The sequence below is a fragment of the Celeribacter sp. PS-C1 genome (assembly GCF_019429625.1).
Lineage (GTDB): Bacteria > Pseudomonadota > Alphaproteobacteria > Rhodobacterales > Rhodobacteraceae > Celeribacter.
On record NZ_JAHXRW010000003.1, the window covers coordinates 279,673 to 337,343 of the forward strand.

49 protein-coding genes and 1 tRNA gene (2 of these 50 only partly in view) are annotated in these 57,671 nt (G+C 56.7%); 24 read left to right on the forward strand and 26 right to left on the reverse strand.

Translation table 11 applies throughout. The features are described 5' to 3' along the window. Positions 1–2,004, reverse strand: the 5' portion of a protein-coding gene (locus J5Y17_RS06200) for a PBP1A family penicillin-binding protein (protein ID WP_219784358.1). 504 nt of this gene lie to the left of the window's left edge; the window shows 2,004 of its 2,508 coding nt (coding positions 1–2,004); it begins with the start codon at positions 2,002–2,004; its stop codon lies beyond the left edge, outside the window. Positions 2,005–2,206: 202 nt separating this feature from the next. Between J5Y17_RS06200 and J5Y17_RS06205 the strand changes: the two genes are divergently transcribed. Beyond that, a complete protein-coding gene (locus J5Y17_RS06205; protein ID WP_219784359.1) occupies positions 2,207–2,815 on the forward strand; it encodes a class I SAM-dependent methyltransferase in 609 nt (202 codons plus the stop codon). A gap of 168 nt (positions 2,816–2,983) precedes the next feature. Further along, positions 2,984–3,613, forward strand: coding sequence for a metal-binding protein ZinT (locus J5Y17_RS06210; protein ID WP_219784360.1), 630 nt, complete (start codon positions 2,984–2,986; stop codon positions 3,611–3,613). Between the two features lie 40 nt (positions 3,614–3,653). On the opposite strand, the gene J5Y17_RS06215 is transcribed toward J5Y17_RS06210, so the two are convergent. Together J5Y17_RS06215 and J5Y17_RS06220 are read right to left on the reverse strand one after the other, a co-directional pair. Continuing rightward, the gene (locus tag J5Y17_RS06215) at positions 3,654–4,883 is read right to left on the reverse strand and encodes an N-acetylmuramoyl-L-alanine amidase (protein ID WP_255571907.1); all 1,230 of its coding nucleotides are present in this window, start codon (positions 4,881–4,883) and stop codon (positions 3,654–3,656) included. Between the two features lie 94 nt (positions 4,884–4,977). Further along, positions 4,978–6,117 carry a pyridoxal phosphate-dependent aminotransferase gene (locus tag J5Y17_RS06220; protein ID WP_219784362.1) on the reverse strand — a complete coding sequence of 380 codons (1,140 nt, stop codon included), beginning with the start codon at positions 6,115–6,117 and terminating at the stop codon, positions 4,978–4,980. Positions 6,118–6,317: 200 nt separating this feature from the next. Between J5Y17_RS06220 and J5Y17_RS06225 the strand changes: the two genes are divergently transcribed. Then, a complete protein-coding gene (locus J5Y17_RS06225; RefSeq protein ID WP_219784363.1) occupies positions 6,318–7,112 on the forward strand; it encodes a DsbA family protein in 795 nt (264 codons plus the stop codon). 90 nt (positions 7,113–7,202) lie between these two features. Here J5Y17_RS06225 and ispG read toward each other — a convergent pair whose 3' ends face one another. The 3 genes from ispG to hemA all read right to left on the reverse strand — a co-directional run bounded on the left by ispG (position 7,203) and on the right by hemA (position 11,025). Then, positions 7,203–8,330: a flavodoxin-dependent (E)-4-hydroxy-3-methylbut-2-enyl-diphosphate synthase gene (ispG, locus tag J5Y17_RS06230; protein WP_219784364.1), complete on the reverse strand. Its 1,128-nt coding sequence runs from the start codon at positions 8,328–8,330 to the stop codon at positions 7,203–7,205. Between the two features lie 144 nt (positions 8,331–8,474). After that, positions 8,475–9,680 carry a helix-turn-helix domain-containing protein gene (locus J5Y17_RS06235; RefSeq protein WP_219784365.1) on the reverse strand — a complete coding sequence of 402 codons (1,206 nt, stop codon included), beginning with the start codon at positions 9,678–9,680 and terminating at the stop codon, positions 8,475–8,477. A 115-nt stretch (positions 9,681–9,795) separates the two neighbouring features. Further along, positions 9,796–11,025 carry a 5-aminolevulinate synthase gene (gene hemA / locus J5Y17_RS06240; protein ID WP_219784366.1) on the reverse strand — a complete coding sequence of 410 codons (1,230 nt, stop codon included), beginning with the start codon at positions 11,023–11,025 and terminating at the stop codon, positions 9,796–9,798. A 285-nt stretch (positions 11,026–11,310) separates the two neighbouring features. Here hemA and J5Y17_RS06245 point away from each other — a divergent pair, with 285 nt between their 5' ends. Further along, positions 11,311–12,696, forward strand: a complete 1,386-nt coding sequence (locus J5Y17_RS06245; protein ID WP_219784367.1) for a dipeptidase — start codon at positions 11,311–11,313, stop codon at positions 12,694–12,696. Positions 12,697–12,822: 126 nt separating this feature from the next. On the opposite strand, the gene J5Y17_RS06250 is transcribed toward J5Y17_RS06245, so the two are convergent. From J5Y17_RS06250 to J5Y17_RS19180, 4 genes are all read right to left on the reverse strand, one after another. Continuing rightward, positions 12,823–13,059, reverse strand: coding sequence for an RND transporter (locus tag J5Y17_RS06250; protein ID WP_219784368.1), 237 nt, complete (start codon positions 13,057–13,059; stop codon positions 12,823–12,825). A gap of 170 nt (positions 13,060–13,229) precedes the next feature. After that, positions 13,230–13,763, reverse strand: a complete 534-nt coding sequence (locus J5Y17_RS06255; RefSeq protein WP_219784369.1) for a chemotaxis protein CheD — start codon at positions 13,761–13,763, stop codon at positions 13,230–13,232. After that, entirely contained in the window at positions 13,760–14,794 is a 1,035-nt protein-coding gene (locus J5Y17_RS06260; RefSeq protein WP_219784370.1) for a chemotaxis response regulator protein-glutamate methylesterase, read from the reverse strand. The genes J5Y17_RS06255 and J5Y17_RS06260 overlap by 4 nt, the downstream gene beginning before the upstream one ends. A gap of 60 nt (positions 14,795–14,854) precedes the next feature. Next, positions 14,855–18,001: a methyl-accepting chemotaxis protein gene (locus J5Y17_RS19180; RefSeq protein ID WP_255571908.1), complete on the reverse strand. Its 3,147-nt coding sequence runs from the start codon at positions 17,999–18,001 to the stop codon at positions 14,855–14,857. 906 nt (positions 18,002–18,907) lie between these two features. Between J5Y17_RS19180 and J5Y17_RS06270 the strand changes: the two genes are divergently transcribed. Then, complete coding sequence (locus tag J5Y17_RS06270; RefSeq protein ID WP_219784371.1) at positions 18,908–20,185, forward strand: hypothetical protein; 1,278 nt, start codon at positions 18,908–18,910, stop codon at positions 20,183–20,185. Between the two features lie 758 nt (positions 20,186–20,943). Here the strand turns inward: J5Y17_RS06270 and J5Y17_RS06275 are convergent. Then, positions 20,944–22,248: a hypothetical protein gene (locus tag J5Y17_RS06275; protein WP_219784372.1), complete on the reverse strand. Its 1,305-nt coding sequence runs from the start codon at positions 22,246–22,248 to the stop codon at positions 20,944–20,946. A gap of 274 nt (positions 22,249–22,522) precedes the next feature. Then, positions 22,523–23,539, reverse strand: coding sequence for a hypothetical protein (locus tag J5Y17_RS06280; protein WP_219784373.1), 1,017 nt, complete (start codon positions 23,537–23,539; stop codon positions 22,523–22,525). 581 nt (positions 23,540–24,120) lie between these two features. Between J5Y17_RS06280 and J5Y17_RS06285 the strand changes: the two genes are divergently transcribed. After that, the gene (locus tag J5Y17_RS06285; RefSeq protein WP_219784374.1) at positions 24,121–24,663 is read left to right on the forward strand and encodes a recombinase family protein; all 543 of its coding nucleotides are present in this window, start codon (positions 24,121–24,123) and stop codon (positions 24,661–24,663) included. A gap of 200 nt (positions 24,664–24,863) precedes the next feature. Here the strand turns inward: J5Y17_RS06285 and J5Y17_RS06290 are convergent, their stop codons facing one another. Both J5Y17_RS06290 and J5Y17_RS06295 read right to left on the reverse strand, forming a co-directional pair. Further along, on the reverse strand, positions 24,864–25,853 hold the full coding sequence (locus J5Y17_RS06290; RefSeq protein WP_219784375.1) for a HEPN domain-containing protein: 990 nt from the start codon (positions 25,851–25,853) through the stop codon (positions 24,864–24,866). 236 nt (positions 25,854–26,089) lie between these two features. Further along, the gene (locus tag J5Y17_RS06295; protein WP_219784376.1) at positions 26,090–29,392 is read right to left on the reverse strand and encodes a hypothetical protein; all 3,303 of its coding nucleotides are present in this window, start codon (positions 29,390–29,392) and stop codon (positions 26,090–26,092) included. A 598-nt stretch (positions 29,393–29,990) separates the two neighbouring features. Here J5Y17_RS06295 and J5Y17_RS06300 point away from each other — a divergent pair. Then, positions 29,991–31,001, forward strand: coding sequence for a site-specific integrase (locus J5Y17_RS06300; protein WP_219784377.1), 1,011 nt, complete (start codon positions 29,991–29,993; stop codon positions 30,999–31,001). A gap of 102 nt (positions 31,002–31,103) precedes the next feature. Here J5Y17_RS06300 and J5Y17_RS06305 read toward each other — a convergent pair. From J5Y17_RS06305 to tgt, 4 genes are all read right to left on the reverse strand, one after another. Beyond that, positions 31,104–31,178 (reverse strand) — tRNA-Val (locus J5Y17_RS06305). An 81-nt stretch (positions 31,179–31,259) separates the two neighbouring features. After that, positions 31,260–31,547: an HU family DNA-binding protein gene (locus tag J5Y17_RS06310; protein WP_219784378.1), complete on the reverse strand. Its 288-nt coding sequence runs from the start codon at positions 31,545–31,547 to the stop codon at positions 31,260–31,262. A 421-nt stretch (positions 31,548–31,968) separates the two neighbouring features. Further along, a complete protein-coding gene (gene lon, locus J5Y17_RS06315) occupies positions 31,969–34,374 on the reverse strand; it encodes an endopeptidase La (protein ID WP_219784379.1) in 2,406 nt (801 codons plus the stop codon). A gap of 344 nt (positions 34,375–34,718) precedes the next feature. Next, positions 34,719–35,864 carry a tRNA guanosine(34) transglycosylase Tgt gene (tgt, locus tag J5Y17_RS06320; protein ID WP_219784380.1) on the reverse strand — a complete coding sequence of 382 codons (1,146 nt, stop codon included), beginning with the start codon at positions 35,862–35,864 and terminating at the stop codon, positions 34,719–34,721. A 106-nt stretch (positions 35,865–35,970) separates the two neighbouring features. On the opposite strand from tgt, the gene J5Y17_RS06325 reads away from it, so the two are divergent. Next, positions 35,971–36,885 (forward strand): diacylglycerol kinase family protein, encoded by a 915-nt coding sequence (locus J5Y17_RS06325; protein WP_219784381.1) that lies wholly within the window; start codon positions 35,971–35,973, stop codon positions 36,883–36,885. After that, a complete protein-coding gene (locus tag J5Y17_RS06330) occupies positions 36,882–37,673 on the forward strand; it encodes a metallophosphoesterase (RefSeq protein ID WP_219784382.1) in 792 nt (263 codons plus the stop codon). Before J5Y17_RS06325 ends, J5Y17_RS06330 begins: the two co-directional genes overlap by 4 nt. A 53-nt stretch (positions 37,674–37,726) precedes the next feature. Here J5Y17_RS06330 and J5Y17_RS06335 read toward each other — a convergent pair whose 3' ends face one another. Then, a complete protein-coding gene (locus J5Y17_RS06335) occupies positions 37,727–39,088 on the reverse strand; it encodes a nucleobase:cation symporter-2 family protein (protein WP_219784383.1) in 1,362 nt (453 codons plus the stop codon). A 420-nt stretch (positions 39,089–39,508) separates the two neighbouring features. On the opposite strand from J5Y17_RS06335, the gene rimK reads away from it, so the two are divergent. Further along, positions 39,509–40,933, forward strand: a complete 1,425-nt coding sequence (gene rimK, locus J5Y17_RS06340; RefSeq protein ID WP_255571909.1) for a 30S ribosomal protein S6--L-glutamate ligase — start codon at positions 39,509–39,511, stop codon at positions 40,931–40,933. A gap of 34 nt (positions 40,934–40,967) precedes the next feature. Here the strand turns inward: rimK and J5Y17_RS06345 are convergent, their stop codons facing one another. Beyond that, positions 40,968–41,642, reverse strand: a complete 675-nt coding sequence (locus J5Y17_RS06345; RefSeq protein ID WP_219784384.1) for a site-2 protease family protein — start codon at positions 41,640–41,642, stop codon at positions 40,968–40,970. 205 nt (positions 41,643–41,847) lie between these two features. Between J5Y17_RS06345 and J5Y17_RS06350 the strand changes: the two genes are divergently transcribed. From J5Y17_RS06350 to tpiA, 8 genes are all read left to right on the forward strand, one after another. Continuing rightward, positions 41,848–43,356, forward strand: coding sequence for a pyruvate kinase (locus J5Y17_RS06350; protein ID WP_219784385.1), 1,509 nt, complete (start codon positions 41,848–41,850; stop codon positions 43,354–43,356). A 64-nt stretch (positions 43,357–43,420) separates the two neighbouring features. Continuing rightward, positions 43,421–43,795, forward strand: coding sequence for an SUF system Fe-S cluster assembly protein (locus tag J5Y17_RS06355; RefSeq protein WP_167602904.1), 375 nt, complete (start codon positions 43,421–43,423; stop codon positions 43,793–43,795). 311 nt (positions 43,796–44,106) lie between these two features. Further along, a complete protein-coding gene (locus tag J5Y17_RS06360; protein ID WP_219784386.1) occupies positions 44,107–44,943 on the forward strand; it encodes a LysR family transcriptional regulator in 837 nt (278 codons plus the stop codon). Positions 44,944–45,026: 83 nt separating this feature from the next. Continuing rightward, positions 45,027–45,680 (forward strand): hypothetical protein, encoded by a 654-nt coding sequence (locus J5Y17_RS06365; RefSeq protein ID WP_219784387.1) that lies wholly within the window; start codon positions 45,027–45,029, stop codon positions 45,678–45,680. Further along, positions 45,673–46,389, forward strand: coding sequence for a DUF3307 domain-containing protein (locus J5Y17_RS06370; protein WP_219784388.1), 717 nt, complete (start codon positions 45,673–45,675; stop codon positions 46,387–46,389). The genes J5Y17_RS06365 and J5Y17_RS06370 overlap by 8 nt, the downstream gene beginning before the upstream one ends. A gap of 24 nt (positions 46,390–46,413) precedes the next feature. Beyond that, complete coding sequence (locus tag J5Y17_RS06375) at positions 46,414–46,776, forward strand: iron-sulfur cluster assembly accessory protein (protein ID WP_167602900.1); 363 nt, start codon at positions 46,414–46,416, stop codon at positions 46,774–46,776. 13 nt (positions 46,777–46,789) lie between these two features. Beyond that, complete coding sequence (locus tag J5Y17_RS06380; RefSeq protein WP_219784389.1) at positions 46,790–47,101, forward strand: TfoX/Sxy family protein; 312 nt, start codon at positions 46,790–46,792, stop codon at positions 47,099–47,101. Positions 47,102–47,214: 113 nt separating this feature from the next. Continuing rightward, complete coding sequence (tpiA, locus tag J5Y17_RS06385) at positions 47,215–47,973, forward strand: triose-phosphate isomerase (protein ID WP_219784390.1); 759 nt, start codon at positions 47,215–47,217, stop codon at positions 47,971–47,973. Between the two features lie 90 nt (positions 47,974–48,063). On the opposite strand, the gene J5Y17_RS06390 is transcribed toward tpiA, so the two are convergent. Both J5Y17_RS06390 and dksA read right to left on the reverse strand, forming a co-directional pair. After that, positions 48,064–49,230 carry an FAD-dependent oxidoreductase gene (locus J5Y17_RS06390; protein ID WP_219784391.1) on the reverse strand — a complete coding sequence of 389 codons (1,167 nt, stop codon included), beginning with the start codon at positions 49,228–49,230 and terminating at the stop codon, positions 48,064–48,066. 176 nt (positions 49,231–49,406) lie between these two features. Further along, positions 49,407–49,829 (reverse strand): RNA polymerase-binding protein DksA, encoded by a 423-nt coding sequence (dksA, locus tag J5Y17_RS06395; RefSeq protein ID WP_219784489.1) that lies wholly within the window; start codon positions 49,827–49,829, stop codon positions 49,407–49,409. Between the two features lie 184 nt (positions 49,830–50,013). Between dksA and J5Y17_RS06400 the strand changes: the two genes are divergently transcribed. Beyond that, the gene (locus tag J5Y17_RS06400; protein ID WP_219784392.1) at positions 50,014–50,856 is read left to right on the forward strand and encodes a MoxR family ATPase; all 843 of its coding nucleotides are present in this window, start codon (positions 50,014–50,016) and stop codon (positions 50,854–50,856) included. 14 nt (positions 50,857–50,870) lie between these two features. On the opposite strand, the gene J5Y17_RS06405 is transcribed toward J5Y17_RS06400, so the two are convergent. Further along, the gene (locus tag J5Y17_RS06405) at positions 50,871–51,179 is read right to left on the reverse strand and encodes a DUF2934 domain-containing protein (protein WP_219784393.1); all 309 of its coding nucleotides are present in this window, start codon (positions 51,177–51,179) and stop codon (positions 50,871–50,873) included. Between the two features lie 250 nt (positions 51,180–51,429). On the opposite strand from J5Y17_RS06405, the gene J5Y17_RS06410 reads away from it, so the two are divergent. From J5Y17_RS06410 to J5Y17_RS06430, 5 genes are all read left to right on the forward strand, one after another. Next, complete coding sequence (locus J5Y17_RS06410) at positions 51,430–51,870, forward strand: GNAT family N-acetyltransferase (RefSeq protein ID WP_219784394.1); 441 nt, start codon at positions 51,430–51,432, stop codon at positions 51,868–51,870. Between the two features lie 284 nt (positions 51,871–52,154). Next, positions 52,155–53,411, forward strand: a complete 1,257-nt coding sequence (locus J5Y17_RS06415; protein ID WP_255571910.1) for a DUF2927 domain-containing protein — start codon at positions 52,155–52,157, stop codon at positions 53,409–53,411. Between the two features lie 40 nt (positions 53,412–53,451). Further along, positions 53,452–53,616, forward strand: coding sequence for an apolipoprotein acyltransferase (locus J5Y17_RS06420; RefSeq protein ID WP_219784396.1), 165 nt, complete (start codon positions 53,452–53,454; stop codon positions 53,614–53,616). A 2-nt stretch (positions 53,617–53,618) separates the two neighbouring features. After that, a complete protein-coding gene (locus J5Y17_RS06425; RefSeq protein ID WP_219784397.1) occupies positions 53,619–54,803 on the forward strand; it encodes a VWA domain-containing protein in 1,185 nt (394 codons plus the stop codon). 38 nt (positions 54,804–54,841) lie between these two features. Next, entirely contained in the window at positions 54,842–55,522 is a 681-nt protein-coding gene (locus tag J5Y17_RS06430; protein WP_219784398.1) for a M48 family metallopeptidase, read from the forward strand. 6 nt (positions 55,523–55,528) lie between these two features. On the opposite strand, the gene J5Y17_RS06435 is transcribed toward J5Y17_RS06430, so the two are convergent. The 3 genes in view from J5Y17_RS06435 to J5Y17_RS06445 are tightly spaced (at most 54 nt apart) and all read right to left on the reverse strand, a layout consistent with a single transcriptional unit that may run on beyond the window. Then, on the reverse strand, positions 55,529–56,068 hold the full coding sequence (locus J5Y17_RS06435) for an RSP_2648 family PIN domain-containing protein (RefSeq protein ID WP_219784399.1): 540 nt from the start codon (positions 56,066–56,068) through the stop codon (positions 55,529–55,531). Then, on the reverse strand, positions 56,065–57,282 hold the full coding sequence (locus tag J5Y17_RS06440) for an RSP_2647 family RNA methyltransferase (RefSeq protein WP_219784400.1): 1,218 nt from the start codon (positions 57,280–57,282) through the stop codon (positions 56,065–56,067). The genes J5Y17_RS06435 and J5Y17_RS06440 overlap by 4 nt, the downstream gene beginning before the upstream one ends. Positions 57,283–57,336: 54 nt before the next feature. Continuing rightward, positions 57,337–57,671: the 3' portion of a DUF6778 family protein gene (locus J5Y17_RS06445; protein ID WP_219784401.1), read on the reverse strand. Its footprint extends 301 nt past the window's final position; only the last 335 of its 636 coding nucleotides appear in the window; its start codon lies off the right edge, out of view; it ends in the stop codon at positions 57,337–57,339.

The window sequence follows — 57,671 nt, forward strand, 5'->3', positions numbered from 1 at the left end:
CCGACCGGCGGCCGTGCCGCGCTGGACCACGCCCTGCATCATGGAGGTCAGCTGATAGGCGGTGATCGCGTTGATCATGCGTTCACGGTTCGAGACGATCTTGGGCGCCACGCCGGGGGCGAGAGACGCAACTTCACATTCTTCGCAGACCCGCTGGTCGTGACGATAAATCGTCCGCCCGTAGCGGTCCTGCACCCGGTCGACAAGCGTCGGCTCGACGCGCTCGCCGCCATTGGCGAACATGGCGTAGGCGGAGACCATCTTGAACACGGTGGTTTCCTCGGCGCCGAGAGAAGAGGCGAGATATTGACCCATGTGATCGTAAACACCAAAGCGTTCCGCATAACGCGCCACCGTGTCCATACCGACCTCTTGGGCGAGACGAATGGTCATCAGGTTCCGCGATTGCTCGATCCCGGTCCGGAGAGGTGTCGGGCCGTAGAATTGACGTGATGCGTTTTTAGGCCGCCAGACACCCTGCGGCGTGTTGATCTCGATCGGCGCGTCGACAACGATGGTCGCGGGCGTAAAGCCACTGTCGAGGGCAGCGGCATAGACAAAGGGTTTGAACGACGACCCCGGCTGACGCGTCGCCTGCGTCGCTCGGTTGAACACGGAGTTCTGATAAGAGAACCCGCCCTGCATCGCCAGAACACGGCCGGTGTTGACGTCCATCGCCATGAACGCGCCCTGCACTTCCGGCACTTGGCGCAACGACCAGCGGATCAGATCACCTTCGCCATTGTCGCCCGTCGTCATGCGGCGGATGTGGACCACGTCGCCGCGGGTAAAATTGTCACGGAACGACCCGCGCATCCACTGGATGTCGTCGCGCGGCACGGACACCTCGCCCACGCCATCCTCGACCAGCACGGTTAGGGCGCTGTCGCCCACCGCACTCACTGCGCCGACGTACCATTTGCCATCAAGCGTCACGTCACGTGCCACACGGACCTCAGCCAATGCCGATTCCCATGTGCCGTCATCCAAAGTGACCGCATCGATCGTCTTGCCGGTGCCGCGCCACTGCCCCATGCCGCGATCCAGCTCTTCGAGCCGTTTCTGCAAGGCATGCGCCGCGTTGGTTTGCATCTCCGGATCCATGGTGGCACGGATCGACAACCCGCCTTCGAAGAATTCCTCTTCGCCGAAGTTCTTCGACAGCTGGCGGCGGATTTCATCGGTGAAATAATCGCGGGTCGGCAGGCTTTCACGGTAGCTCGGATAGTCGCCGGTCTGCACCGTCTTGATCGGCGTCTCGCGCGCCGCCTCATAAGCCGCTTGCGTCAGATAACCATTCTCGTACATCTCGCGCAGCACGAAGTTGCGCCGCGTAAGCGCCGCATCGTAATTCTTTGCCGGGTTGTAGGAATAAGGCGCCTTCGGGTGGATCGCGAGGAAAGCCGCCTCTTCAGGGGCCAGCTCAGAGAGTGTCTTGTTGAAATAGCTTTGCGCCGCCGCGGTCACCCCGAAAGAGCGCACGCCAAGGTCGATTTCGTTGAGATAGAGCCCGAGGATTTCGTCCTTGGTCAGGGTTTGCTCCAACCGCGTGGCAAGGATCAATTCCTTGATCTTGCGTTCCGCAGACCGCTCGGAGGACAAAAGGAAATTCTTCATCACCTGCTGGGTGATTGTGGACGCGCCACGCAGAGGGCCGCCCTGCGCAGCCGTCAGAGCCGCAGCGACCATACCGCGCAGGTCATAGCCTTTGTGGTGGTAAAAGTTCTTATCCTCGGCCGAGATGAAGGCGTTTTTCACCAAATCGGGAATTTCTTCAGGCGGTGTGTAGAGACGACGTTCCTTGGCAAACTCGTCAATGATCCGGCCTTCGTTGGAATAAATGCGCGAAATCGTCGGCGGTTGGTACTGAGCCAGAGCCTCGTGATTGGGCAAATCGCGGCCATACATCCAGAAGATGCCGCCAACGACCAGCGCCAGCAAAAACAGCCCCGTGGTGATCCACGAGAAGATTGTGCCGAAAAACGAGAAGATAAATCTGAGCACTGAAGAGCCTTTCACACCACTAAATCCGCGCTGACTCGCTTCTGAGCCGCACGGGTCTTGCCTCTCCTTATACAGCGTGGACGCCCTGGTCAAAACATCCGCGGCCGGATCACGCGCAAATGTGAGCAGAAAGACGCCGCTCGTGAACCCCTTGTGAACAGAGCCGCTTGCCCTGTGCGCGCGGCCCGCCTATGTGCGAGACATGAGACCCGAAGACATCCTTCCGACCTATGAACGCCAGGCCCGCGCTTTCGACATTGCGCGGTCCAAGACCCTGTTCGAGCGCCCCTGGCTTGACCGGATGCTGGGCTATACGCCGCAGACCGATGGCAAACGCCATGTGCTTGATTTGGGCTGCGGCTCCGGTCGGCCGATTGCGCAATATCTCTTTGATCGCCGCTGCGAAGTGACGGGCGTCGATGGCGCCGCCGCCATGATCGCGCTGTTTCAACAAAACCTGCCCCGCGCCCGTGCCATCCGTGCCGATATGCGCGAACTGGATCTGGGCGAGACCTTTGATGCGGTGGTCGCATGGGACAGCTTCTTTCACCTCTCGGCCGAGGATCAACGCGCGATGTTTACGACCTTCGCCAAACACCTCGCACCGCGCGGTGTTTTGCTGTTCACCTCTGGGCCCGAGGCCGGTGAAGCGATTGGCAATGTCGAACATGAGACGGTCTATCACGCCTCGCTCGCGCCCGATGAATACCGCCAATTGATGGCGAATGAAGGCATGGAAGTGATCGCCTTTACCCCCGAGGACCCCGGCTGCACCGGGCATTCCGTGTGGTTGGCGCGCAAATCCTCCTGAACAGCTAGTCTTTGAGTGAACCGACCGGCGGGCGCCCTGCCCGCCGTTTTCCTGCTTGCTAATCCCTTCTCATTTTTCTAAGTCCAATACGTTATGTTATTTCATAACAATACTTGTGTGGCATGAATATCTACATCCCCACAAGACGGAATAAAAAGGAAAGACCCGATGCAAAAGACATCCCTCGCAATCGCACTTGCCGCCACGCTGACCATCACATCTCAGGCACAGGCCGAGTCTCACGATCATGACCATGCCCAGGACGACAAAATCTATGAAGGCTACTTCAAAGACAGCCAAGTCGCCCCCCGTCCGCTTTCCGACTGGGCCGGCGACTGGCAATCCGTTTACCCGCTTTTGACCGAGGGCAAACTCGACGCCGTGATGGAACATAAAGCCGAACACGGCGACAAATCCGTCGAGGAGTACACCGCCTATTACACCGCAGGCTACGCCACCGATGTGAACCGCATCGAGATTGAGGGCAGCACGGTCACCTTCCATCAGGCCGCCGGCGCGATCTCAGGTGAGTACGAAGACGACGGCTATGAAATCCTGACCTACGCCCGCGGCAACCGTGGCGTGCGCTTTGTTTTTGAGAAGGTCTCAGGCGACGACGCGGCGCCGCAGTTCATCCAATTCAGCGACCACCGCATCTTCCCCTCGAAATCCGATCACTACCACCTCTATTGGGGCAACGACCGGACGGCTGTGCTTGAAGAACTCACCAACTGGCCGACCTATTTCCCGGTCGATCTGACGCCAGAGCAAATCGCTGCGGATATGATGGCGCACTAAGAGCTACAGGAGGCGGCCTTAGGCCCACCGAGGGCCGCCCTCACTTGCGGAGCTTGTCCTGAAGCGAAAGCTCCTCGTCTTCCCAATCGGACAAAGCATCGCGGATCGCCCAAGCGGCTTTGGTGCGCCACGCCTGATCCGCCAGCTTCGCGCGATCCTTGGCGGACGACAGGAATCCCAACTCGATCAAAACAGAAGGCATATCGGGCGCTTTCAAGACCGAAAACCCGGCCTCCAACCGCGGACGTTTGTGCATGCCGACACTCTCGTCGAGCTGTTCCACCAAGGCATCTGCCAGACGATCCGTGCGCGGCGTGGTTTCCGTGCGCGCCATGTCCATAAGCACTGTGGCGATGACATCATCCTGCCCGGTCAGATCGACACCAGAGAGCAAATCCGAACGATCATGCCGTTCCGCAAGCTTTTGCGACGCCGTATCAGAGGCGCGCGCCGCGAGGGTGTAAATGGTCGCCCCTTCGGCACGGCCCTCGGCAATCGCATCGGCGTGGATCGACAGGAACACATCGGCCCCCGCCTCACGTGCCAGTGTCAATCGGGTCTCCAATGGCACAAAAAGATCTTCGGAGCGGGTCAGCGACACCTCGAACCCGCCCGCGCGGTTGAGCACATCCTGCAACTCGCGGGCAAAGGTCAGGGTCAGTTCTTTTTCGATGACCCCATCCCGCTCGGCGCCCGGGTCGATGCCGCCATGACCGGGATCGAGCACTACACGCAGCGGACCCTCGCCAATTTTGCGCAGCGGCGCGGCTTTTGGCGTCTCTTCGGCAGAGGGGCGGACAAGTTGGGCATCAGGCGGAGTCCCGGCCCCCAAAGCAAATTCGTCCGAGGCGGTCGGATCGAGCGTCAGCGTCAGAACCGCGCCTGTGTCGTCGCGCGACATCTCGGCATGCACCAGTCGAAACGGCCCTGCGAGGTCGAGCACCATGCGGGACCAGCCCGGCACAAAGCCACCCACCCGCAGACCGGTGATGCCCTCGGCCGTGTCAAATTGCTCGGTGTCAAAGCCGGTCCAATCGACCTCGGCAAAATCAATGACCATGCGGCGCGGCGCGTCGAGGGTGAATATACGAAATGGCACCGGCTGGCTCAGGCGCAGCATCATCTCGACGCGGTCGCCCTGATCGACCAGCGCAGAAGCGGCGCTGTCTGCCCGCGCAAGCGCCGTCAGACCGCTCTGCGCAGAGGCGGATACGCCCGCAGAGAGGCCCAGAAACGCGGCGAAAACCAGCGGTTGGAAAAGCTTGACCATGATATCCTCAAGAAGCATTTCGCCAAAACCTACCCTGCAAGCATGCCTTTGCCTATGGGAGAACGCAGCCCTAACCAAAGCGTGAAGCGAAGAGTTACCGATTGGCCATAAACTTTTTGAGCCGCGCCAGACCTTCGCGGATGTCCTCGGTCGAGCGCGCATAGGAGAACCGAAGCGTCTGCCCGCCCCGCACCGGATCGAAATCCAGCCCCGGCGTCACGGCGACACCCGCTTCCGCGAGGACTTCATCGCAAAACGCCTTGCTGTCTTCCGTGTGCTCAGAGACATCGGCATAGATGTAAAACGCCCCGTCCGGCGGCGCGATTTTGTCGAAGCCGATCTTCGGCAGTTCTTCAAGCATCAACCGGCGGTTCTCAGCGTAAACATCCACCATCTCCTGACATTCCTGCCGCGTCTGAAGCGCGCCGAGCGCCACGACCTGCGACGCATGGGTCGTGCAAAGGAAAAAGTTCTGGGCAATGCGTTCTATGACACGCACATGATCTTCCGGCACCACCATCCAGCCAACGCGCCAGCCCGTCATCGAGAAGAATTTCGAAAAGGAATTGATGACATAGACATCATCGGACAGCTCAAGCGCGCTGACCGCGCGGCCCTCATATTGAATACCGTGGTAAATCTCATCGGAGATAAAGGCGATCCCTTTGTCGTGACAGGCCTTGATCAGCGCGCCCATATCTTCATGGCCAAGCATGGTGCCAGAGGGGTTGCCTGGGGACGCCACGATCAGGCCGTCAATGCCGTCGGGGATTTCGTCTGGCACGGGCTGCAGGCGGTTCTCCATCTTTGTCGGAATGCCCACGGGTGTAATGTCCAACCCGCTCAGGATCTGACGATAGGACGGATAGCCCGGCTCGCCCATGCCGACCTTGGCACCCGCGTCGAAGAGCGCGGTAAAGGCAAGGATGAACGCCCCCGAAGAGCCGGGGGTGATGACCACCCGCCGCCAGTCGAGATCGATGCCATACCAATCCTTGTAAAGCGCTGCGATCCCTTTGCGCAGTTCCGGCAGACCAAGCGCCACGGTGTAGCCCAGTGACCCCTCCTCCATCGCGGTCGTGAGCGCCGCACGGGCCTTGGCCGGTGCGCCCGTCGAGGGCTGGCCGACCTCCATATGGATGATGTGCCGCCCCGCCTCCTCGGCCGCGCGGGCCGCCTCCATCACATCCATCACGATAAAAGGATCGACCACGGATCGCTGAGAGGTTTTCATGGGAAGGCTCCTGTCCTGAAATTCCGTTCCCCCATGCCAGCGAGAGGAAAGAAATGCAATGCGGCGAAGTGGATGCATAAGGCCTGTGCAGCCACGCAATATTCAGGAGACTTCGGCCTTGGGTCACGCAACTGTTGGGTGGCCCCGGCACAAAGATGTGATAGACGCGAAGGAACAGGTTTGAGACGGAGAAAGACCCGATGAATTTTGCCAAAGCCTTCGCGCGCCCATTTACGCGTTTCGGTGCCCGTTTTGGGGCAGCAGCCCTTTTGACCGCCACCACGGCCATGGCCGCGCAGGCCTTTGACATCACCGACATGACGGATGCCGAACGTGAGGCGTTTCGCGCCGAAGTCCGGGCCTTCATCATGGAAAACCCCGAGATGATCATGGAAGAGGCCTATGAGGTCTATCAACAACGTCAGGCCGACGCCCAGGTCGCGAATGACGCCGACCTGATCGCCGCCTATTCAGAAGTGATCTACAATGACGAAAACGATGCGGTCTTTGGCAACCCGGACGGCGACATCGTGCTCGTCGAATTTTCCGACTATCGCTGTGGCTATTGCAAAAAAGCCTATCCCGACGTGCATGCGCTGTTGGAGAAAGACGGCAATATCAAACTGATCGTCAAGGAATTCCCAATTCTGGGCGAGGCCTCCATTCTGGCCGCGCGCTTTGCCGTGGCGACGAAACTGGTCGCGGGCAACGAGGCCTATCTCAAGTTTCATGAAGCGCTGATGCAGGCACGGGGCGATGTTTCCGAAGGCATGTTGCGCCGTCTGGCCGATGGCCTCGAGATCGACGCCGATGCGGTGGTCGCGGAAATGGAGAGCGATGAAGTCACAGGCATTCTGGCTTTGAACCACCAGCTTGCGCAGGAATTGCAGATTTCCGGCACGCCGGGGTTTGTCTTGGGCGACCAGATGCTGCGCGGCTATGTGCCCTACGACAGCATGGTGGAGATCGTCGCCGAGGTGCGTGCGAACCGCTGATCCTTCTGGTGAGTTTAAAACAACAAACCCCGCCTTATCGGCGGGGTTTTGAGTCTTTGGAGCACAAAGGAAACGAAAAGTGCTGCGCGTTTATTCGGCCGCGTCCTGAGCGGCGGCGGCCTCGATCTCGGCGGCCTTCTTTTCGACCTGCTCCACAATGTGCTCGACCATGTGGTCGTTTGACATTTTATGGTCCTGTTTGCCGCCCAGATAGACCATGCCGTGACCTGCGCCACCGCCGGTCCAGCCCACATCGGTCATAAGCGCCTCGCCCGGCCCGTTAACCACGCAGCCAATGATCGAAAGGCTCATCGGCGTCTTGATATGCTCAAGGCGCTTCTCCAATTCCTCCACTGTTTTGATCACGTCAAAACCCTGACGCGCACAAGATGGACAGGAGATGATATTCACACCGCGGTGGCGCAGCCCCAGAGATTTGAGAATCTCATAGCCAACCTTGACCTCTTCGACCGGATCGGCGGACAAAGACACGCGCAAGGTGTCGCCGATGCCCATCCACAAAAGCTGGCCCAGACCGATGGAGGATTTGATCGTCCCAGACATCAACCCGCCTGCCTCAGTGATGCCGAGGTGGATCGGTGCGTCGGTGGCTTCGGCCAATTGCTGATAGGCGGCGGAGGCCATGAAGACGTCAGAGGCCTTCACCGAGATTTTGAAATTGTGGAAATCGTTATCTTCGAGGATTTTGATGTGATCCATGCCGCTCTCGACCATCGCGTCGGGGCACGGCTCGCCGTATTTCTCCAAAAGATGCTTTTCCAGAGAGCCCGCGTTCACGCCGATACGGATCGAACAATTGTGATCGCGTGCGGCTTTGAGCACTTCCTTGACCCGCGCCTCATCGCCGATGTTGCCGGGGTTGATCCGAAGGCAAGCGGCGCCCGCCTCTGCGGCCTCGATGCCGCGCATGTAATGAAAATGGATGTCGGCAACGATCGGGACCGGGCTTTCGCGGCAGATTTCTTTCAAGGCCGCAGAGCTTTCCTTGTCCGGCACAGAAACGCGAACAATGTCGGCCCCCGCCTCTGCGGCACGGATGATCTGATCCAGCGTGCCCTTCACGTCATGTGTCAGCGTGTTGGTCATCGTCTGCACGGAAATCGGCGCGTCACCCCCAACGGGCACGTTCCCGACCCAAATCTTGCGGCTCACACGACGGTCTATGTTGCGCCAAGGGCGGATGGGATTGTGGGACATGGGAGCCTCTTTGGTGCGAAACGCTGTCGTCACCTAGATAGGCCGACGACGCGCGAGGGGCAAGCGGTCAGACCCCGCTTACGCCAAACGAGTTCTGTGATGGGATCACATGCGATTTACCCAAGGCATTTCTACTGGGTGGGTTTATTCGGTGTTTTGCGCCACTCGGAACAGCTCCGCCACGGAGGTGTTCGCGGCCAGATCAACCGGCGTGAAGGCGTCGGACACATCGGCCACGGACAGTGCCACGTTTTTCACAACGGAGCCGGAGTCCCCGACCGGACCATAGGCCTGACCGTTCACGGCGAAATACACGCCGCCGGCATTACCCGTGCGCAACACGGGCGCCTTGTCCATCGCAGGAACGACATAGCGCTCACCAGCGTCAAGGATTTTCTCGAACAAGACGGAACCATCTGCGGCCTGCACTCGGACCCAAGACGGCAAAACAGCGACCAAAGCCAGTTCCGGCGCGCCCTCTGTCGTCACCTGAATCGGCGCGTCGTCACCCTCGGAAAGCGCCGCCTGAGCGATCAGGTTGGACATATCGTTCAACCGGTCTTCGCGCTCTTCGGCTTGGCTTTCAGCCGTCAAGGCCCCGACAGTCCGCGGATCAAGCGTTGCAATCGGACCGTCGCGCGGCACCAGCACAGGCACATCAAGCGCCTGCGGACGATAAAGGCGGTCCAGCGCCTCGGCGGACGGCGTGGCGAGGCCGACGCTTTCGTCCAAGGACGCGATCGTGGTGTTCTCGGCGTCAAGCGGCGTCACTTCGGAAATCATGCCAGGGGTCTGGTCGACCGGCGCGAGTTTCACCTTTTGCACCTCTTGCAACACTGACCAACCGCCGTAGCCGATAACGCCCAAGAGCGCGAGAAGCACGGCCGTGGAGCCAAGCGCACCGGGTTCGATACGGGTCATAAACCCTTGACCGCGCGGCACGAAAGACGCGTTCGGATCGGCAAAGGGGTCTTTGACTGGAGATTGCTTTTGAGCGGTTGCCGGGCTGCGCTTGGTCGAGGCCTGCGGCGACATGCCATGGGCCACAGCAAAACCGCTTTCCTGACAAAAGCGCGCAAACGCCCAATCCGGGTCAAGCTCGAGATAACGGGCATAGGAACGGACATAACCAGCAATGAAGCCCTGTGTCTCAAACACGGACGGATCGGCGTTCTCGATCGCGGCGATGTAAGTCGCCTTGATCTTCAGCTCGCGCTGGACGTCCAAAAGGGATTTGCCAATGGTTGCACGTTCACCACGCATGACATCTCCGAGCCGCAACTCGAAGTCATCAAACCCGCGAGGTTGTTCCTGCTCCTCGACGGGTGGTTTGCTCCACCGCCTCATCATGCCTGTGTGCCGCCCTAAGTTGGTTCTGTCCCCATGAGCTTTTAAACGATTCGTCTTAAGCTCTTGGAAACAGTATTACCACATGCTCAAACCGGGCGCACAGGGCTTATGCGTATCACCCGGCCATTTCGGCACGATTCAGCGCACAGTGGCTCCAGAGCGCGTCCAGCGCCTTGATCAGATGATCCATTTCATTGGGCCCATGCACCGGCGACGGCGTGAACCGCAAACGCTCGGTGCCGCGCGGAACGGTCGGGAAATTCACCGGCTGCACGTAGATACCGTAATGCTCCAGCATCATATCCGACATCAATTTCGTGTGTTTCGGATCGCCCACGATCAGCGGCACGATGTGGGACCCATTGTCGGTGATCGGCATGCCGAGACCTTTTAGGCGCGTCTTGAGGATTTTCGCCTGGGTCTGATGCTCTTCGCGCAGTTTGACACCGCCCTCGCCCTTGAGAAACGCGATAGAGGCCGCAGCGCCCGCCGCGACAGCCGGCGGGATCGAGGTCGTGAAGATGAAACCCGGCGCGTAAGAGCGCACAGCGTCGCACATTTTCGCACTTGCCGCGATGTAACCGCCGAAGACACCAAAGGCCTTGCCAAGCGTGCCGTTGATGATGTCGACACGGCCCATCAGACCGTCGCGTTCGGCCACGCCGCCGCCGCGCGGGCCATACATGCCAACCGCATGCACCTCGTCGAGATAGGTGAGGGCGTTGAATTCGTCGGCAATGTCACAAAGTTCCTTGATCGGCCCGAAATCGCCATCCATGGAGTAGACAGACTCAAAGGCAATCAGCTTCGGCGCTTCAGGATCGTCAGCGGCCAGAAGTTCGCGCAGGTGGTCGAGATCGTTGTGGCGGAAGATACGTTTGGCGCCACCGTTGCGACGGATGCCCTCAATCATCGAAGCGTGGTTCAGTTCGTCGGAATAGATGATCAGCCCCGGAAACAGCGTCGGAAGCGTCGAAAGCGTGGCGTCATTGGCAATATAAGCCGAAGAGAACACAAGCGCAGCTTCTTTGCCGTGGAGATCAGCCAGCTCGGCCTCGAGACGTTTGTGGTAGACCGTAGTGCCCGAGATGTTGCGCGTGCCGCCGGAGCCCGCGCCCGTGGCGTCGACAGCCTCTTTCATGGCGTCGAGCACGACCGGGTTTTGCCCCATGCCGAGGTAGTCATTGCCGCACCAGACCGTTACGGGTTGCTCTGTGCCGTCGGGGCGCGTCCATGTGGCGTGGGGGAATTGCCCGCGCTTACGCTCGATGTCGATGAAGGTACGGTAGCGGCCTTCGTCGTGCAAACGTTGGATCGCCTCGTCAAGCTTCGCCGTGTAGTCCACTTTTTGTCCTTTCGCGCGTCTCAGGTCTGCCTCTTTTAGCGACATCAAACGAAAATTGCGACTCATATTCACAATTCGCAAGATAATACCTTTTGGCTAGACCACCTTTCGCAAGAGCCCGGATGAGATCACGCCGGTGATCACGAGCACAATGCCCTGCCCTTTTAGAATGACTAAAAACCCTTTCAGAATGATCTATGTCAACCCGGCAAGACGCTCTGGACACCAGATGTGATCGGCGTAAGCTGCGACAAAACATCCTAAGACGATCAAAGGTTTCCTATAATGAACACCCGTCTCGACCCGGTGCTGACCCGCATCGATTCCGATCTCGACGCCTCTCTCGACCGCTTGATGGATTTGCTGCGCATTCCGTCGATCTCCACCGACCCGGCGCATAAGGCCGACTGCCTCAAAGCTGCCGAGTGGTTGGTGGCCGATCTGCAATCTTTGGGAGCTGACGCGGAGCTTTGCGAGACCCCCGGCCACCCGATGGTCTATGGCAAAATCGGCTCCGGTGGCCCGCATCTCTTGTTCTACGGGCACTATGATGTGCAGCCGGTCGATCCGCTGTCGCTGTGGGATCACGACCCGTTTGCACCCTTTATCGAAGAGCGCGAGACTGGCAAGGTGATCCGCGGCCGCGGCGCCTCGGACGACAAAGGTCAGCTCATGACCTTCGTCGAGGCCTGCCGCGCCTGGATTGCCGAGCACGGTTCCCTACCCTGCACCATCACGTTTTTCTTCGAAGGCGAAGAGGAAAGTGGCTCGCCCTCGCTCATCCCATTTATGGAAGCCAATAAGGACAAGCTTTCCGCCGATCTGGCGCTGATCTGCGACACCTCCATGGTGGCACCGGGCGTGCCGTCGATCTGTTCACAGCTTCGGGGCATGTTGAAGGACGAATTCACCCTGACCGGCCCCACGATGGACCTGCACTCCGGTCACTACGGCGGCCCGGCGCTCAACCCGCTGCGCGAAATCTCAAAAATCGTGGCAAGCTTCCATGACGATCAGGGCCGTGTGACGGTCAAGGATTTCTATGACGGCGTCGCAGAGGTCCCTGCCGATATCCTCGAACAATGGAAGGGCTGCGGCTTTGACGAGGAGGAGTATCTCTCCGGTGTTGGCATGACCGTCGCTCACGGCGAAGTGGGCTATTCCACCTTGGAACAGCAATGGGCGCGCCCGACACTGGAAATCAACGGCATGTGGGGTGGCTACCAAGGACCGGGCACGAAAACTGTGATCCCGTCCGAGGCGCATTGCAAAATCACATGTCGTCTGGTCGGCACGCAAGACCCGGATGCAATTCGCGAGAACCTCCGCGCCCATGTGGAAAGCCGCCTGCCGACGGACGCGAAAGTCACATGGAACCAAGACTTGGACGGCTCTCCAGCCGCCGTGATGAATACCGCGCGCCCGGAATTCGAAGCCGCGCGTCAGGCGCTCTCAGCCGAATGGGACCGGGAGGCGGTGTTTGCGGGCATGGGCGGATCCATCCCGATTGCCGGTTTCTTCACTACGATTTTGGGGCTGGATTCGATGTTGGTCGGCTATGCCGATGATGATGACCGTATCCACTCGCCCAATGAGAAATACGGCCTGACGAATTTCCACAAAGGCATCCGCTCCTGGGCGCGTATCCTCGACGCGGTCTCGAAAGCCTGAGAGTTAAAGCCATCCCGCTTTGCCTCCCTCGCGCGGTTCATACCCGCGCGGGGCGTTCCTTTCCGATCTTCTAAGAATTTGATCAGACAAGGTGCTTTCCCATACCGGATGCCGTGTATCGCAGCCCTAGCCTTTCGAAGTGCCCTTAACGGAGCCAAATTTCCGCCATATCTTCAGACCCAAAAGCAGCCAAGGCAGCCCATGAAGCGCCAAATCAAAAACATCTATGGGCTGAACGAGCATGCCAGAGAACAGCAGTTTCAACTTCTCCCAGACATGAGGTTCCGGAACAAAAGGTGCCAGACCCAAGGTCAAAGACGCAAAGACCAGGGTTGAGAGCGGCAGGGAATCGATCAGTTTCATATCTCATTTCTGCCGCGCTCACTGCGTTTCGCCAAGGGGCCGCATCTCGTTCGTCGAGTATCACAGCGAAACAGGAAATGCCTTGAATAGGTCCGAAATTGGATCAAAGGGAATGCCAGAACCCGCCCCAGGTGCATTCGGGGTCAGCACGGAACCACGCACCGCAAAGTTTAGAACAACTCAAGATCGCTTGTCGTTTCTGGCACGGGACGCCTTTCAATGAGATGCGGATCCTCCACCAGCTTTTGACGGGCTTTTCCCTGCGCCGGGAAAAATTCCACGCGACGCGCCTGTCCGCCGCCAAGGCTTTTACCATCACACGGAATATTCTCGCGCTTGAGATAGGACAGAACGAACAGACCGTTTTGATTGCCCGCATTGGTCAGACCTTTGTACATTTCGGCTCCTCCAAAGACTTTGGCTCGCAAACGTTCCCGCACCGCGCCAGCACGAATGAGCGCGTTGATCAAAAGCTCCATGGCATTGGCGCCAAAAGAGCTCACATCGCTGCGAGAGGAAGGCCCCTCGGGCAATAGGAAATGGTTCATTCCACCGATTTTCGCCACGGGATCCCAAAGGCAGGTTGCTACACACGAGCCAAGAATGGTCGAGATCACGGCTTCTTCCACACCCGCGATCGCATATTCGCCTTGAGCGATATAGGTCCGGATGCCTCCGCTGCGTTTTTGGAGCATGGCTGTCATGTGGCCCTCATTTTCACGGGCGTCTCACATAGCCGCAGAAGCGCGTCACCGACCTGATCCAAATCCGCCCATTCCTCAACGCCTCCCATTTCCGCAGCAACGCGCGGCATACCGAAAACCACGCAGGTTTGCTGACTTTGACCCAGAGTTTTTGCCCCCGCGTCTCTAAGCGCTTTCATCCCGATTGCCCCGTCTCCGCCCATCCCGGTCAATATACCGGCCACAATTCTCGGCGCGTGACCTACAGCCGATAAAAACATGGAATCGACAGAGGGACGATGACCGGACACATGCGGCCCTTGATGGAGCTTCACCCTGAGCTCGGCTTTGCCGGTCACATTGAGATGGTATTCTCCCCCAGGTGCAATCATGACCTGACCTGTCCGCAAAACTGCGCCATCTTCCGCCAAACACACCTTTGGCTGCACCAAAGGATCCAGACGTGCGGCAAAACTGACAAGAAAGGGTTCAGGCATATGCTGAGTGATCAACGTCGGAGGGCAATCGGAAGGAAAACGTTGTAGAATTCGCTCGATCGCATCAACTGCACCCGTCGATCCCCCGATCATGCAGATACGTCGAAACCGTCTATTTTGTTGCGGGATCGTCTTGCTTCGAACTGGGCGAGACAGGCTAACTTGCGCACGCGCAGCTAAAGCGACTGTATCTGCCAATCTCGAAAAATTATCGCTCCCTGCTCCAACCTTAGGTTTCTCGACACAATCCACAGCGCCAAGCGCCATGGCCTCAACGGCAACATCGCTCCCTTTGCGCGTCAATGTGGACACCATCACAACAGGCATCGGTCGGTGCTTCATCACCCTTTGAAGAAATTCCAATCCGCTCATATTGGGCATTTCCACATCGAGCGTCATGACATCCGGACGATGCGCATTCACCGCATCGCGCGCCTCACGCGCGGTGCCTGCTTCTGCAACAACTTCCAAACGCCGGTCTGCTTCAAGAATGGATCGAATGAGCCGCCGCATTGTGGCAGAGTCGTCAACAATCAACACACGTAACGGTTTCACACCGACATCCTTTTCCTAAACATCCTATTCTGGAGCAATGGCTGTTGCATCAGCCTCCTCTCAGAAATCTTCCCAGTCATCCTCTGCCGCAAACGGGACATCTGGCGAAGCATTCACCGCCATTTTTACGGATTCTTGGATTTCGCGCTTTGTCGCGCTTGTCATCATCGGAGCGTTTGGTGTCTGCAAAGCCGGCTTGCGGGCGTCTTCCCGCTCCAGCTTTGCCACTGAGACATTCACCGTTGCCCCCTGAACCGCACCGATCGAAAATCTCGAGGTCGTAACAGTCAGGTTCTCCGCTTCACGCGTCAAGGCATGGCTGGCTGCCGTAGTCTGCTCAAACATGGCGGCGTTTTGTTGTGTGACCTGATCCAGCTGGTTGACGGCTGCATTGATCTCAGCAAGTCCAGACGACTGCTCACGGGCAGAAACAGCGATTTCAGAGACATTGTGAGAAATCTCGGACACTGACCCGACGATGCCACGCAAGGCTTCCCCTGTTTCGCCAACAAGGCTCACACCACGTTTCACGAGTGTCCCCGATTTCGAAATCAAATCATTGATTTCGCGGGCCGCCTCAGAGGAACGCTGGGCAAGAGCACGCACTTCCGACGCTACAACGGCAAAACCACGCCCCGCCTCACCCGCTCGCGCGGCTTCGACTCCGGCGTTCAGAGCGAGCAAATTGGTCTGAAAGGCAATATCGTCGATCACCGAGGTAATCTTGGAAATTTGGATCGACGACGTCTCAATTTGGCTCATGGCCTCAACGGCTTCTTGAACAACCTTCCCGGAGGCTTCTGCATTCGCCTTTGCCGTCTCGACCATTTCAGAGGCTTGATTGGCGCCGTCCGCGGCGGAGCGGACCGAGGAGGTCAATTGGTCCAAAGCCGTTGCGGTTTCTTCTAGTGTCGCGGCCTGCTTTTCCGTACGGCGCGAGAGATCATCCGCAGCATTGGAGATTTCCGAAGCTTCACCTCTAATCATATCCGCGTTCTCGACGACATTTCTCATTGCAGACAACAGGTTTTCGATAGCCTGATTGAAATCTACACGAAGTGTTTCGTATTCGTCCGAAAACGCGACTTCAATGCGCGAGGTAAGGTCACCCGAGGCGAGTTTCTTCAATCCAACACGCAGACCATCAACAACACAATCCTGCTCGACCTTCATGCGCTCCCGTTCCGCCTCGGCGGCGACAAGAGTTGCTTGGTTCTCGGTGATATCTGTCCCAAGAAGAATGATGCGAAAAGGGCGCCCTGACGCATCTTTCACTGGGCTGAACGTACCTTCCAGCAGCGACGTGTTGCCTTCTTTGTCCAAAAGCTTAAAGCGACCGAGGATGCTTTCACCGCGTCCGAGACGATCCCAAATGGCACCGCGCTCCTGTGCAAGTCTCGGATCGAAAACAAAAAGTTCATCGTAGCGTTTCCCGACAAGTTCCTTTTTGTCCACCCCAAGCATTTCAGAAAAGTTCGCGTTGGCCTTCAGCAAATGGCCGTCTACACCGAACTCAACTTTCGCTTGATGACTGTCCAGTGCCGTGATCACGGCTTCGTTGGTTCGAATAGCTGTGACGTCTTTCCACTCCATGACGCAACCGATCTGGATCCCATCGGGATCTAAGACGGCGTTGACGTCCAACGCAAAATGCACGCTCCCCACTTTCATGTCGGTTGAGAAGGGCATGTTGCTAGTGTCGGAGAGAATTCCACGGATTCGTTCTGGGTCACGATGGAAGATATCGATATTTTTGCCAACGATTTCTTCCGCATTGAAGCTGCCGAACATTTCACGAAAGTCTTTTTCGCGATCTTTCAAAAGATGATAGACGGCGGAATTCATGTAGGTGATGTTGAAATCCTGATCGATCATCATCAGCGCAGCAGATGAACCTTCGAATGCGGCGCCTTTGAAAAGACCATCGCGCGTCGCCTGCTCTGCACGCCCTAAAGCATGACGAAAATCATCGAGCGCATGTGCGATTTGACCGATCTCATCACGACGCTCAGTTCCGGGAACTGCGACAGAGTAATTTCCGTCCGATACCGCTCGCATCGCACCCTCCACTCGCGTCAAGGGACGCGAGATCGCACGGGCGATAAGGAAGGCGACGAGCGCAACGATGGCTGTCATGACAATGCCTTGCCACAACATGGTGTTGGCGAGTTCGGTGGCAGGTTCGAGAATTTCCTCGATGCTTTGCTCCACGACAAGGCCCCAGATCGCGCCGTGATAATGGATCGGAAAGAACGCCGCGAGGTGCTCGTGAATGTGCCCTGTGCCCTCTTCAGCCTCCGTCTCACGCAGAACGCCAGGTTCGCCTGATATGGCCTTCTTTGCAGACTCTGTCGTGACTTCGACGGTCAACACCTCGTTTTCCGCGCCGTGAATACGATCAGAGCGCAGTTTCAGGTCCTGACCGACAAGATAAGCGTCACCGCTTCGTCCCAAACCCGTCCCACGGGTCGTGATCGCATCGATCTTGTCGATCGGCATTTGGAAGGCAATGACACCTCGAATGCTCCCACTCCGATCAAAAACCGGGGCACCGATGAAGGCAGCCGGCGCGCCATGCGAGGGCCCATAGCTTTCGAAATCAGCAAAATAGACATCACTCTGCGCCCCTGCGAGGGACTGACGGAGAACATGACCGAGGCCGCTTTCCGCGTATTCGCCCTCAAGGAAATTCGTCGCGTAGTCTTGCTCCTTGAAAACCGAGTAAATCAAATCGCCTTCGAGAGAGAAGACGAACACATCATAATAGCCTTTTTCGTCCACAAGTTTGCGGAAATAGCTATGGTAGAGTTTGTGCACCTGGCTGTAGGCAGACCCATCGAGTGCATAATCCAGATCGTCTTTGCTGCCGATCTCGTTGGGATTGTCGTCAATATACCACTTCTTCAGATAGTCTGTTTTGTCGGTCTCGATCATGTCCCAGGCTTCGCCAAAACCGCGAAGGGCTGAAAGCACCGTCGGGTTTTCCGCCTGACTGCGCAGGTCGATATCAACACTCTCAAGCCAGCTTTCCAATTCGAGCGAGCGCGCTTCCGCGACAGTCATCAAGGCCTCTTCCGCCTCGACGAGCAAGGAGAACGATGCATTTCGATAAGAAACCAAATTTGAGATTGCGATGGTCACGACCGTCAAGCCAATCATGATCACGGGCAGTTTCTTTGCCAGTTTAATCCTGCTAAAAAAGTTCATTTTTTCTCCTGGCGTCACGGTCAAGTCGCAGCCCAAACAAAGAGGTTCGAGCTGTGATCTGAAATCGGGTCCAAAACCCGGCACGCATTGATCCATGCCGCCAAGGGATGAAGATTCGTTTAAATTGGCCCGAATTGCTCAGCAGGAGTTGCCCGCATTAATTAAAATTTGAAGATGCCACGCACGCGAGCCCCGCGAAGAACCGCAAAAAATGTTTTCTGAGCCTATGCCACTTCAGAAAAGGTGACAGCGCAAACCACCTTCAAAGCTCGAAAAATGAAAAAGGCGCCTCCGAAGAGACGCCTTTAGAAACTGAATGGTGGGTGATGAGAGATTTGAACTCCTGACATCTTCGATTTGTATATTTGGGGTATGTTTTTGGACGTTTAGGAAGCCCTTACGACCAGAAATCAATAACTTAGCGAAAGCTAGTTGAGTACCCACTATACCCCTCATACTACATGTAGTGCTGCAAATCTGCGGCAGTCCCGTTTTACGTTGGACTAATCCAAGGAAAAAAATAGCGCCTCTGGCACAAACTTGGCACACAGAAATAAACGACCCAATTGGCGTTCAGATATCTTATTTTGAACGCCATAGACCCACACACAGCCAACATCTTGGGGCACGAGAAACAGACGATCTCCGATGGCTTGTACTCTGGAGAGGCTTCCTTCAAAGTAACGCCAGACGCAGTCGAGAGACAGGACTATCCGATCATGAGCTAAGCCGTTTCATCACATTAAAGACTGACGGGTCTTCACCATTAGCAATGCGCACCGGCGGCCTCTTTGAGGCTCCGCCTACGCCCTACCGTGGGGCACCACGCATCATCTAATGACGAGAAATGTGATGAGAAATACCACGATCATTGACCGGCCCTGCGGCACCGGCAAGACGACCCAGATGATTGAGACACTCGACCCCAATCAGAACTATTTTATCTGCACCCCACTGCTGTCGGAATGCGCTCGCATCCAAGCGACCGCGAAAATTGCGATACAGCAGCCAGAAATCATCGATGACGTTCAAGGGCACGAAACCAAGAAGGAGCATCTAATCCAGCTTCTAAGGGAGCGGAAAAGTGTCGTCACAACCCATGCAATGTTCGATCAACTTACGGACGTTGCGAATGCAGGTCTGCTCGAAGGGTACAACATAATCATCGATGAAGTTTTGTCCGTCGTTGATGATGGGTATCGCGTCAAGGAAAAGACTTGGGAAGAACTCTACGTCGGGGCTGGCTATGTCGAAATCGATCCGACGTCAGGTTTGATTACCCCTACGGCAAAATGGGAAGCCGACGTCGAACAAATCGATGACGCGCTCAAGAGACCAATCTTCAACGCAGCGGGAGCAGAACGCCTCTACCACGTGAACAACGGCATTAACCTTGCGGTAATGCCGGAGGCGCTGTTGAGGGCAGGCAAATCTCTGACCGTCTACACATACAAGGCTAAGGGCTCACTCATGTTGGCCTACCTAAACCGACTTCGGATGACACCAAGCCACGACAAGGGAAGCCCAAAGATTGAGTTAGATTTCCTTCGGGACACAAGAAAACTGATCACTGTGCGGGATATCCCCTCGCTAAGCGGGCTCAAGCTCAGCTACTCAGGGCAGACCTCAACCGCTGCCAAAGCCTTGAACGACAAAGTCAGCAGGGCCCTAAAGTCTCTCCGCCAAAACGCGCTTAGAGACATTCCCCTTGAGAACATCTTGATCACCTGCCCAAAGGAAAAATGGTTCTACCAAGGCAAGGCTCCAATACGAAACCAAGAAGGAGTCGAACAGACCAAGTTTCTTCCCGGCCCTTATGCAAAGGCGAGCCGCCTTGCTCCCACAGGCTACAATAAGAGGCGCGCCATATGGCTCCCCAACACGACCCGAGGAACGAACGACTACAGGCACTGCACTCATGCAATCTACCTCTATGACCAGTACCTCAACCCGAACATCCACCGGTGGATAGGAGGAAACTCCATAATCTCCCAAGATGACTATGCACTGACAGAACTCATCCAATGGGTATGGAGAACACAGATCAGAGATAAAAAACCGATCACTTTGTACCTCCCTTCAAAGCGAATGAGGGAGTTGTTCCTTAGCTGGCTTTGGGAGGGGGATATCCCGACCGAAGTAAAGGCACAGGCAAAAGGCAAGCATCGAAAGGCCGTGCCATAAAATCGGCACACATACCACTTACCATTTGATAATACAGGGATTTTCAAACAACCCCTAATAGAAATGAACTGTAGGGTCTTCCATAAATGTCTTCAACTCAAAGAGACGAAACTTAGAAGGCCCTCTTCTTTATCATTCATAGAAACAATCACTGCTTTGTAATGATATGGAAGCGCCTCATGGTTCGAAGTTAAAGTTTCGCCCTTAACCGTTCCATGAGCATCCCATAGTCGTAACAAAATAGAGCTACTTAGCTGCGAACATCTTCAAAAAGGCCACTTCTATTCCGCTCCTTGAGAACATAAACCGCAAAGAACTGGAACAAGAAAGTACCCACCCTTGGAAATACCCCAGCTCTAAGAAGTATCCCAAGGGACCAACTAAATTGTGGTGATTTCTAATAAGTAAATTAAACACCATAGCGTATACGGGGCGGTTTGGCGGCCCTAAGGAACATACAAAAGGCCTTATAGTCTCCCTCAGACAACCTAAAGAAAAAGCCTTAAAGTCTCAGTTAAAAAACGTTTCATTCATATATAGCGTCTTCTTACATGGTTCTGAGCCATTGCTCGCATCATCTCAACGAAATGGATATTCCACTACGAATAAAATATTGTTGCTTATTGTGCAGAGACGATCGTATCAAATGGCTATGCCATCATGGGCATCGGGCGGGAAGCAATCTCTCGTTGCAAGTCCCTACATCAAAAGGTTCGCCACCAAAGCTGACATTTTACCTCGAAGAAGCAATTTATCGACTACTTGAATGGTGAAATCGCAGGGTCAGGCGCAAACGTAACTTGCATCTCGCTGTCGTCCCTTTCCTCTGAACGGCTTATAGTTATATCAGAGATCAAGTTCCCATTTGCCAATTCATAGGCACACTTCTGCCTCAGACTGTCACCTCCATAAGTCTGCATGAAATCGTCAAAAGAGATTTCCCCAGCAAACAATCGTTGGAAGCTCTTCGCGGATACTGTCACGCTTCGAATACCCATCTTGATCTCTTTTATACCTCCGTTCCCAAATTCGGATTTTGCGCAGTTCATGTAAGCGTTATGAGGACTGAGCATCGGCTCGGGCATAGATTTTAGCCTTTGATCCAAAACCGCCTTCACATCAACAAGCGCCTGTTTCCGATCAGACTGCCCCTCAATCCACTCTGGACGACTGAATGTCTTCCAAACACTAATTAGATCGTATTGGCCATAAACGTTGCGCTTGGCTTCGACTGACATGGTCGCGACCATGTCGACACCTTTGTTCCTGCGGAGAAAATCTTGGACTATATCCGACAGCACAATGCTGCCATCAATACCCTTTTTTGACATCACCGAGCACCCGCCGTCACATAAAACAATAAGGCGCATAGCATCAGCGGGTACGGCCTTTAGTTGATCAGCTTTATCTTTCAACGCTTTCCAAACTGGGTTGGAGTTTGTCGTATGCGCCTCAACATAGGATGCGTGACCGAAGGTCGAATGTCCTGTTCGTTCTTTGAAGGTAATCTCCACGTGATAGTCTTCGGTTTTGAAAACCTTTTTAGTCCCAAAATCATTTCGCCTGAGACGTTCTTGGATGTACGGCTCAAGCGACCATTTGCTAAATTCAACCAGAGACTGCCCTTTTGGCAATCTTAGAACAGTCTTGCGCCGAGCATGCTTCCCTTCGGAAAACCCTGGCACGTAAACGTCAAACTGAGAGACATCCGATCCGTGCTTCTGGGCGACGCGTCCAACTTCTGTCATCAGACGGTCAATCGGATTTTTTTTGTGATATCCTCTGTCGGAAATACATCGCACATCGCCGACGACTTCGATGCCACTGCCTGGAAGCAGGAATCGGAAGTCGGGTTTACGACCATCATCCAGTGGAACCTCGTGGGCAAAATCAGGCAAACCAACGAATGCACTAAGAACCACAGCCTCCCACATCGCAGGTAGGCGACCATCATCAAGTTTATTGAGTCTCGTGACCAAATCAGTCGTTTGATCACGCGTCAGTCCGTTTCGAACTTCATTGATGGCCGATTGAATGAACCGGCGGCTAAAAATAAAAGACACGGCAACTCTTCTTTCAAATATTCATCGGTGTTTGATCAACCTCGAGCGCTACATGTAAGATACCTACTTACTACCGATACCTTCTGTGAGAAATTGCTAGCAGATTTGTATGCGTTCCAAGCGTCTAACTTAGCCGTATTCGATCAGATGCCTCGAATGGCAGCAGCGTAGGGTGAGGCAGGAGCATCAGCGCAGCAGGACGAATGTCAACTCTCGGCCGCAAACAGACAAAGTATCACGAGAACGCCCCAAAACGGCTGACACTAACACAAGGCTATATACTGGGCCCAACGACGCGAGTTGGCAAAGCCCTATCTGGAGATTGTCCACGCTTGTGCTGTCGAACGCGCACCACTTTTCCGTTCGAATACCGTCTCTCATGTTCAGCCACCCAATGCTCTGTCGGCGCAGCACGGCTTGCTGCCTGTCCCGCCTCAAATCGACGCCTTGCCTTTTGCTCAGTCAGGTGTCGCTCGGCTGCCGGGCCAATTCGAACGGTGACGTGGGACTTTAGCGTTTCCGTCATCCAAGTCTTACCAAATTTCCTTGCGGTCTTGGCCTGAGAGCTCGTTAGGCTTGCAACCTCTTCGGACAATAGATCGTCTTCACGTGCTGCAAGAGCTGCAAAGAGCATAAATCCAACTACCATTTCGTAGGTTAGGTGCCCTTTGTGTTCCTTGAAATGTTCCCTCACAGAAGATTCATTTGGAAGAAAACCTGCCCGCATAAGTCCTGCGATTACAGTCCTTTGGGGAGTCCAACGGACGTTGCCAAAGTCAGGACGGCCATCCTCTGCCTTTGATATCTCTAGGGCAAAAGGCGCGTCTTGGAATAGGGCGTCAGTTATTGAGGAAAAAAGACGGACGGTTAGCTTTTCTGGCGACCTATTATCAAAGAGGAATCCTCGTTGGTGGCGGTTGCTCAGGTCTACTTCACTTTGCGTTGATAGTCCTCGCCTAGCCCGATCTTCCCACAGTTTGCGGTCGTCGTATTCGACCCATATGAGATCACGCGGAAAGTCGACATCACGGACATAGTTTTGAATGAAAGACTCTGGTCGGTTCTCCCATGGCATGCCTTGAACATCCATTCTCAGGGAGTCGAGATAATTCGCCGCATTGTGGTCTAGCAAATAGATTTTTGCCGAGGAGAGGTCACCAAGAACATTTCGCCAGTGCTGACGGGTCTCCTCAGGCGAGACCAACTTTCCATCAGGTCCACGCATGTTCACAGGCTGCCCGTTTTCGAGATGGTGACCGAACTTTAGGGCGATGGTTTTGTACAGGATCATTGCGTGTTCTCAAACATATAGAAGCTACACAGATTTGGATCGAAAAGCTGTGACCCGATCAAATTCGCCAAATATTGCGAAGGTAAAACACATCGCTATCACGGCTCTATTCTCCGCTGCATTTGATTTCCAACGCAACCGAGAAATCACGGATGTGGGAATCTTCTTGGAAGAAAATCCAGACGCTGCGTACTGCTGGAAGTGGGCGTCATGACTCAGAGCATGTCGCATGCGCAATCCAATTTGGGCTTATTGGCAACCTTAATGATATGCGTGGGGCAATTGGCTGACAATACGCTCTGTCCGTTAGACAACCGACGCCTCCTATGACCAACAACAATAAGAACAATAATAACCCCCTCTTTTTGAAGTCGCTTTCTGCATCCCCCCAGCCCTTCAGAACTCAAACCCAAAAATGCCCCCTTGTTTTCAAGGCCCTTCGCAGTCTGCCAATAGACCGTGCCCCTATGGCGTGTCGGTTTTGTGGCGGAATGGCCTGAATATGGAGTGGGTTTCGACTTTTGGCAGACACCCTGCCCCCGCTCCTAAGATTTCATTGGCAGACATAGGAGGGCAGACACATGCTCATCGGATACGCTCGTACATCGACACTAGAACAGAAGGCAGGCCTAGAGGCTCAGAGAGAGTCCCTAACGGCCATTGGATGCGAAAGGCTCTGGGAGGAGCAAACAAGCTCTGTGGGCCTCAGGGACGCCCTCAGGGCCGCTCTGGACTACGCGCGAGAGGGAGACACCATTGTCGTTACAAAGCTGGACCGTTTGGCCCGCTCTGTGCGGCACCTTGGAGAAATCGTAGAGGAACTGGAGGCGAAGAACGTAGGGCTACGAATTTTGAACTTGGGCTTGGACACCACCAATGCCACAGGGAAGCTCATGCTCAACCTTTTAGGGTCTGTAGCACAGTTCGAACGAGAGATGATGCTGGAGCGGCAACGTGAAGGCATCCGAAAGGCGAAGCAGGAAGGCAAGTACCGAGGGAGGAAACCCACAGCCCGCCTTAAGGTCCAAGAGGCCCAACGCCTACTGGCTCAGGGTATGACCAAGAGGGACATCGCCAAGGAGATCGGGGTTTCGGAGAGGTCCGTGTATCGGATTCTGGAGTGATCCCAAAAGGTGACTTGAGGCGGTCCAAAGAGTTGGGCCGCCAGACCTTTAAGCAGTTGGAGCGTTGAGAAGACCTTTTCGGACCTGAGCCAACCTTCGAGCGAGGCGTAGCGGATGGCCGGTCCCTGCCCAAAGCGGTCCACCGTCCTAGCTCACTTTTCTGCACCAAATTGGCCTAGGATGCACTCTTAGTCGAGCGATTATCCCTTTAGGTCTGTTATCAGTTGAGGTTCTCGAAGGGACTGCTTCAAGATGCGTCGCACAAGGGTTCTCAAAAAGCTATCAATACCGGTTTCCCGATCAGGGCCCTTCTCTATTCCTAGACTTTTAGCTAACGCATTTTCCGTAGTCGTCGAGCTGTTCCCATGCGCGAGGTCACTACGATAACTATACATATTTGAAATGAACTTCGATGGCTGCGTACCGTCTTTTCCTATCAGCCCAATCGGTTCGCTCGCTGGAAGACGATTTTCGATGAGGATCAAATTCCTCTTAAGTTGTCTGGAAATGCTATCTGCACTTTCGCTTGATTTTGGTGAGTGACTTAGCAAACCTTCGATAATCGAAAAATAGCCGAGCACCTTCATATCAGACCGTGGAAGTCTCCCTAGACTCAAAAAACGCTCGAGGGCTAACGAAATCGATCTAAAGCGGCCCTCATCCAAGCTCGCTCTTAGGTCCAAACATTCCTTCAACTCGCTAAAATCAATACTTTTCGGCCTGTTATCAAAATCCACTAGCTTGAAAGTCGGATAAGGCACTGAAGAAGATGATCGAAAACCACGGAAGCTTCCCATCTCCATCCCCCAATGCTCAACAGTCAGCTCCGCATTGGAAATTCTCAGTGCCTCAGTAACCATGTGGGTCTGGAGTGTGGCGTTGCTGCTGGGCCTCACCACACAGTACCGCCACTCATCGGGGGACGAAATTTGATTTATAGTAAAACCATTCCCATCCTCAGAGGGGACAAAATTACACTCTTGCGGCGTTTTGGGGAAGTCATTCGAGCTTAGAAGACTATTAATTCTATTGACATAATCCCTGCAGGCTAATTGCTCATCCTGTGACGCTTTACTAAAGACCCAACCTTGTCCAATGTCGACTTCAACTAAATGTTCGGCAGCTACGTCTTCGAGCACTATGCCAAAAGCTACCCCATTCAGACCATTACTCAATTGATTTTTTGACATCGTTTTCTCTCACAACAAAAACCGGGAGATCAACCCTACAGGTACTTAGAGGATACACTGTTGCTAACGTGCTCCTAACTGCAGTTCTAGAATTTAGAGGCAGAAATCCATTCTTCGCCCTTCGCGTAGCTTTGAAAGTGCACATTCTTCGTATAGCAGCCGTTCGCTGCGCCTGCTCGACTTAGTACGTGTCAAATATGCCACCTTTGGATTAATGATTTCTCAATGTCTTGAGTTCACCGGTCGCGTTTCTTCTGCCACTCAATCAACTCTAGTATCGGCGCATTCTCCTGACCTTGTGGGATGATTGGATCTATGTTTGGGGAAACAGCCATGCCATCAGGATCATTGAGTCCGACGGTCCAAGCTTCCCTGATCACAACTTCGCGTTTCAGAATCGAAAGATCAAAGTGGAAGTCAGGTGGCCTTCCATCGTCGAATAGGGTCACCGGCACCAAGGCATATCTCTGAGATGCCGCGAATGCTCTGCCAAAATTCTCTAGGTTTCGTGGGTCCGGGTTCTCCATGGTCTTCATCTTCGAGGTCACAAAGATGCGATCAAGCTCCTTGAATTGCGCTTTGTCGATATTTGAACTCACAGCCAACGTGTAGGCGTTGGGGTTCGACTTTTCGACTCCGGTTAGTATCACAATGCGAATTTTCTCATTTGAATCCTCCCGCCCGATGTCGGAAATCCAGTTCTCAAAGATGCGTCGTCCGGCTTCGCCGTTTCCAAATAGAAGACCCAAGAAGGGTGGTGTATTCGGTAGGTCAGGCTGAAGAGCAACTCCTACCCCCTCCCAACCAGCCTCTTGCCACAGTTCAATATCCACCATTGACAGGGTCTGGTAAGCGCCGTGCTTAAGAGGTGTGTCTTCAAGAAAATCTTCGGGTGGCGCGCCTTCCCCAAATTTCATCTCCTCCTTATTCTTCTGCTGTCGGAGAGACATTATTGACTGCAAAGCAAGGTTGCAGGGTGGATCAGCAACTATTTCATAGCTCTCGCCCCCACCCGTCCAGTCAGTCAGGGATGGGGAGCTGCAGTCATCGAAAACATTTGATGAACTCGCCAAGACATCGGCGAACATAAGCGAACGAGGTAAACCCTCCTCTGATCCGGTAACGACATCCAAGAACGCTTTAGTGTCTTTCGGAAACAAAATTTTGGGCAGTATGTTCACCAGCGAATATACGAAGAAGTCACGTAACTTGTCTGTTCTAAGGCCGCCTAACGGAAATCTCTCCGGCCATATCACTACTGTGGCTAACTCGCTTCCCGATCCAAGGCGAAGTTCCAATCCCTGTTCATTTGGGCAAGCTTCGCCTTCGGACGCCAATTGGAAACGCATCTTTGCTCGTTCCCTCGTGCCTATCGCCTGATGAGAAAGGCTGGTGGCGAGAAAAGCTTCGAGGAAGCCTATATAGCTTTCGCCAATTCTCACGCACCAAGGATTGTGCTGGCACACAATTTCCCATCGCGTTCCCAACAACCGAGATATCAGGCTCACGCTCTTGCCTCCAAACGTGTCAATACGTTGAGGCAAACTATCTTGCGCAGGCTGATCCCACAGCCTCTTCATCATCTCCCAAATCTCTGTGTCACTTTCAGAATCTGGGACGTATTCGTGCTGCCGAAGGTAATCAGGACCTCCAAAAGCGAACAATAGAGCTAGCGAACAAGCAATCAGACCATTCTGCTCAAAGAAATCCACTAGACCTGTGAACTCGTTCAACTGGCTAGCATCCGCCTTCAGCAGGAGCATTGCCAGTACCCCGCCCTTCAACTGGTAGTCTTCCTGAAATCCTTCATCTTCTTCATCAAGGCCTGTTTGCCTTAAGGTCGAGATTTGCAATTCCAGACACCACAGCGCATGTGGGATGCGTCCTGTTGAGATTTCCCCCCAGAACATTTTTTCCAGCAACATGGGCAACAACGGATCGATTTCTCTGGTTTCGCCGAAGTCTTGGATCAGGATCGAAAGTGCTGACATGTGGTTAGCGTATGCAGCCCAAAACAAGTCCATTGAGCTGTAAGCTGAAGCCAACGCTGCGAGGCAGCGAACCATGCGCTCCTTTTTCTCTGCCTTAATTAACTTCGGTAACGCTCGCCCCAGAAGGTCGATGCCAGAGATGACCTTGTCAGCGCGAAGTTTGTCTATGCCGCGATTGAAGAGCTTATCTGCAACGGCCACATCGCTATGCCGTTCTTGGTAAACAGGGAGCACTTGCTCGAATACCTCATCGTAAACCTCCAATTCGCCAAAGGGTGTGCCAAGTACCTCAAAGTACTCATATGCCCGATTGAATTCGAAGCCTCCGAGATGCTGTGACCCCACCAACAAGTCGCCAAAATCTCTCAGTAGCTTGTCTCGCTGGATTTCGTCGGCAGCATGTTGGACAATCTGCATCCCCAACATAAGCCATTTTGAGTTTGCTGCGTTGTTTGGCCTATCCGTGTCACTGGAAAGCCCTTCCATGTGATGGATCAGGCGATTTGCCCTATCGACCAGCTTAGTTTCTTTCAAGGAAAGCGCTTCAGAAATGACCGCAGTGTGCAGGGTCTGCCAAAGGTTGATTGCCCTCTCTATGTCCGACGAATTTCTGCTACCAAGGGAGAATGCCTCGATTTCATCATAGACGCCAAGCAGGACATCAAAATCATCGTGCCAGTACACCGCAGTCCACGCCTTTTGATACAATGCACTGGCGATCTGACGTTCTGTTCCATGCTCCCTAGCAAGCCGTATGGCACGTTCATGCCGACCTTCCGTAATGTGCCGGTCAAGCTCGAGTTCCCTTGAAATAATCGCTGCTGAGATGCAATCCTCAACAAGTTGATATTCAACTCCCTGATATCTGCCCGTGTCAGAGATTTGGTTTTCGAGCTCGTCCAAAGCTTCCTGTTTGGAAAGATCGTTAGGACCAATCTTCTTCGAAGCCGTGAAGTTCGACAGATTCAGTGCCTGAGCAGCAATATCCTCGTTGCCCTTTTCAATGATCGCTTCCATCAGCCAAGTACGGTCAAGAATTCGGACCTCGAACCCATGCTCCTTTGAAAGCTCGTCCTGAAATTTCGACTTGGATTTGTCACTAATGAATTGATTGGAAACAAAATACGCTACTCTATAGCCGCGACCGGTGGATGCGATGGAAGCCATGTCTGAACGAAGCTTGCCTTGCCACTGCTTCTTTGCGCTTACGGCAAACCCCCAGCGCTCGTTCGCTGCTTCCGCGTTTCCCTCGTACCAACGAGACGAAATATCCTCGTGAACAGGATATGTCTCGGTATCAACTTTGCTGTCGCCACCGCCAGTCGGCCCAGTCTGAGGTATGAGGTTAGGGCAGATCAGTCGTTCAGCGAGACGCCTCGCGAGATGTTCGAATTGCTTTTCTTCACTGCGGCTTGTTATGCTTTCCAGCTTGTACTCAAGAAAGCCTGCATCCAATTCGATGTTCTCTTCGACGCGCGAGTCTGAAAACTGTTCCGGACGTCGCCCCCGCATAAACTCAGAGGGTGTCGGGAAATCATCTTTTGACAACGTACTACTCACATTTCTTGATTTTGCATTGAGAGTGCCCCCTCAACCACACCGTGTCCAGATGGTGTTTATATCTCGTGAAACCTAAATGGGTGAGATTGACGCTTAGGGTGGGAGTAGTTCCGACAAGAATGACTGCTTTCCAAGGTTCACATTTGGATTTCGTCCCCGTAGCGAATGTCCGCAACCCACCCATTTCATCAAATCTCTCAGTAGTCCGAATGGCAGCATGGAGCTCCAACCTCTAATTTCCACTTATGGTTGTGCAACACAAACTCCGAGCAGCCTATCCAAGTCCCTGAACGCCTCTTTGAAGCAAGCCTCGAGGCAAGCCGATATTAACCGAAGTGGGTCGCAAAAAATTCGACGTCCCTAACTCATTGAAGCTGCTGGGCTACATAGATTTTAGACCGCCATCTGTTCCCCCTCCTGTGACAGTTTTGTGGAGCAATAGCCCCATACTGGAGCAGTGAAGCCGCATCAAAGGCTGCACCGCTCTTAAAATCAAATTCCCCGAACATCACGAAGCCCATCCGCCTCATTGCGTTTAGCAATCGGGCTGCAAAGACGTGCTCGGGGCTTTCTACGGAGATATCCAATGAAACTCTATAAACGTACCGGGTCCCCCTATTGGTGGTACTCATTCACGGCGAACGGCAAGCGCTATCGGGGTTCAACCAAGCGGCAACTCGCAGATCAGCAAGGGGCCAAACGCTTTTTGTCAGAGAAATACAATAACGCCCTTAATAATAGCCAGTTTGGCGAAAAGGCTGAAATCACTCTGGAAGACGCTTTCTGGGTAACCCTTAGCGAAGTTTCAGGCCAAACCAAACGGCTCTACACCTCGGCCTCAAATCACCTCTTCGACTTCTTTGGCAAAGAGAAGCTGCTGTCGTCACTTACAGACATCGACATTGAGCAGTACGTGTCAGAGCGCAAACGACTGAGAAAGAAGGCGAACACGATCCGAGGGGAACTCAAGGCCCTCTTTCGCGCTGCAAACCGAGTGGCAAAAACCCATAAAACCAATCGAGATTTGGAAATGCCAAAACTCAAAGGCTTCGTAAAAACACGCTACCTCACCGACGCCGAGGAAGCCAAAATCGTCACTCGCCTCAGTACAGAGAACACCATCACAGACCAGAAAGCCCTAAACCTCTTTTTGGTCCTGATCGATACTGGGATGCGCCTACGAGAAGCCACTAACTTAGCTTGGGAAGACATCGACACGAAGCGCTCTACAATCGAGGTCTACCGCCCCAAGACTGAGAGCCTCTCCCTAGTCCCAATAACCCAGCGGGTCCTCAAGGTGTTCGAAGCCCTAAAGGGTCAAGAGCAGCCCTTCGAGAAGATGGAATGGGCAATTAAGCACCTGAACAGAGTGATCGATGGTGTCTGCAACAACAGCCCTCAGAAGACCGCTCAGCGGGGCAAAGCAACCATACACTCCTTGAGAGACACTTATGCGACACGCCTGCGAAAAAGGGGAATGCCCTTAAGCGACATTGCTGTCCTCCTAGGACACACTACAGCGGCAATGTCAGCGAAGTATGCCCATCTTGAGAGTAGTGATGTTCTTGAAACCGCTCGATCACTATTAGAAGGGTGATTCAGACGATAACCGGCAAGGCTCTGACACAAATCTGGCACACAAAAAATGCCAAACTAACGAGCCTTGCCAAAACACATTGATCTAGAAGGGAAAATTTAATGGTGGGTGATAAGAGATTTGAACTCCTGACATCTTCGATGTGAACGAAGCGCTCTACCACTGAGCTAATCACCCGCCGTGGCGCGGTGTTTAGCCTTTGCCCAAACCCTATGCAAGAGGTTTTTCCGAGAAAATTCCGCTTTCCTCGAAACCCTCTCAAGCCTCGTGGTCGACATCGCTCTCAGAGGAGGTCTCCGCCTTGGCATCCCCCTCAAGCATCGTCTTGGGGCGACGCAATTTGGCGACCACGATATGCGCGCCAGAGCCCTCACGCACACGGTTGACACTCATTTTACCGAGCGGCGGCAGGTTCAATTCTTCTTCGCGTTGAAGGGCGTCGCCCAGCTCTTTCAATGTTGCCTCAATGACCTTCTTCGCCTCCGACCGCTTGACACCGGAGGCCTCGCACACCTTTGCGATCAGGTCTTTTTTCTTCAGGGCCATCACCAAGCTCGTTGCTGGGGCTTCGACTGGTGCGGGTTCAGTCGAGGCTGGCACAGTTTTCTTTAACGTTTTTATCTTTTTGGCTGTCGAAGTCACAGAAATAGTCCTTGTTGATGTATCAGTCGATTGCGCAGACCGCTTCATGGCCTTTAGCGCGAGATACGCTGTCTTACTTTCGCTTCTTAAGAAGAAACTGTTGTCCGCGCTGCTATAAAACTCTCTTGGGCATTGTAGCACTTACGGAAACCTTAGCGCCCGCAGCCCCTGGGTTGCAACGGCCAAATACATGTTTCGTGACATGAAGTTGCCCGTAAAAGACACGCCTAAACCACAGCCGTGAAACGAAAAAACCACATCATCCAAAATAACAAAAGCCGACCCGAAGGCCGGCTTTCGCAAAGTCATTGTTTCCAGATCAGGATCAATGCGCGACTGCGCCTTGCCCTTCACCGGTCGAAGAAATCTTGGCCAGACGCGCGGCCTCTTCCGCGGCATCGTCCCATTCAATCGGCTCAGGCTGACGCACCAGCGCGTGTTTGAGCACCTCGGACACATGCGTCACGGGGATGATTTCCAGCCCCTCTTTGACGTTGTCCGGGATGTCCGCCAGATCCTTGACGTTCTCCTCAGGGATAAGCACGGTTTTGATCCCCCCTCGCAGCGCAGCGAGGAGTTTTTCTTTGAGACCACCGATGGCCGTCGCATTGCCACGCAAGGACACCTCACCCGTCATGGCAATGTCTTTGCGCACCGGGATTTGCGTCAGAACGGAGACAATGGTGGTGACCATCGCCAGACCCGCGGAGGGCCCGTCCTTCGGCGTCGCGCCGTCCGGCACGTGGACGTGGATGTCCATCGTATCGAACAGCGGCGGCTTTACCCCGATCGAGGGCGCAATCGAGCGCACATAGGAGCTGGCCGCATCGATGGATTCCTTCATCACATCGCCCAGTTTCCCAGTGGTCTTCATCCGGCCTTTACCCGGCAGTTTCAGCGCCTCAATCTGCAACAGATCGCCACCGACCGAAGTGTAGGCCAATCCGGTCACAACGCCGATCTGATCCTCTTTCTCGGCCAGACCATAGCGGAACTTTTTGACCCCCAAGAACTCTTCGAGGTTCTCCGGCGTGACCTGCACGCTGTCGACCTCTTTCTTGATGATCTTCGTCACCGCCTTGCGGGCGATCTTGGCGAATTCACGCTCCAGATTCCGCACGCCAGCCTCACGGGTGTAGTAGCGGATCACATCCATGATCGCCCCATCCGTGACAGAGAATTCCTTAGCTTTTAGGCCGTGGTTTTTTACCTGTTTCGGCAGCAAATGCTGTTTCGCGATCTCGGCCTTTTCCTCTTCGGTGTAGCCCGAGAGCGGAATGATCTCCATCCGGTCGAGAAGCGGCCCCGGCATGTTGTAACTGTTCGACGTGGTCAGGAACATCACGTTGGAGAGATCGTATTCGACCTCCATATAGTGATCCACGAACGTGGAGTTCTGTTCCGGATCAAGCACTTCGAGCATAGCCGAGGCAGGGTCGCCACGGAAGTCCTGCCCCATTTTGTCGATCTCGTCGAGCAAGATGAGCGGGTTCGTCGTCTTCGCCTTTTTCAAGGCTTGGATGATTTTTCCCGGCATGGAGCCGATATAGGTCCGACGGTGACCGCGAATCTCGGACTCGTCGCGCACGCCACCCAGCGAGATGCGAATGAACTCGCGCCCCGTGGCCTTGGCGACCGATTTGCCCAAAGATGTCTTACCCACGCCCGGCGGGCCGACGAGGCACATGATCGGGCCTTTCAGCTTTTTCGAGCGCTGCTGCACCGCGAGATATTCGACGATGCGTTCCTTGACCTTTTCAAGCCCGTAGTGATCGGCGTCGAGGATCTCCTCGGCACGGCCGAGGTCCTTTTTCACGCGCGATTTCGTGCCCCACGGGATAGACAACATCCAGTCGAGATAGTTGCGCACCACCGTGGCCTCCGCCGACATCGGCGACATGTTCTTGAGCTTCTTGAGCTCGGCCTCGGCCTTCTCGGCGGCCTCTTTCGACAGTTTAGTCGCGGCGATTTTATCTTCGAGCTCGGCGATCTCGCCGGCCCCATCGTCGCCATCGCCCAATTCCTTCTGAATGGCCTTCATCTGCTCATTCAGATAGTATTCGCGCTGGGTGCGCTCCATCTGGGATTTGACGCGGGTTTTGATCTTTTTCTCGACCTGCAACACGGACATTTCGCCTTGCATTAGGCCATAGACCGCCTCAAGGCGCTCATCGACCGCCAGCGTTTCCAGAAGCTTCTGTTTCTGTTCGACTTCAACGCCCAGATGCCCCGCCACGAGATCGGCAAGCTTCGCCGGTTCGCGCGTCTCGGAGACGGCGACCATTGCTTCCTCGGGGACGTTCTTTTTCACCTTAGCGTAATGTTCGAACTCTTCGCGCACGGAACGCAAGAGCGCCGCCACGGCTTCCGCATCGCCTTCGCTTTCTTCAAGCGGGGCAATTTCGGCCTCGAAATGGCTGTCGTTGTCGAGAAAGCGGGTCAGTTTCACCCGGCTCTCGCCCTCGACCAGAACTTTGACGGTGCCGTCGGGAAGCTTCAGAAGTTGCAGCACATTGGCCAGCACGCCGACACGGTAGATGCCGTCTGTGTCCGGGTCATCCACGGCCGGATCGATCTGGGCGGACAACAGAATCTGCTTGTCCTGCGCCATGACCTCTTCGAGCGCTTTCACGGATTTTTCGCGTCCCACAAAGAGCGGCACGACCATATGTGGAAACACCACAATGTCGCGCAGCGGCAGAACGGGATAGGATTGGAGTTGCTCGTGCATTGTCATTCCTTATCTTGGCAAAAGAGCCGGGCCCCAAAGCGGCAGCCATACGCTCTTTCCTGTCTTGGTAACAATATCTGGGGGCCTGCCCCCGTGATTTCAACCAAGTCAAGTTGCGGCTGATATTCAGTTTGCCCCTCATCTTAGGGTCTCGCAAGGGCAGAATTGCCCCGAAAGCGCGGGTTTTCCTCATTAAAAAGCGCAAAAACGCTCTTAAAACCCGGCATTTTACAGAAAAAGCAAGAAAATGGAGGGGTTATCGACAACCCCGATCTATGCCTCTTTTTCCCGCACCTGAGTTCACAGGAGATCAAGATGCTGTGGACAATTTAAGGCGAAGAACCTCAAAGCGGCTCAATATCGCCCTCAGCGCGTTTCGCATGGAAGTCGGCTTCCCATTGCACAAACGTTCCTGCCGCAATCGCATCGCGCATGCCTTGCATGATTTCCTGAAAATAATGCAGGTTGTGCCAGGTCAAAAGCATGCCGGAGATCATCTCCTGGCTGCGGAAGACATGGTGCAGATAGGCGCGCGAATAATGGCTGCACGCCGGGCATGTGCACTGTTCATCCAGCGGACGCGGATCATCGGCGTGACGCGCGTTCTTGATGTTCACCTGACCGCGACGGGTCCAGGCCTGGCCTGTGCGCCCCGAACGCGAGGGCAGCACGCAATCCATCATGTCGATGCCACGTTTCACGGCGCCGACGATGTCATCGGGTTTGCCCACGCCCATCAGATAGCGCGGCTTGTCCGTCGGCAACATATCGGGCGCGAAATCGAGCGTGGCGAACATGGCCTCCTGCCCCTCGCCCACGGCCAACCCGCCAAGTGCGTAGCCATCGAACCCGATCTCTTTCAAAGCCTCAGCGCTCTCTTCGCGGAAATCCTGTTCCAGCCCACCTTGCTGAATGCCGAACAGCGCATGCCCCGGACGGTCGCCAAACGCGTCCTTGGACCGCGCCGCCCACCGCATCGACAGCCGCATCGACTCCGCGATCCGGTCGCGATCCGCCGGAAGCGCGGGGCATTCGTCGAAACACATCACAATGTCGGAGCCAAGGAGCTTTTGAATCTCCATCGATCGCTCCGGCGTCAGCTCATGTTTGGAGCCATCGACATGCGAGCGAAAGGTCACGCCCCTTTCCGTCAGCTTGCGCAGATCGGCGAGGCTCATGACCTGAAACCCGCCGCTGTCCGTCAGAATGGGCCGTTCCCAATTCATGAACTTGTGCAGCCCGCCAAGACGCGCGATCCGTTCCGCCGTCGGGCGCAGCATCAGGTGATAGGTGTTGCCCAAAAGGATGTCGGCGCCGGTCGCGCGCACGCTCTCGGGCATCATCGCCTTGACGGTCGCCGCCGTGCCCACAGGCATGAAGGCTGGCGTGCGGATCTCGCCCCGCGGCGTCGAGATCACGCCGGTGCGCGCCTTGCCGTCGGTGGCGTTCAAGGAAAAGGAGAATCGTTCGGGCGTGGTGTTCTGGGTCATGGCGGAGGCTTTAGCGCCAAAAGCGCTTTCAGGCCAGATGCAACCATTCCGCGCCTCGGGCGTTGAAACGGGAACCCGACGCTTATCCAGCTGCTTTGGAGACCCCATGCGCGCCGTCATTTTTGCCAATCGCCACTCCGGCACCAACTCTCAGGACGCAGAGGCCCTTGATCGCGCCTGCGCCGCCTTTGGTGCAGACTGTGAAGTGATCACCCTCGATCCCCACACCGATCTGAACGACCTGATCGACCACAAAATCAACGAAGGCGCCGAGGCGATCATATCGGCGGGCGGCGACGGGACGGCCATGGCGATTGCAAATGCCATGCTGGGCCGTGATGTGCCGATGGGCGTCTTGCCGATGGGCACCTTCAACTATTTCACCCGTGGACTTGGGCTCTCAGAAGTGCCCGAAGAGGCCGCCGCCCAGCTCCGCGATGGCGTGACCCATGACATTCGCATCGGACAGGTCAATGGCCGCGCCTTTCTCAACAACGCCTCTCTGGGCGTCTACCCCGCAATCCTGAAAAAGCGCGAGGCGATTTACGACCGTTGGGGACGGCATCGCGTGGTCGCCTATTGGTCCGTGATCAAGACGATCCTTCAGACCCAGCATCGGATGAAATTGTCGATCACAGCGGATGGCACAACGCATGAGGTAAAGACGCCTCTCGTCTTCATTGCGCGCTCTGCCTATCAGCTGGAGGTCTTCGGTCTTGATGGCGCTGCGACCATCTCGGAGGACGGGTTTGCGACCTTTGTCATCCATGCCCGCTCGCGCCTCGACCTCTTGCGCCTCGCCGTGACACTGGCGGCGCGCAAAATGCCGCCGCGACAGGATTTTACTCTCATTCGCGCGCAGGAACTGTCGATCGAACATCAGGGCAAGGCGCAGCCCCCCTTTCTGACCGCTTTCGACGGTGAAAAGGCGCGGTTGTCGGCGCCTCTGACCCTGTCGATGAGCGAGGCATCTTTGCGCATTCTCACGCCCAAAAGCTCGGAGAAAGACATCGCCGCATGACCCGACTAATCCACCTGTCCGATCTGCATTTTGGCCGCACCGATCCGGCGCTGGCCGGGCCTCTTTTGCGCACAATCTCCCGACAAGAGCCGACATTGGTGGTCATTTCCGGCGATTTCACCCAGCGCGCCCGACGCGGCCAGTTCGAGAAAGCGAAGGCCTTCGTCGAGGCCATAGACGCGCCTGTTCTCTCGGTGCCCGGCAATCACGATACACCTTTGGACAATCTCTTTATGCGTTGGCTCGCCCCCTTCGCACGCTACAAACGAGCGATTTCAAACGATCTGGAACCCACGTTCGAGACACCCGAGCTGCAGGTCGTCGGCGTCAACACGGTGAACCCCTTTGCTTGGCAAAGCGGCAAATTTTCAGAGCGGCATCTCACTCGGATGATGGAGCATTTCGGAACAGATGAAGGCCGATTGCGTGTCGCCGTGCTGCACCATCCGCTGGAACAGCCGCCGACATTGGACAAACCGAAAACCCGAGGCGCCAAGGCAGCACTCACCGCGCTCTCGGCGGCAGGCGCAGATCTGGTGCTGTCGGGGCATTTGCACAGCGCGCAGGCCATACCCTTTACGCAAGTTCCCGGCGTTTTGTTCGTTCAGGCAGGCACAGCGCTCTCGACCCGCACACGCGGCACGCCCAACACCTTTAACCAGATCGACCTGAAACGGGACGGCGCGCTGTCCGTGACTGTTTGGAGCGCGATGGAAGGGAATGGCTTTCTGCCCGGCCCGCCACGGACCTATGTGCGGGGCGGAACGGGCTGGGTGATTAGACCCTAATGCTGGCGAAATGCAGGATTCTCACCCTGCCCCGCCCTCGGCTGTGAGACGGATTACTCCGCCGCCTCAATGGTTGCTTTGGCGTCCTCTGGGATCGCCAGCGACAGGATGATCGCCGAGAGACCCGCGATGGTGATCGGCGCGGCAAAGACCTGTTTAAGGAAGGTCGGCAGGTTCTGCGTCGCGTCGGGCACCAGTGTGACCCCAAGGGCGAGGCCAAAGGACACCGCCATGATGTAAACCCGGCGCAGGGTCATTTCCTCGGACGCCAGAATCCGAATGCCCGCGACGGCGATGGTCGAGAAGAGCACCAAGGTCGCGCCGCCCAGAACCGGTTTCGGAATGATCAGAAAGAAGGTGCCGATCACCGGGAACAGCCCCATAAGCACCAGAAAGCCGCCCATATACATGCCGACATGCCGCGAGGCGACGCCGGTCATCTGGATCACACCGTTGTTTTGCGAGAACGTGGTGTTGGGGAACGTATTGAACACGGCGGCCAGCGCCGAATTGACGCCATCGCCCAGAACGCCGCCCTTGATGCGTTTCATATAGACCGGGCCTTCGACCGGCTCGCCGGAAATTACGGAGTTGGCGGTCAGATCGCCCGAGGTCTCAATGGCGGTGACGAGATACAGAAAGGCCAGCGGAATGAAGAGGCCGAAGTCGAAATCAAAACCGTATTTGAACGGCACAGGCATCGCGAAGAGCTGCGCGGAGCTGAGCATGCCGAAATTCACCAGACCGAAAAAGCTCGCCACAATCGTCCCGACAATGAGCCCGATCATGATGGCGGAGATGCGCAGCATCGGCTTGCCGATGAAAGTCATGACCAAGATGATCGCGACCACCAAAGTGCCGAGGAGCAAGTAGAGCGGCTTGCCAAGGTCCTCACCTGCACGCGCGCCACCTGCGAAATCGGTGAAGCCAGCCTTGATCAGCGACAGACCGATGACGGTGATCACGATGCCGGTCACCGTCGGCGTGATGATGCGTTTCAGCTTGTCGAGGAACTGCGAGAGAATGATTTCCACCAAGGACCCTACGAGGCACAGCCCGAAAATCATTGCCAGAATGTCTTCCTCGCTGCCGCCCCGGCCTTTGACTGCAAAGCCCGCCGCAAGAATGGCGCCGAGAAAGGCAAAAGACGTCCCCTGCAGAGACAAGAGCCCGGACCCCACGGGGCCGATGGTCTTACACTGGATAAAGGTCGCCACACCTGAGACGAAAAACGCCATGGCGATGAGATAAGGGATATAGGCCCCAAGCTCCAAAGCCCCCCCGATAATCAGCGATGGCGTGGCGATGCCGACGATGGAGGCCAACACGTGCTGGATCGCGGCCAGCGCGGCCTTGGGTGGCGGCGGCGCGTCGTTCAATTTGTAGACCAGTGGCATAAACTCTTCTTGGCTCATTCTATCTTCCCCTGAAGTGATCTCCCGGATTCAAGTTCGATTGCCTTGTCCGGGTCTTTTGTCCCTGCCCCAAGCCTGCGGCGGTGCGCATTGTAACAAAAGCTTTACCTAAGTGCCCTGTGCCGGCTGCGGCGCGCATCGGGCGCAAATCGCCCAAGAAACATGCAGTTTTCGCGGCTTCGCCCCGGCAGAGGACAAGAAATAACCACCTGACCTACGAGACGGGATAGCGGCAATCCGCTGTTAGCGCCAAAACCTCAACCGATGCTCGCGCCTGTCATAAATCCCACAAATCCCCTTGCGAGACTCGCACAACAATGACATTGGGCGCGCAAGAGGACGCTTTGGATCTTTCCGTTGGAAAGACCCACGCGCACCCTCTCCTCCAGAACGTGAGATAAAATGAGGACGGGCACGGATATGACGGGCACGAACGGCGGTATGACTTCTGGCCAGACTTTTGGCTTTGCACTCGGATGGGAAGAATGGGCGGCGCTTCCGGCGCTGGGTTTGCCTGCGCTGAAGGTGAAGGTGGACACGGGCGCGAAGACCTCCGCACTGCACGCCTTTGACATTGAACCCTTTGGCAAGGCCGACGCGCCGAAGGTGCGATTCAACATTCACCCTGTACCGGGGCGTGAGGACATCACGATTTCCTGTTCGGCCGATGTGGTCGACCGCCGCGAAGTGACCTCTTCGAATGGTGAAACCGAACTGCGCTATGTGATCGCGACCGAGATCGAGATGGGCGACCGCAGCTGGCCCATCGAGATCACGCTCACCAACCGCACCAATATGACCTACCGGATGCTTTTGGGGCGTCAGGCCATTCAGGACGACATGATCGTGCAACCGACGGAGAGCTTTTGCCAGCCGGAGCGCGACGAGACGGTCTATTTCACCACAGCCATCCGCACGGCCACGCCGGCGCGGCCTCTGCGTATCGCGGTTCTGTCGCGCGAGCCCGACAACTATTCGACGAAACGCCTGATTGATGAGGGCGAAGCGCGCGGCCATGTGGTCGAAGTGATCGACACCACGCGCTGTTACATGGCGATCAACGCCATGGCGCCGGAGATTTACTATGACGGCAAACGCCTGCCCCGCTATGACGCGGTGATCCCGCGGATCGGCGCCTCGATCACGTCCTACGGCACCGCGGTGATCCGACAGTTCGAGACCATCGGCACGTTTTGCGTCAACGGCTCCGAGGGCATCACCAAGTCGCGTGACAAATTGCAGGCGCACCAAGTGCTGGCCCGTCACCGCATCGGCATGCCCACAACAGCCTTTGCCGCCTCGCCCAAGGACACGGACAACCTGATCGCGCTCGCGGGTCAGGCACCGCTGATCGTCAAGCTTCTGGAGTCCACCCAAGGTCGCGGCGTCGTGCTGGCCGAAACCAAGAAAGCCGCACAATCGGTGATTTCCGCCTTTCGCGGCCTCAAGGCCAATTTCCTAGTCCAGCATTTCGTCAAAGAGGCCGCAGGCGTCGACATCCGCTGTGTGGTGATCGACGGCAAGGTAGTGGCGGCGATCAAGCGCACCTCCTCTGGCGGCGATTTCCGCTCGAACCTCCATCTTGGCGGCACCGCCAGCCCGGTGCGGATCACCAAGGCGGAACGCGAAACCGCGCTGCGCTCGGCCAAGGCCTTCGGGTTGCGCATGGCGGGGGTTGACCTGTTGCGCGCCGAGGACGGGCCGAAAGTGTTGGAGGTCAACTCCTCGCCGGGTTTCGAAGGCGCGGAAACCGCGACCGGCAAAGACCTTGCGGGCGCTCTGTTTGACACAATCGAAAAACGCGTGCGTCCCGCGCCTGCGCGCAAAGCCCGCGCGAAAGCCTGACACGGGTTTACGGATCAAGATTGCGGGCAGTGCCTCAACGGGCCTGCCCGCGCATCCGGTTCCAGTTTTCCACCACGGCAGGCAGGAAAAACAGCACGAAAATATACATATGCATGCCAAACACGAGGTATGGGATCAAAAGCGCCAGCACCACGAGACCGACATAGCCCGTCAGGACCGACGCGGTTTTGCCGGGCATAAAGCGCAGAAGGATCAGCTCGAACAGCTTGCCCCCATCGAGCGGGGCGACGGGCAAAAGGTTGAAAATCGCCAGATAGCCGTTGAGCCAAGCCATCGTCTCGAAAAACCACAAGAGCATGTCATACTCATGCCCGGCCGCCCACATCGCATTGGCGGCAAGGCGGCTGACCGCCCAGAGCGTGAGCGTCACGATCGGCCCCATCCCCACGATCAGTTCACTCTCGCGCGGCGTCGAAGTGCGCGCCTGCTCGCAATAGCCTCCAAAGCCGTAGATCATCACACCGCGCACCGGAATTCTCTGGATCAAGGCGCCCCAGGCGTGCCCCATCTCATGCAGAAAGATCGACACGATCAGGATCGCAACAAAGCCCAAGTCGTAAAGCAAATCCGTTCCCGAGCCGGTCGTCGACACGAACAACAGAAATATCAAAAGAATACTGGCCCCGATGCGAACCGGCACGCCCCAAGGACCGCGAAATTCGAAAATGGCTTGGCTGTCGCGAAACATTTAAATCCTCATACCCTCGTAGACATACATCGCTCACACCTCTACGCCCTTGTTTTTTCGGAGCAACTGTTAACCGCCCTCAGCGACCAGTGTCAGGTCATTCTCCGGCGAAACTGTGGCATTTTCGGCCGGATTTGATCTCTGCCATAGCGCCGTTACAAACCCCGCAGATAGAAGACAGAGACCCAAGTGCTGAGGTGCTCCGATGTCCTTTTGCCCACTCCCCCCCGATCCGACCCGCCTCTTGATTGAATTGCGCCTCCTGCGTGAGAAGATCGCCCTCGAGGCCGACGCGATCACCGCCGCTTGGAACGAAACCGCCGAGATGCGCCCGGCTTTTCGTCCTTCGGCAGAAAATCTGGCAAACTATCTGGCCCTGCGTCACGCAGACCTGAGTGCCATTCAACCCGACCTCGCCGCGCTGGGCCTATCCTCTTTGGGTCGCGCCGAACCCCACGCCCGCGCCTCTCTTGATGCGGTTGTGGCGACATTGGCGCGGCTGTCAGACAGAGTGTCGGCTGAGGACGCACCTTATCCCGCCCCCGCAGCCTTTACGGAAGGGCCCGCGCGCCTTACCGCCCGGCGGGACACGCTCTTCGGAACCGGAGCCTCAGGCGCGCCGCGCTCGCGCATCCTTCTGACCCTTCCGACCGAATCCGCCACAGATCCCGATCTCATCCCCGGCATGATCCGCGCGGGCGCCGACGCCATGCGCATCAACTGCGCCCATGACAGCCCCGAGGTCTGGCAGGCGATGATCGACCGCATTCGGGCGGCGGGCGATGAGGTCGGACGATATGTGCCGGTGCTGATGGATCTCGCCGGCCCGAAACTGCGCACGGGGCCTGTCGCGGGCCCGAACAAACAGCGCGTTTTCGTCGGTGATCGCCTCGATATTCGCCGCGACGCCCCGGGTCCGAAGGTCAAACATGTGACCACCACGCTCAGCCATCCCGATCTGATTGACCGGCTGACCCCCGGCATGCAGGTCTTTATCGACGATGGCAAGATTGGCGCGGAGGTGTTTGAAATCACAAAGAAAGGCGCAAAGCTGCGCGTCACCCGCGCGGGACCGGAGGGGGTCAAGGTCAAGTCCGAGAAAGGATTTAACCTGCCCGCCGTCGAGATCGACATTCCGGCCCTGACCGAGGAGGATCGCACGGCACTCGATTTCGTCGTCGGGCGCGCCGATATGATCGGTTATTCTTTTGTGCAAACACCCGAAGACATTCGCCTTTTGATCTCTGAAGTGGACAAACGTCTTGCCCCTGACGGCGCGCGCCCTGCTCTGGTGCTTAAAATCGAAACCGGCCTTGCCGTGCGCAATCTGCCGCGCTTGATCGTTCAGGCCGGCGCGCTGACCGAGACTGCCGTGATGATCGCGCGGGGCGATCTAGCCGTCGAGATCGGGCTTGAGCGGATGAGTGAAATTCAGGAAGAGGTGCTATGGCTCTGTGAGGCGGCGCATACGCCGGTGGTTTGGGCCACGCAGGTGCTCGAAGGTCTGATGAAACAAGGCCTTGCCAGTCGTGCTGAGACCACCGACGCCGCCATGGCACAGCGCGCCGATTGCGTGATGCTCAATAAAGGGCCTTATGTCTTGGAAACCATCCACTTTCTGTCGCGCATCCTCGGGCGAATGGACCGTCATATGTCAAAGAAATCCGCACGTCTTGCACCGCTGCGCTCTTGGCGGGGATCTCTGACTTTATAAGTCAGGCACTGGACGTTTTGCGCCGCATTCCTTATATGATCACTCAGAAATAGAGGAAGCGCGCATGAGCGAAGAAGCACACTCCCAGGATGGCCCCGTCGAAGGGGCGCCGCTGATCAAACCGTCGAGCACTGATCACCCGCTGCACGAAGCGGTTGTCGAGGCCTGTCGCACCGTCTATGATCCGGAAATTCCGGTCAACATCTATGATCTTGGCCTCGTCTACACGATTGAGATCAATGACGAAAACGAGGTTCTGGTGCTTTTGACCCTGACTGCACCCGGCTGTCCGGTGGCGGGCGAAATGCCCGGCTGGCTGGCCGATGCCATCGAGCCCCTGCCCGGCGTCAAACAGGTCGATGTCGAACTGACCTGGAACCCGCCATGGGGCATGGAGATGATGTCGGACGAAGCCCGGCTTGAACTTGGCTTTATGTAAGATCACCTCATAAACGATGTTGAAAGCGGCTCACTCGGGCCGCTTTTCTTTTTGTGACGCCCCTTCCGGCCTCAACCATAGCCCCAACCGTCGCCACCACGGTGGTCGCTCGGCGCGGAGGTTTTTTAGAGCCGATTCATAGTGGCCGCACTCCTCTCGATAGAGGCTTTTGGCCTGCGTCTCGATCCTTGGCAGGTTGATCGGAAAGAACGGCACCACGGCATCCCCCTTGCAATATTGAAAAACAAGAGCAGAATACCCCCTGAAATTTGACTGAAATACTGACCGACTGCGCAAGGGTATTTTCAAGAATGAAAGACGCGCCAAAACTTGATAGCTATGCGCTGTTTCTGGCCGTGGCCGATGCGGGCGGGTTGTCAGGCGCGGAACAGGTGACCGGCGTGTCGCTGCCGACCCTGTCGCGGCGCATGGCGGAGCTGGAGCGCAGCCTGGGTAAGCGCCTGTTCGAGCGCGGCAACCGGGGCTACACGCTGACCGCAGAAGGCCGCGCGCTTTTGCAAGAAGCCGAACCGCTGCGCGAGGCCGCCACGCGGCTGCACCGGTTTCAGCACCGCGACCACGCCCCAGAGGTGCGTATCACGGCCGGGCGCTGGACCACGCGCTATGTGGCACGGCACCTGTCGGAGATTTGGACGCCCGCCAGCCCTTGGCGCCCCGCGCTTTTGGCTTCGAATTCCAACGTCGACATCGCGCGGCGCGAGGCCGACATCGGCATCCGCAACCGCCGACCCGAACAGAGCTGGCTCGCCGGGCGGAAACTGTCGCAGATCACCTACGCCGAATACGCCGCCCATCCGCGCATCTCGGGCTATGTCACGCTGCACGCCGGGCAAGCAACCACGCCCTCGGAACGCTGGCTGCGCGCCACCTACCCCGACGCCATCATCGCCACCGCGTCTGATGCCCGCTCCGCCGCCGACATGGCCGTGGCTGGCGTCGGACGCGCGATCCTGCCGTGCTTTGCCGGGCGCGAAATCATGGGGCTGATGCAGGTCTCTCCGGTGATCGACGTCCTGACCCATGACGAATGGTTGGTCAGCCACCACGATGCCCGCCACGACCCACCCATACGCGCGGCGCTTGAGGTCTTGGCAGGACTTTTGACGACAGAGGCACGGCTCGACTGAGCGCAGCCTATTTGGGGTGCGAAATGCACTATGCACCCTAAAATGGTTGCGAAATGTATTTCGCACCCTATATTGGCTGCATCATGAGCGATAAAACCCGCAAAATAGCCGTTCTAACCGGCGATCTGGTCAATTCCACCGGGCTTGGGCCCGAAAAAGTGGAACGGGCCTTTGTCGCGCTGGAAGACTGCGCCGAGATGCAGGCGGAGTGGATGGGCGGTCAGAGCCTCCACTTTACACGACACAGAGGAGACGGCTGGCAGGTGGCCTTGGCGGAGCCGAAATATGCGCTGCGCTCGGCGCTGTGCTTTCGGGCGGCATTGAGGGCTTTGGGCGAAGAGTTTGACAGCTATATTGGAATTGCAGAGGGGGAAATTAAGGGGGATGTTGGGCCGGATTTGAATGAGGAAACAGCCGCGGTTTTTTCGAATTCTGGATCAGCTCTGGAAACAGCGAAGGGAAAAGACGCCCTTTCTAAAACGCATAGCTTTGAAAAAGGGTATGCGGAATCAACTGCACTACTTCTAGACTTAAGCCTAGAAAGCTGGACGACCATACAAGCCGAAACAGCCCTCAAAATGCTTCCGCCGTCCTTTGCAATGACCTTGACCGATGTGGCACACGACCTCGGGCGCCATCGACAAGCCGTAGCAAAGACCCTTCGCGCCGCAGGTGTCGCACATATTCGTGAGGCCCTCACAAATTACGAGTTTGCTAAGGACAAAGATATTGCCTGAAACCCTCGCCGCCCTCTTCCTCGCCCATGTCCTCGCCGATTATGTGTTTCAGCCCGGCTGGATGGTCGAAGAAAAATCCCGGCCCGAGACCCTATTTCTTCATTTCCTAGCCGTCGCACTCACCGCCATGGTGACCACCGGCCAAGTCGCCTCCCCCGCGATCTACGCGCTCGCACTCACCCATATTATGATCGACGTGATCAAGACGAAGGCCCTTTCCGACACCGTCCTGCCCCACCTCGCCGATCAGGCGCTGCATCTGGCGACCCTCGGCGTCATCGCACTTTTGGTCCCTGACCTATACTCAACCGGCGCCTATGCCACGCTTTCGTGGCTGCCCAAAGCCATGCTCTTCGCTGCAGGCGCCATTTACGTCACCCGCGCGGGTGGCTTTGCCGTGGGAAAACTCATGGCGCAATTCGGCCCCAACCCCATTGAAGAAAGCCTCGACAAAGGCGGCTCCTGGATCGGCCTTCTGGAGCGCGGGTTGATTTTCCTGCTGCTGATAGGCCAGATGCCCGGCGGCATCGGCTTTCTGGTCGCCGCGAAATCCGTGTTGCGGTTCGAGGCCGCGCAGGAAGGAAAAAAGGCCGAATGGGTGATCATCGGCACGTTGGCGTCCTTCGGCTGGGCCGTCGCGGTGACGCTGGCGGTGCTGTTCATCGCCGCACAGCTTCCCCCGCTTGGAATTTCAGCCCTGAACGACTAGATTGCTCTCAAAGGAGACACGCACATGTTCGGCATCCCCGGAAAACAAGCGGTGACCATCACCCCGGCTGCGGCCACGCAAATCGCGAAACTGATGGAGAAAGACGGCTCCATGGGCCTGCGCATTGGCGTCAAAAAGGGCGGCTGCGCGGGCATGGAATACACCATGGACTACGTCTCCGAGATCGACCCTCTGGACGAGCTGGTCGAACAGGACGGCGCGCGCGTGATGATTGCGCCCATGGCGCAGATGTTCCTCTTTGGCACCGAAATCGACTATCAAGTCTCGCTCTTGGAGTCCGGTTTCAAGTTCAAGAACCCGAATGTGGTCGATGAATGCGGCTGCGGTGAATCGATCAAATTCGACGAAAGCCTCGCCAGCAAATAATGGCGGTCAAATCATGGCTATAACGGCCGAAGACATCGCCTATATCTATGATCTTTTCGGCCCTCTGGGCGGGCTCACCCATCGTAAAATGATGGGCGGGCTGTCGATCTACTTCGACGGGCAAATCTTTGCGATCCTCTCCACAGATGGACGCGTTTACCTCAAGGCCGGAGGCGATTTTGCCAAAGATCTGGCCGCAGAGGGCAGCGTGAAGTTCGAAATGGAGAACGGGCGCGGCATGAACTATTGGACCCTGCCCGAGGCCGCGTTGGATGATCCGCAAGAGGCCTGCGCTTGGGCGCGCCGGGCCTTGGATGCGCTTTAAAAGCAGCCAGACCGAACCTTTTGCGCAACCACCAATCTCCGCGGGCAACCTGCGCTTGACTGCACCCGTAAGGCTGCAATGATGCAGAGGAATTTGCATAAGGAGGATTCCGCATGAGCGCCCAAAAGGCACGCAAACTCGCGGCAGGAAATTGGAAAATGAACGGCATCAAGGCCAGCCTCGCTGAAGCCACCGCGCTGGCCGAGATGTTCCCGGAGCCGAAAGTCGACATCCTCCTATGCCCGCCCGCCACGCTTGTCGCGCCGATGGCAGCCGCGCTCTTTGGATCGAAAGTCGATGTCGGCGGACAGGATTGCCACATGAAGGCCTCGGGCGCACACACCGGCGACATTTCCGCCGAGATGCTCGTCGATGCGGGCGCCGATTACGTCATTCTCGGCCACTCCGAGCGCCGCGCCGATCATGGAGAAACCGATCACATCGTCGCTGAGAAAACCATCGCCGCCACCATGGCCGGGCTCGCCCCCGTGGTTTGTGTTGGCGAAACGCTGGAGCAACGCGAGGCGGGCGAGACCCTCGGAGTGATCCGCAAACAGCTTTCCGCCTCTCTGCCCGATGCGGTCGACCTTGAGAAACTGGTGATCGCCTATGAACCTGTCTGGGCCATCGGCACCGGCAAAATCCCCACCCTTGAGCAGATCGCCGAAGTGCATGACGACATGCGCGCAACCCTCGTGGACCGCTATGGCGACGGCGCGAATGGCATTCCGCTGCTTTACGGCGGCTCGGTGAAACCCGGCAATGCGGCAGAGATTTTCGCCACCTCCAACGTCGATGGCGCGCTGGTGGGCGGCGCGTCTCTCAAAGCAGCGGATTTCTCCGGCATCGTGAAAGCCCTCGAAGAGGCCTGAGACGCCTTCTAAAACATCAAAACGCCGCGCTTTTCAGAAGCGCGGCGTTTTTGTTTCCTTTGCTGCGAAAAATACTCCCGCCGGAGGCGCTCAAACGCTCCCCTTGGTTACATCGAAATCATAGAGCCAGGAAAATCGCTCCACCGCCTGTTTCGGCGCGACCTTTCCGGCCAACCGCAGCGCAGCATGGCCCAAAAACCGCTTCGGGCCCTTCAAGTGATAATTCTTCGCATTGGCATTTGCAGCCTCGATCACGCGGGTGACGCGCGGACGGCGGATCGCCTGATAGGCAGGCAGCGCCTCGTCCAAAGGCAGGGTCGCGAGACAGTCGGCCAAGACCCAAGCATCCTCAAGCGCCATATTGGCCCCCTGCGCCAGAAACGGCAGGGTCGGATGGGCCGCATCGCCCAGCAAAGCCGTCCGCTCCGAATGCCAGCGCAGCGCAACCGGGTGCCGGAACAGCCCCCAGCGCGAGACTTCTTCGACTCGGCTCAAAAGACCTTTCACACCGGGGCCGAAATTCGCGAAATTGCGCATCAGCTCCGCCGGATCGCCTGCGTGATGCCAGCCCTCTTCGACCCAATCGGACCGCTCCTCGACGGCGACGATGTTGATCAGGCTGCCGTCACGCAGAGGATAGGTCACCACATGCCGCCCTGCCGCCATATGGACCATCGCAATGGGCTCTTCATGCCCAAGCGCGGGCACCGTCGCGCGCCAAGCCGTCTGGCCGGTGAAGAACGGCTTTGCGGGACCGTTGAGCATCGGGCGCAGTTTCGAATGCAGCCCGTCCGCCCCCAGAACCACCGCGTGCCGCGCCTCGGAGCCATCGGCAAACTGCAATTTCACGCCGTCCGCATCGCCGTGAATGCGTTCAACCTTATGTGACAGGCGGATCTCGATGTCGAGCGCGCGCACGCCCTGTTCCAAAAGACCGATCAGATCAGCACGGTGCATCAGGAGAAAATCAGCATCGGGACGGGCAGCAGTGAAATCAAGGCGCAACACCTCGCGGCCCGAATAGCCGTCCATCAGCTGAACACCCTTTGCCCGCATTGCGCGGGATGGCGCATCCAAGCCCAAAGCCGCGAGCACACACGCGCCATTGGGACTGATTTGCAGGCCGGCACCCACTTCGGTGATCTCGGGCGCTTGTTCGTAAAGCGTAACGGACGCACCGCGCAAAGCCAAAGCCTGCGCCACCGCAAGACCAGCCACACCCGCGCCCAAAACCGCAATATCCTGACCGATCAGCATGATGTGTTTCCCTTCACCAGCATGTCCATACAAACAAAAAACACCAGAGTTGCCCCCGGTGTTTCTCACATTTATGCATCAGGCTCACGGGGCCAAATTGCCGCGAGGCGCAAGGGCCTCTTACGCACCGCGCTCAACCATCGCACGATCCCGATAGGGAATCGATCCCGACGGGATCAATCGTCGCGATGCACTTTTTCGCGACGCTCGTGACGCTCTTGCGCCTCCAAGGTCATCGTGGCGATCGGACGCGCATCGAGGCGTTTGAGAGAGATCGGCTCGCCGGTCACTTCGCAATAGCCATATTCACCCTCATCGATCCGGCGCAGCGCGGCATCGATTTTCGTCACCAGTTTGCGTTGACGGTCACGGGTGCGCAGCTCCAGCGCCCGGTCGGTTTCCTCAGACGCACGGTCGGTGATGTCCGGGATGTTGCGGGTGCTGTCTTGCAGGCCTTCGATGGTGTGGCGGCTTTCATCCAAAAGCTCTGCCTTCCAGGCCAAAAGTTTGCGACGGAAATATTCGAGCTGACGCTCATTCATAAATGGTTCGTCCTCTGCGGGACGGTAATCATCAGCCAGGAAAACCTCAGCCTTCATCGTGCTCACCTCTGTCGTGCCATCGGCCGCAGTCTCAGTATTGTCAGCCATCAGGCGCCCTCCAATTGGGGTCCGTTTACCCCGTTTGATCGGGGATGTCACGTCACAATCTCTGTCGTATTGCACCTTTCCCCCCTCGCGTTATGATCTCGCTCAATCTCAGCACAACAGGGGGCAATCCTTGATGAAATTCGCATCCACCGACAGTTATGTCGCCCCGAACGACCTGACCGTGGCCGTCAATGCCGCCATTCAGCTCGAACGCCCTTTGCTTGTGAAAGGCGAACCGGGGACCGGGAAAACCGAACTGGCGCGACAGGTCGCGAATGCCTTGGGCCTTGAGATGATCGAGTGGAACATCAAATCCACCACCCGCGCCCAACAGGGCCTCTATGAATATGACGCGGTGTCGCGTCTGCGCGATAGCCAATTGGGCGATCCACGCGTCGAGGACGTGCGCCACTACATCAAAAAAGGGAAACTTTGGCAGGCCTTTGAGGCCGACAGCAAGGTGGTCCTTTTGATCGACGAGATCGATAAGGCGGACATCGAGTTTCCGAACGATCTGTTGCAGGAACTCGATAAGATGGCTTTCCATGTCTACGAGACTGGCGAAACGGTCTCCGCACGGCAACGCCCCGTTGTGATCATCACCTCGAACAATGAAAAGGAACTGCCGGACGCCTTCCTGCGCCGCTGTTTCTTTCACTACATCCGTTTCCCCGACCAAGAGACGATGAAACAGATCGTCGAGGTGCATTTTCCAGGACTGAAATCGGAACTTTTGAGCGCAGCACTCACACAGTTCTACGAAATCCGCGACACGCAGGGGTTGAAAAAGAAACCCTCGACCTCAGAAGTGCTGGACTGGCTCAAACTGTTGTTGGCCGAAGACCTGTCGCCCGAGGATCTCAAACGCGATGGGGTGAACGCCCTGCCGAAACTTCATGGTGCGCTGTTGAAGAACGAACAGGACGTGGCCCTGTTCGAACGTCTGGCATTTCTGGCACGCGGCCAGAGGCGCTAAGCGCGCCTCAAGGTTTACTCCGCTTTCGGAGCCGCTTTCGTGGCGCGCGGTTTTCGTGCGGCAGTGGTGGTCTTTGCCGCGGGCTTTTTCGCGGCAGGTTTCTTGGCGGCGGTTTTCGTCGCGGGTTTCGCCGCTGTCTTTGCAGCAGTTTTGGGTGCGGCGCGCTTGCGTGGTGTCTTCGCAGGTGCCGTCTCCGGCACGCTCAGCGCCTCAACCGCCATCAACCAATGCGCCTCATCGCGCCCCTCGGGCATGCCCTCTTCGAGCCACATGAAATAGGCCGCTTCGCTGATCTGGGCTTCATCTGGGGTGGTTTGGGTCATCTTGAACTCCGTTGCAGTCGCTCGCGTATCTTCACCACTCTGTCTAACAGTTTGATGAATTGCCCCGTCTGATAAATCGCTCACACATCAGCAAAGCGTCACCGCCCCGCCCGCCTCCCGCCTGAAAATTAGGCACGCCGCACTGGAAACGGACAGGAAATCGGCACAGTCGTTTTCCCCTCGACATCATATCACCTTGCACAAGGGCGCAGTTCCCCGTAGCTCGAATTCAGCTTCAAGGAGATCAGACATGCCCCTCATCCGCCCCCTCACCCCCGAAGACCGCGCACAATGGGACGATCTCTGGCGCGCCTATCTGACGTTTTACGAAAGCGAACTGAGCCAAGAAATCTATGACGCCACCTTCGCGCGGCTCACCAATCTGGCGGCCAAGGAGCGCGGAGCTTTGGTGGCCGAACAAGACGGCGAATTGATCGGTCTGGTGCATTACATCTTCCATGCTCACAACTGGAACGTCGAAAATGTTTGCTACCTTCAGGACCTTTATGTTTCCGAGGCTGCGCGCGGCACCGGCGCAGGGCGCGCGCTGATCGAAGGCGTTTACCAGGTTGCGGACGAAAACGGCACACCGACCGTCTACTGGATGACCCAGCACTTCAACGAAACGGCGCGTAAACTCTACGACCGGATCGGGAAATTGACGCCCTTCATCAAATATCAACGCGGCTGATCTACGACCTGATACCTATGCGCCCCCCGAAACGGCTTGGCGGTTTCTGGGGACTGCCTTAGACTTGCAGCCAGTCAGGCCGTGGTCAGGCCGGATTGAAACAGATGAAAAGGGTCAGAATGTTTCCAAGTCACACGACCCATGCACAGTCCGAAACCGCGCCGAAAAACAATCGGCGGCGCCTTATTCCGATTAGCGCTCTGATGTGCAGTCTGACCGTTCTGAGCGCATGTCTGTCCGCACCCCAAAGCGGCACGAGTTCTTCCGCACGCGCGGCCTCAGATATGCTCGAACTGCCACCAATGAAGGTGTTTTCCGAGACGCAGATCGCACAAACTTCTCGCCCTAACGCATCGATTTCGCGAGATTTTCTTGATCTGAGTTTCGCGCTCGAAACCGGAGCCACGCTCGACCGCTTCACGCGCTTCGAAGGCCCGATCACGCTGCGGGTCACCGGCGACGTTGTGCCAGTTTCCTTGACACAAGACCTATCGCGTTTGCTCACGCGGCTCGATCGCGAGGCCGGGATCACAATCGCCCGCGTGCCCGCCAATCAACCTGCCTCGATCACCATCGAGACGCTGACACAGGCCGAGCTCTCGCGCCGCGCGCCCAACACCGCCTGTATCGTCGTGCCCAATGTCTCTGGGTGGGACGAGTTCAAACACGCCCGCCGCGCGGCGCTCAGCTGGACTCAGGTGACAACGCGCGAACGCCTGTCAATTTTCATCCCGACCAATGTCGCACCCCAAGAAATCCGCGATTGCCTGCACGAAGAACTGGCTCAGGCGCTGGGGCCGCTCAACGACCTCTATCGCCTGCCTGATTCCGTTTACAACGACGACAACATCCATTCGGTGCTGACGCCCTTCGACATGCTCATCTTGCGCGCCACTTATGCGCCCGAACTGCGCTCCGGTATGAGCCGCGCGGAAGTCGCCCGCGCCCTGCCCGGCATTCTCGCCCGGATCAACCCCGGCGGCATCACAGGGTATACGCCGCCGGTTCAGCCCACGCCACGCGCCTGGACCGAGGCCGCTATGGGCGCCATGGGCGACGGCTCGCTGACGTCCCGCCTTCAGGCCGCCAAAACCGCCGTCGCCATCGCCCGCACCCAAGGCTGGAGCGACACGCGTGCAGGGTTTTCTTGGTTCCTCTTGGGGCGGCTTTCCATTGCCACGGACCGCGCGAGCGCCCAACTGGCCCTGACCGAGGCCAAACGCATCTATGACGCCCGCCCGGAAACCCGCTTTCACTCCGCCCATGTCGCGATGCAGCTCTCCGCCTTGGCGCTGTCCCAAGGCCGCTATGAAGCCGCCTATGACATCTCCGCCAGCGCCATTTCTGCCGCACGTGACGCCGAAAACGCCGCCCTTCTTGCCTCTCTCATGATGACAGAGGCCGAGGCGCTGGCCAAACTCGGTCGTGCGAGCGAGGCCCGCAGTGTGCGGCTCGACAGCCTCGGCTGGGCACGTTATGGCTTTGGCTCTGATGACGTGGTCCGGACACGCGCCGCCGAAATCGCCTCTCTGGTGCGATAGCGGCTTGCCGAGACTGCGCAAAATGTGAGGGAGCAAGACTATGATCGGGTTGGTATTAACCCTCCTCGGTGGGATTTGGGGATGGCGGCTGGCCACCAAACGCGGCGGAGACCGCGCCGATAGGCTGCAATATATGGTCGTTTACGCGCTGCTGTTCGGCATTGTCGGCCTGTTTCTTGGCGTGATCTTCGATCGAATGGTGTAACCATGTTCCTGCCCTTCTTCGAGACATTGCGCCATGAGGGCGTGCCGGTCTCCTTGAGGGAGTTTTTGTCCTTTCTCGAGGCCATGCAGGCCGGCCTTGCGACCTATGACATCGAAGACTTCTATCTGCTTGCGCGAGTCACCATGGTCAAGGACGAGCGCCACCTCGACCGATTTGATCGCGCATTTTCAAAATCCTTTCAGGGCCTTGATGAAATCTCCTCAGGTGATGTGTTAAATGCACTCGACTTACCTGAGGACTGGCTGCGCAAGGAGATGGAGAAACATCTCTCCCCCGAAGAAATGGCCGAAATCGAAGCCTTGGGCGGTTTCGACAAGCTGATGGAGACGCTCAAACAGCGGCTCGAAGAGCAAAAAGGCAGGCATCAAGGTGGCAACAAATGGATCGGGACCGGTGGCACCTCGCCCTTTGGTGCCTATGGCTACAATCCCGAAGGCGTGCGGATCGGACAAAAAGAGTCACGTCACCGTCGGGCCGTAAAAGTCTGGGACAAAAGGGAATTTCGAAATCTCGACGACACGGTCGAGATCGGCACGCGCAACATCAAGCTGGCGATGAAACGCCTGCGCAAATGGGCACGTATCAGTGCACATGAAGAGCTCGACCTCGACGGCACGATCCGGTCGACCGCTGAACACGGTTACCTTGACGTCAAAACCCGCCCCGAGCGACACAATGCGGTGAAAGTCCTGATGTTTTTCGATGTCGGCGGCTCGATGGACGATCATATCAAGGTGGTCGAAGAACTGTTTTCCGCAGCGCGCAGCGAATTCAAGCACCTCGAATATTACTATTTCCACAATTGCCTCTACGAAGGCGTCTGGCGCGACAACATCCGGCGCTGGGGCGAGAAAATCCCGACGCGTGAGGTGATGAACACCTATGGCAAGGATTACAAAGTGATTTTTGTAGGCGATGCCTCGATGTCTCCCTATGAAATCGCGATCCCCGGCGGCGCCAATGAGCATTGGAACGAGGAATCAGGCGCGACTTGGCTCACCCGCGCAGGAGAAACCTGGCCCGATCACCTCTGGCTCAATCCGGTGCCGGAGACCCATTGGAACTACACGCAATCCATCGCCATGATCCGCGAGATTTTCGAGGATCGCATGGTGCCAATGACGCTTGAGGGCCTTGATCGCGGCATGAAAATCCTCGGTCGTTAAACCTTGGCGACGCCCTCCCTCGCCCCCATATTCAAATCATGTTGAGATTCACGCCCATCCTTCTTGCCCTTCTGTTGGGCTTCGTGATGTACCGCTTTTCGGTCCGGCGCACCATTCGGGAGCTAGAAGCGCATTCGTCCGAGCTGGCCGACCCCGCTCTGAACCGCGTATTCGCGCAACTGGCGCGGGCGCTCGATCTGCCGCGTGTGCGCGTATTTCTCTATGAAATCGACCCCGTGAACGGCCTCGCTGCACCCGATGGCAAAGTCTATATCACGCGTGGCTTTTACGAAAAGTTTCGCGCGGGTCAGATCTCCGACGCGGAAATGGCCTCAGTCATTGCGCATGAGCTGGGCCACGTCGCCTTGGGCCATTCCAAACGTCGGATGATCGACTTTTCCGGTCAGAACGCGCTGCGTACGGCGCTAGCTATGATCCTATCGCGCTTCATCCCCTTCATAGGCGGCTATATCGCCGCTTGGCTGACACAGCTCTTGGCTGCGCGGATGTCGCGCTCGGATGAATACGAGGCCGACGCCTATGCCACGGCGCTTTTGATCAAGGCCGGGATCGGCACCGAACCGCAGAAATCACTCTTCGAAAAACTGCCGAAACTCACGGGAGCACATGGCGCCTCGACGCCCGCTTGGCTGATGAGTCATCCCAAGACCGAAGAACGGATCAAAGCCATCGAGGCCAATGAGGCGAAATGGTCGTGAAGCGACTCAGCTAAGCGCCTTACCCAGCCTCGGAAGCCGCGCTTTTTTCATCAGACGTCGCGCATCCCACGTCTCACCCGACAGCCGCTCGGCCTCTTGGCGCACTTCTTCGACGGCCTCTGCCACGGCCTCGGGGTGGTCGGACCAAAGCCGCCAGAGAAACCCGTCCGGATCCCAGCGTTCAAGCCCTTCCTCGGCCAGAACATGACGCGGAAAATCCTGCGCGTTCATGGTGACAATCGCCTCAGCGCCACCGGCAATCGCAGCGGCCAACACATGGATGTCATTCTCGTCCGTGAGATAAAGACGAGCTTCCAAGCCCTTGTGTTCTTTGACTTCTGCCCTTGGGAAAGCCGCACGCGTGAGCGCCACCTCGCCGCGCGCCTGTGCTTCGCCACCGGGACCAAGTTTGCGGGCAGCGCGCGCCCATTCTTCCAAGATGCGCGCCGACCAGAGAGGTGTGTAGAGCCCACGCTTGGCGACGCCCAAAAGCACCTCGCGCATCACCGTCGGGTAAAGCACGCAGGCATCTAACAGAACTTTCAAGGCAGGACCCGGTAGAACAGCGCCTTAAGGTAGCCGCTTTCCGCGAGCTGCGGCATCAGCGGATGGTCGGCCCCGGCAAAGCCCGTGTGGATAAGCTGCGCAGAGCGGCCCAGATGACCGACACCACGCCCGATCCCGCGGTTGCAGGCGGTGCGGAAGCTGTCCAGGTCGGCGGCATGCGAACAGGAGCAGAGGCCGAGATAGCCGCCCTCACGCACCAGAGGCGCGGCCATCCGCGCGACGCGCTCATAGGCGCGCAAGCCCTTTTCCAAAGCGGGTTTCGAGGGGGCAAAGGCGGGCGGATCGCAGATCACCACGTCGAATGTCTCGCCCTCCTCCGCCAAAGCGGCCAGCACATCGAAGGCATCGCCTTTGCGGGTCGCGAAGGCGTCTGACTTGCCCATGGCTGCGGCGCCTTTTTCAGCCAGCTCCAAGGCGGCGGCAGAGCTGTCAACCGAAAGCGCCGAGGCCGCACCACCCGCGAGAGACGCGAGTGCGAAACCACCCACATGTGAGAACACATCGAGCACCTTTTTGCCCGCAACAAGACGCTGCGCAAAGGCATGGTTCGGGCGCTGATCGTAGAACAACCCTGTTTTCTGGCCGCCCATCAGATCCGCCATATAGGTCGCGCCATTCATCGGCACCGGGATCAGATCGTCCACAGCGCCGCAGAGAATTTCGGTCTTCTCGTCAAGCCCCTCAAGGCCACGCGCCCGCCCCGTGCCGTTCATCACCACGGTAGTGACGCCTGTCACCTGACGCAGGGCCTCAGCCAGCGGTTCGATCAAGACATCAGCCCAAGCGGCGTTGGGTTGCACGACGCAAGTGTCGCCGAAGCGGTCAATCACCACGCCCGGCAAGCCATCGGCCTCGGCATGGATCAAGCGATAGAACGGCTGATCGAACAGCGTCTCGCGATGCGCCAAGGCAGTCGCAAGTTTCGAAGCAAACCACGCTGTGTCGATCTCGGCCTCCTCGGCGCGGTCCAGAACCCGGCCAAAAATGCGCGAGTTCGGATTGACCGCCACGAGGGCGAGGAAATTTCGGTCGGCATCTTCGAGCCGGGCGATGGTGCCCGGCGCGATGGATTTGGTGCGGCGGTCGGTGACCAGCTCGTTGTCATAGACCCAAGGTGCGCCGTGGCGGATCGCCCGGGCGTTGGCTTTGGGTTTGAGGCGGATGGTCGGAAAAGAAAAAGAGGGCTCTGTCATAAGAGCCCTCTTAGCGCTGTTCTGGCCTCTTAGAAAGAGGGATCGCGCGACGATTTACAAAGCAATCGGTTTCGACAGCTCCGACAGGATCACGCCCGCGAGATGCTCGCCGATCCGCTGTTTCTGCGTGATGCCAGCACGGTCCGCCGCGACCGCGGCATCGCCGCCAAAGGCGTCAAAGGTGGCATTGACCAAATGGGACGGAACGATCACGTCCCCCGTCTGGGCATCGCGCACGGTCAGAAGGAATTCGATCTCATGTCTCGACGGGAGGCTGGAATAGCGCACACGTTCGGTTTGCGCATGGAAGCGCACCATTTCCACGTCAAGCACAATCGCTCTCTGGCCCTTGAGCGCTGCTGCGCCGGAGTTCAGGCCAGCCTCCATTA

Bases quoted from the DNA above. Each gene is read 5' to 3' on its own strand.
- J5Y17_RS06205 (WP_219784359.1), top strand. From the start codon at position 2,207: ATGAGACCCGAAGACATCCTTCCGACCTATGAACGCCAGGCCCGCGCT.
- J5Y17_RS06210 (WP_219784360.1), top strand. From the start codon at position 2,984: ATGCAAAAGACATCCCTCGCAATCGCACTTGCCGCCACGCTGACCATC.
- J5Y17_RS06215 (WP_255571907.1), bottom strand. From the start codon at position 4,883: ATGGTCAAGCTTTTCCAACCGCTGGTTTTCGCCGCGTTTCTGGGCCTC.
- J5Y17_RS06220 (WP_219784362.1), bottom strand. From the start codon at position 6,117: ATGAAAACCTCTCAGCGATCCGTGGTCGATCCTTTTATCGTGATGGAT.
- J5Y17_RS06225 (WP_219784363.1), top strand. From the start codon at position 6,318: ATGAATTTTGCCAAAGCCTTCGCGCGCCCATTTACGCGTTTCGGTGCC.
- ispG (WP_219784364.1), bottom strand. From the start codon at position 8,330: ATGTCCCACAATCCCATCCGCCCTTGGCGCAACATAGACCGTCGTGTG.
- J5Y17_RS06235 (WP_219784365.1), bottom strand. From the start codon at position 9,680: ATGATGAGGCGGTGGAGCAAACCACCCGTCGAGGAGCAGGAACAACCT.
- J5Y17_RS06245 (WP_219784367.1), top strand. From the start codon at position 11,311: ATGAACACCCGTCTCGACCCGGTGCTGACCCGCATCGATTCCGATCTC.
- J5Y17_RS06250 (WP_219784368.1), bottom strand. From the start codon at position 13,059: ATGAAACTGATCGATTCCCTGCCGCTCTCAACCCTGGTCTTTGCGTCT.
- J5Y17_RS06255 (WP_219784369.1), bottom strand. From the start codon at position 13,763: ATGACAGCCATGCTCCAAAAACGCAGCGGAGGCATCCGGACCTATATC.
- J5Y17_RS19180 (WP_255571908.1), bottom strand. From the start codon at position 18,001: ATGAACTTTTTTAGCAGGATTAAACTGGCAAAGAAACTGCCCGTGATC.
- J5Y17_RS06270 (WP_219784371.1), top strand. From the start codon at position 18,908: ATGATTGAGACACTCGACCCCAATCAGAACTATTTTATCTGCACCCCA.
- J5Y17_RS06280 (WP_219784373.1), bottom strand. From the start codon at position 23,539: ATGATCCTGTACAAAACCATCGCCCTAAAGTTCGGTCACCATCTCGAA.
- J5Y17_RS06285 (WP_219784374.1), top strand. From the start codon at position 24,121: ATGCTCATCGGATACGCTCGTACATCGACACTAGAACAGAAGGCAGGC.
- J5Y17_RS06290 (WP_219784375.1), bottom strand. From the start codon at position 25,853: ATGTCAAAAAATCAATTGAGTAATGGTCTGAATGGGGTAGCTTTTGGC.
- J5Y17_RS06300 (WP_219784377.1), top strand. From the start codon at position 29,991: ATGAAACTCTATAAACGTACCGGGTCCCCCTATTGGTGGTACTCATTC.
- J5Y17_RS06310 (WP_219784378.1), bottom strand. From the start codon at position 31,547: ATGGCCCTGAAGAAAAAAGACCTGATCGCAAAGGTGTGCGAGGCCTCC.
- lon (WP_219784379.1), bottom strand. From the start codon at position 34,374: ATGCACGAGCAACTCCAATCCTATCCCGTTCTGCCGCTGCGCGACATT.
- tgt (WP_219784380.1), bottom strand. From the start codon at position 35,864: ATGACCCAGAACACCACGCCCGAACGATTCTCCTTTTCCTTGAACGCC.
- J5Y17_RS06325 (WP_219784381.1), top strand. From the start codon at position 35,971: ATGCGCGCCGTCATTTTTGCCAATCGCCACTCCGGCACCAACTCTCAG.
- J5Y17_RS06330 (WP_219784382.1), top strand. From the start codon at position 36,882: ATGACCCGACTAATCCACCTGTCCGATCTGCATTTTGGCCGCACCGAT.
- J5Y17_RS06335 (WP_219784383.1), bottom strand. From the start codon at position 39,088: ATGAGCCAAGAAGAGTTTATGCCACTGGTCTACAAATTGAACGACGCG.
- rimK (WP_255571909.1), top strand. From the start codon at position 39,509: ATGACGGGCACGAACGGCGGTATGACTTCTGGCCAGACTTTTGGCTTT.
- J5Y17_RS06345 (WP_219784384.1), bottom strand. From the start codon at position 41,642: ATGTTTCGCGACAGCCAAGCCATTTTCGAATTTCGCGGTCCTTGGGGC.
- J5Y17_RS06350 (WP_219784385.1), top strand. From the start codon at position 41,848: ATGTCCTTTTGCCCACTCCCCCCCGATCCGACCCGCCTCTTGATTGAA.
- J5Y17_RS06355 (WP_167602904.1), top strand. From the start codon at position 43,421: ATGAGCGAAGAAGCACACTCCCAGGATGGCCCCGTCGAAGGGGCGCCG.
- J5Y17_RS06360 (WP_219784386.1), top strand. From the start codon at position 44,107: ATGAAAGACGCGCCAAAACTTGATAGCTATGCGCTGTTTCTGGCCGTG.
- J5Y17_RS06365 (WP_219784387.1), top strand. From the start codon at position 45,027: ATGAGCGATAAAACCCGCAAAATAGCCGTTCTAACCGGCGATCTGGTC.
- J5Y17_RS06375 (WP_167602900.1), top strand. From the start codon at position 46,414: ATGTTCGGCATCCCCGGAAAACAAGCGGTGACCATCACCCCGGCTGCG.
- J5Y17_RS06380 (WP_219784389.1), top strand. From the start codon at position 46,790: ATGGCTATAACGGCCGAAGACATCGCCTATATCTATGATCTTTTCGGC.
- tpiA (WP_219784390.1), top strand. From the start codon at position 47,215: ATGAGCGCCCAAAAGGCACGCAAACTCGCGGCAGGAAATTGGAAAATG.
- J5Y17_RS06390 (WP_219784391.1), bottom strand. From the start codon at position 49,230: ATGCTGATCGGTCAGGATATTGCGGTTTTGGGCGCGGGTGTGGCTGGT.
- dksA (WP_219784489.1), bottom strand. From the start codon at position 49,829: ATGAAGGCTGAGGTTTTCCTGGCTGATGATTACCGTCCCGCAGAGGAC.
- J5Y17_RS06400 (WP_219784392.1), top strand. From the start codon at position 50,014: ATGAAATTCGCATCCACCGACAGTTATGTCGCCCCGAACGACCTGACC.
- J5Y17_RS06405 (WP_219784393.1), bottom strand. From the start codon at position 51,179: ATGACCCAAACCACCCCAGATGAAGCCCAGATCAGCGAAGCGGCCTAT.
- J5Y17_RS06410 (WP_219784394.1), top strand. From the start codon at position 51,430: ATGCCCCTCATCCGCCCCCTCACCCCCGAAGACCGCGCACAATGGGAC.
- J5Y17_RS06415 (WP_255571910.1), top strand. From the start codon at position 52,155: ATGCTCGAACTGCCACCAATGAAGGTGTTTTCCGAGACGCAGATCGCA.
- J5Y17_RS06420 (WP_219784396.1), top strand. From the start codon at position 53,452: ATGATCGGGTTGGTATTAACCCTCCTCGGTGGGATTTGGGGATGGCGG.
- J5Y17_RS06425 (WP_219784397.1), top strand. From the start codon at position 53,619: ATGTTCCTGCCCTTCTTCGAGACATTGCGCCATGAGGGCGTGCCGGTC.
- J5Y17_RS06430 (WP_219784398.1), top strand. From the start codon at position 54,842: ATGTTGAGATTCACGCCCATCCTTCTTGCCCTTCTGTTGGGCTTCGTG.
- J5Y17_RS06440 (WP_219784400.1), bottom strand. From the start codon at position 57,282: ATGACAGAGCCCTCTTTTTCTTTTCCGACCATCCGCCTCAAACCCAAA.